The organism is Kribbella sp. NPDC050459 (assembly GCF_040655315.1).
In the GTDB taxonomy this organism is placed as follows: domain Bacteria; phylum Actinomycetota; class Actinomycetes; order Propionibacteriales; family Kribbellaceae; genus Kribbella.
In genome coordinates this window covers 1-55,503 of the sequence record NZ_JBFAJQ010000002.1, presented here as the reverse complement: position 1 = coordinate 55,503, position 55,503 = coordinate 1, and the positions used below count along the sequence as shown (strand labels likewise).

Below are 55,503 nucleotides of genomic sequence, written 5' to 3'. Positions count from 1 at the left end.
CGGGTACTACGAGTGGTACACCGCCGAGGAGAAGGTGAACGGCAAGCCGGTCAAGCAGCCGTACTTCATCCACCCGCCGGACGGCAGCATCCTCTCGATGGCCGGGCTGTACGAGATCTGGTGCGACAAGTCGGTCGAGGACCCGGAGTCCGACGACGCGTGGCTGTGGACCTGCACGGTGCTCACCACCTCGGCGACCGACGACCTCGGCCGGATCCACGACCGGATGCCGCTCCTGGTCGAGCGCGAGCGGTACGACGCGTGGCTCGACCCGCTGTCCTCGGACACCGACGGCCTGCTGAAGCTGCTCGTCCCGGCGGCCCCCGGCCGTCTGGAGGCGTACGCCGTCTCGAAGGCCGTCGGCTCGGTGAAGAACAACGGCCGCCACCTCCTCGACCCGCTGCCGCCCGACGGTGAGGACCCGCAGGACAGCCCGACCACGCTCTTCTGAGCCGTTCTTCCGGGTTTCGCGCCCCGTGGTTCCCCGGTCCGGGTGACAGGATGGGGCGGGTGACCGACGAACGGATTGTGGGGACGCCGCACGGTGAGGCCCGGATCGTGGCGCACCGCGCCCGGCGGCCGGTGGCGACGCTGGCTCTGGGTCACGGCGCCGGGGCCGGGATCGAGTCGGGGGACCTGGTCGCGCTGGCCGCCCGGCTGCCGAAGCAGGACATCAACGTGTTCCTGATCGAGCAGCCCTGGCGCCGCGCGGGCCGCAAGCTGGCACCGGCGCCGAAGCTCCTCGACGAGGCCTGGATCGCGATCATCGGCCAGCTCCGGGTCCGGACGCCGCTGGTGATCGGCGGCCGGAGCGCCGGCGCGCGGGTCGCCTGCCGGACCGCCGGCAGCCTCGGTGCCTCCGGCGTCCTCGCGCTGGCCTTTCCGCTGCACGCGCCGGGGAAACCGGAGAAGTCGCGGGTCGCCGAGCTCCAGTCCGCCGGGCTGCCGACGCTCGTCGTCCAGGGGGAGCGGGACCCGTTCGGCACCCCGGAGGAGTTCCCGCCGCTGACCGAGATGGCCGTGGTCCCGGACGCCGACCACTCGTTCAAGGTGCCGAAACGGGCCGAGCTGGACCAGCAGGAGGCGTACGACGTGCTGGTCGAAGCTGTGTTCGAATGGGTGATCCGCGAGGTCTCCGGCTGAGCCGGTCCGGACGGCGGGAATGCCCCCGCGGCCGGGCGTGTTGTGATGGACATGATGGCGACGAGAGAGGCTCCCGCGCGGAGTACTGGGAAGACCCCGGTATTCTCGATCCCGATGCCGACTCCCACCACGACCGAGACGCCCGAGCAGCGCACCGCGCGGTTCGAGCGTGAAGCGCTGCCCTTCCTGGACCAGATGTACGCCGCGGCGATGCGGATGACCCGTAATCCGTCGGACGCCGAAGACCTGGTGCAGGACACTTTCGCGAAGGCGTACAGCTCGTTCCACCAGTTCACGCCGGGCACCAACCTGAAGGCGTGGCTGTACCGGATCCTGACGAACACGTTCATCAACGGTTACCGGAAGCGGCAGCGCCAGCCGACCCAGTCGCCGACCGAGGAGATCGAGGACTGGCAGCTCACCGCCGCCGAGTCGCACACTCCCGGCGGCCTGAAGTCGGCCGAGGCGGTCGCGCTCGAGCACCTGCCCGACTCCGACATCAAGTCGGCGCTGCAGGCCATCCCGGAGGACTTCCGGCTGGCCGTGTACCTGGCCGATGTCGAGGGCTTTGCCTACAAGGAGATCGCCGAGATCATGGGCACACCGGTCGGCACCGTGATGTCGCGGCTGCACCGCGGCCGGCGCCAGCTGCGTGACCTGCTCGGCGACTACGCCCGGGACCGCGGTCTGATCCCGGCGGAAACCGGCACGGACGCGGCCGGCGCGAGCACCGACCGAGCTGCGGAGAAGGAGGAGTCGTGAGCTGCGGCGAGCCCCACGACGTCGACTGCGGAGAGATCCTGCAGCGGGTTTACGTCTTCATCGACAACGAACTCGAGGACGCCAGTTCCGACGAGATCCGCCAGCACCTCGAAGAGTGCGCCCCCTGCCTCGACGAGTACGACCTGGAACGCTGCGTCAAGAAACTGGTCCACCGCTCCTGCGGCTCCGACCACGCCCCCGACGCCCTCCGCCAGAAAATCCTCCTCCGCCTGACCCAAATCCAGGTCGAAACAACGATCACCACCACGGATTGATCCGTCAGATCGAGTAGGCGGCGAATTCGTATTTGTTGATTTCCCCGCGGTGGAGCTTGTCGAGCAGCTCGCGGGCGTAGCTCCGGTAGACCTCGGGCGCATTACGCAGCAACGTCAGGGCAGTGTTCAGCTGCTGGTCGGCGGCGGCGTGATCACCGCGCGCGGCATTGATTCGTGCCAGCTCGAGGTACAGCCGCCCTTCCCGTTCGGCATCCTGCGATGCGCGGGCAACGAGCAATCCGGCTTCGATTTGCCGGGCGCCTTCGGCGTAATCTCCGATCGCCGCGTAGGCAATCGCGAGCAGATGCCGACTTTCGCCTTGGAAGGTCGAGTCGCCGGTCCGCTGCACGATCGCGAGACTGTTCAGGGCCAACGGAACCGCGTCCTGGTAGCGCTCGACCTGCAGGTGCGTGAAGGCCGCGTTGAGGTAGCGCTTGAAGACAGCCCGAGTGTCGTTCGCCGCTTGGGCCAGTGAGATCGCGTCGGCAAAGGCTCGGTCCGCACGCTCGAAGTCGCCGAGGCGATCGTAGAGTCCGCCCACAGCGGTCAGCGAAACGCCCTCGAGCGTCTGGTCCTGGATGGTGCGGCTCAAGGCGAGCGCCGCCTCGCCGTACTCCAGCGCCTCCTCGATCCTTCCCTCGGCGCCGAGCAGGTAGGCGAGAGATGAGCAGCATCGTGCCTGGCCGGAGGGCGCGTCGAGTGCGCGGAACATCTCCAGCGCCGCGAGAATTGGGTCGATCGCACGATCGATCGCACCGTTCTCCGCGTCCGGAATGGCGCTGTCGTGCTGAAGCCAGGCGGCTGTCTCCGGTCGCCCATGTCCTTGTGCGAGTCTGACCGCGTCCGTGTGCAGTTCGCGCATCTCCTGCCATCGTCTGCGTGACTCGAGATAACCGAACAGGGCGAGCGCGAGCTCGGGCAGCAGCACCGAATCCGCCAAGGGCGAATGTCTGGCCTGGCGGACGCGATCCATCAAGTTCCGTTGCTCGGCGTCGATCCAGCGCAGGGCTTGCTCCCGGTCGCGGAGCGACGGAACGTGGCCGCTGGTCGGAACGGTCGCCAGCGCCAGCCGCGGGCTGGTCGGGTGGGTGAAGCGATGAGCAACCCAGCCGAGTTCCGTGTAGAAGTGGAGAATGCGGACCAGGGCAGCATCGCGCTCAGCGGCCGTGAGTGTCTCGTCGGCGACCTCTCGGCCGTAGGCGCGGATCAGATCATGGAATCGGTAGCTGGACGGACTGACGGACTCGAGCAGATTCAGGTCGACGAGACGCTCGACGATCGCGCTCGCTCGCCGCAGCGGAACCTCCAGCAGGGCAGCCGCCACAGGGGTCAGCAGGTCAGATCCGTCGGGAATCGTCAACAGCGGCAGGGCGGTGGCGGCCTGGCGGTCGAGGTCGCGGTCGCTCTCCTCGAGGAAGCGCACGGAACTGGCGATGCTGGCCCGGACGCCGGTCTCGTCCGAACCGAGACTGTCCAGCCGTCGCTCCTCGTCCTGCAACAGATCGACGAAGTGCTGGATCGGCCAGCCGGGACGGGTCGCGAGCCGCCCGCCGATCAGTCGAATCGCCAGCGGCAAGCGGCCCGAACAGATGGCCAGGAACTGGGTTGCCTCCGGCTCAGCGGCAACCCTGGCCTGACCGATGACTTCAGCCAGCAGGTCGACCGATTCGGAGTGTGACAACGCATCGAGGAGGATCTGGCGTGCCCCGGGCAGATGCACCATCGAACCCCGGCTGGTGACGATTGCCGCCGAGCCTGCGCTGCCGGGCAGCAGCGGCAGGATCTGGGCGACATCAGCAGCGTTGTCGAGCAGGAGGAGCACGCGCCGGCCGGCCAGCCGGGAGCGCAGCAGTGCAGCCGCTTCGTCCACGTTGTCAGGGACCGAGCGGGCGTCGGAACCGAGCGAGCGCAGTAGGTGACGCTGCGCGTCGGAAGCGGTCATCGGCGAACCAGGGCCGTAGCCGCGGAGATTCAGGTAGAGGTGGCCGTCCGGATAGCTGTCAGCCAGTTTGTGCGCGGCATGGACGGCCAGCGTCGTCTTGCCGATCCCGCCCATTCCGGTGACTGCGACGAGTCCGACTGTCGTGGCACCGGTTCCGACCGGATCGCGCAGTGCCGACAGGATGGCGTCGACCTGGGCGCTCCGGCCGGTGAAGTCGGGCGCGGCCGGCGGGAGTTGCCACGGTGTCTGCGGAAGCTCGGCCGATGGATCCGTCTTCGTTGCCGGTGGTCGTTCCTTGCTCTTGCCGCGGGCAACGGAGAGGAACTGGTCGGCTTCAGCGGGTGTGAGGGCGAGGGCCGTGGTCAGGGCGTGCACGGTGTCCGTGCGGGGGCGGGTGCGGGTGCCCCGTTCGAGGACGCTGATGGCTTGTTCGCTGAGGCCCGCCTTCTCGGCGAGGGCGGCCTGGGTGAGGCCGATCCGGGTACGGAAAGTACGGAGGAGCTCGCTCAGCGTCGGCGCCGCCGACTCGCTCATCTCCCCACCCTCCTTCGGATCCAGGCCCGATATCGGTCGGTACCGGAAACTTCCGGGGCCAACTCTAGAGGGATCCGCCGACGGCCGTCGGCCGTTGTCCACAGCCCTTGGCGGCGAGCGCTCGAATGTCGAACGATCGTTTGAAAGATAGCATTCAGTATGCGGCCGGGAACTCTCCGAATACAAACCTCTGATATAGGTGGTCTGCTGTAAAGCTGTGACCAAATCGCAAAGACCCCGGATTTCTCCGAGGTCCTCGCTGTCTGTAGCCGCCTGGGGTCAGGCGTTCGGGCGCTTGCCGTGGTTCGCGCCCTTCTTCTTGCGTGCGCGACGCTTCCGGCCGGTCTTTCCCATTTCTTAAGCCTCCTTGAAACAACTGCAAAGAGTCACAGTCTCTCATATCACGCCCGGATCCTCACTTCGTCCGGCGGGTCACGTTTGGGCTTACAGTGTTTCGGCGCAGGCCTGATGAGCAAAATTGAGAGAGTCAGCGAAGTGCTGTCTGCCCCCCTACGCTGCCCGGATCCCCCGGGAGCGTAAGACGCTAGCCGCTGATCGGAGGTGACGTATGATGACCGGCGACACCTGGGACTGGTGAGCTATGGCGTAGTGGAAGGCTTGAGGTGGCCTAGTGAGACCTTCACTGCTACGGGCGACGGTCGCCGCAGTCGCCGTTTGCGCCTTGGCGGTGCTGGTGACAGCCCTCACGAAGATCTCCTTCGGCTTCCCGACGCTTGCACTGTGCCTGCTGATGCTGATCGGCGGAGCACTTCGCTTCAGAATTCTTCCCAATCATCCTGCCACGCTTGACTCTGTCACGCTCGTGGCGGTCTACGTGATCGCCGGGCCGTGGTACGCGGTCGCTGTTTCGGTGTTCGCTTATGCAGCTCAGCTGCGACAGCCGTCGCCGCTGGTGAAGCGGATCTTCAATCCGTCGCATCGAGTGTTGTCCGCAGCCGGCGGCGGCCTCGCCTACGCGGCGGTGGGCGGTCCGGTCGGATCCGAGGTTCTGGAACACATCCCTGCGACCGTCCTGGCTGCCGTTGTCGGGACGATCGGCCATCAGGTGACCAACGCACTGCTGGTGAGCCTGATCCTCTGGCTCGAGGGCCAGGTCCCGGTCCTCCACTTCCTGCGATCGGTGATTCTCCCCACGTTCTTGCCGATGCTCGGCTACAGCGCCCTCGGTGTGCTTCTCGCCGTGACCTGGATCGGGGGCCTCAACATCGTGGCCTGTTTGCTCGTCCTCGGGCCGCTGATCGTCGTCCGCTGGGCGATGTCGCAGTACCAGGCGGAGCGTGCTGCGCAAGCTGCGGCCATGCGTGCCTTCATCCAGGTCATCGAGACGAAGGATCTCTACACCCGCGGCCACTCCGAGCGGGTCAGTACCGGCGTGGGCATGCTCGGCCGGCATTTGCGGCTCCCGGAAGACCGCCAGCAGGCGCTCGAGCATGCCGGTCTGCTGCACGACGTCGGGAAGGTGGGCGTCCCGACGAGCATCATCCGTAAGCCCGGCAAGCTCGACGACGCCGAGATGGACGCGATCCGGTTGCACCCGGCGCGCGGTGTCGAACTGATCGGGAACATCCCGTTCCTCGAAGAGGTCAAGTCAGCCGTCCTGCATCATCACGAGAAGTTCGACGGGACGGGCTATCCGGCCGGATTGAGCGGTACCAATATTCCGTACTTCGCACGGATCATCGGGATCGTCGACGCGTTCGACTGCCTGACGTCGACACGGTCGTACCGCCCGGCGCGCAGTATCGACGAGACACTGGCGATCCTTGTCCAGGACAAGACGACGCATTTCGATCCGGACCTGGTCGACGCATTCGTCGCGGTGATCCGGAATCAGGGCTGGAAGGCAGCGGCAGCCGATCAGCCGGCGCCGGACGGCACTGTCCAGGCCATCGACCACGACGACCTGAGCCTGGGCAGCAGCGGTGGTGCCACCGGCTCCGCGGCCGGACCGGCATGAGCATCGAGTCGGGAGAACTCGATGCCCAGCGTCGCATGGGCAGTGGGATGGTGCTGGTCTTCGCAGGGTGCGTGGTCGGTCTGGTCGCGCTGTTCCTCACGGCTCGGCGCGGGCTGAGCGAGTGGCCGTTCGCAATTGTCTTCGGTTTGCTGATCGCCATCGGTGAGATGGTGCAGTTCCGGGTCGACAGCATCCGCAACCGTGCACCGATCGCGACCAGTGCCGCGCTCGGCTATGTCATGTTGCGGGGCCCGGCGCTCGGCGTTCCCCCGGAAGTGGCTCAGATCGTCGCGGTCACCGGCGTCGCGACGCTGGCCGGCTTGTTCCCACGGGCCGTGGCCGGGCTGCCGTGGGATCTGGTGATCTCGAGTCGGCGAGTGCTCTCGGTCGCCTGTGCGGCGATCACCTTCACTCTGGTCATTCCGGACGACCTGGCGTGGAACGGCTCCTGGACCCATGCGATCGCGCTCACCGGAGCGATGCTGCTGAGCGTGCTGTCGGCCGGCGTGCTGGATGCTCTGGTCGGTGCGGGGCAGGACACGGAGAAGTTCAACCGGCCGTTCCCCGCGTCGCTGCGGGACGAGCTGATCGTGATGACCCGGATCGGGCTCGCGATGGGGATCAGCGGCATGTTGCTGGCCGCTGGTACGTCGTTGATCGGGCTGTGGGCCGTGCCGTTGGTCGTGGTGCCGTTGTCGTTGACGCAGTTTGCGTTTCGGCGGTTTGCTTCCGCGCAGCGGACCTACCGGACGACGGTGCGGTCGATGGCTCGGAGTACGGAGATCGCCGGGTTCAGCAGTCCGGGGCAGAATGCGCGGACGGCGGCGTTGGCGGTGGCGATCGGGAATGATCTCGGGTTGACGCCGGCGCGGATGGAGGCCTTGGAGTACGCGGCCCTGCTGTCGGGGGTGGGGCAGTTGGCGCTGGCGGATCCGAGTCCGGGTGGGGCTTCGTTGCTGCGGACGCGGGAGGAGCGGCAGCGGGCGGCGGAGATCGGGGCGTCGGTGATCGAGCGGTCCGGCGTGCTGGATCATGTCGCGGAGATCGTCCGGCACTCCAACGATCCGTACCGGCACGGGCGGGCGAACAACCCGGGGATCCCGGTCGAGAGCGGGATCGTGAACGTTGCCCTGGCCTACGAACAGCTCGTCGGCGAGGGCTCGGGACAGTCGCCCGACAAGGCGATGGAGTCGATCGGGCTGGGCATCGGCGCGGAGTACGACCCGGTGGTGGTCGACTCACTGCGCCGGATCGTCGGGCGCGGCTTCCGGTTCTGAAGGCACAGCCGGTTCTGAAGGCACAGCCGGTTCTGAGAGCTCCTGACTCGCCCGAGGCGACAGGCGCAGCAGGGCCGGGGTACCGGCACACGGCTCCAGGTCGTCCCAGACCGGCGCGGTCGTGGCGGGGACGCGCCCCGAGGCGCCCATCCCGGCGTACAGCAGCAGGCCGGCGCCGGCCGCGATCAGGACGTCGCCAGGGCTGACCGCCTGACCGAGACCGGGCAGCGCGACAGGTACGACGTCGCCGAGCCAGGGCAGCCGGGTCGCGGCGTCGGACACCTCGTGCCGCGGATCGGTCAGCACCGCGTCGCCGACTCCCGCGCGCGCCAACGCGGCCAGCGACACCGGCATCGCGCCGTTCAGCGCGACGACGACCGCGTTGCCGAAGAATCCCAGCGCCAGCAGGCCGACGCCCGGATGCCGCAGGTTCAGCCGCAGGAAGACCGCGATGCAGACCGCGGACCCGAGCAGTCCGACCGGGTACGCCGTCCCGCCGAACAGGGATCCGAGCAGCTGCCCGATCGCCGCCGCGGCCAGCCAGTGCACACCGGTCAACGTGTTCGCGGCCAGCCGGCCGAACCGTCCGCCGGTCGCGAGCGCCGCCCCGGCAGCGAGCACCATGACGAGGAGGACCAGCAGCACGGTGCGATTCTGCCGAATCAGCGGCCCGAAACCGGGCAAGCTGACCCCGCAGCGTGTCGATTTAACTGCAAAAGGTGAGGGCGGCCCGGAAACCCGGGCCGCCCTCGGTGGACTTCAGGACTTCGCGGTGGCCGCTCCGCCCTCGTCGATGATCTCCGGCAGGTCGTGCACCCCCGGGTCGCCGCGGTCCGCGGTGAAGTCGCTCGCGTGCGTGCTGTCCTTGCCGTCCGGCACCTTCAGAGCCCGGAAGACGAGCGTCAGCACGACCACGACGACCACGTTCAGCACGAACGCGATCAGCGCGATGTACGCCGGGGTGGTGGTGCCCGGGATGTTCGCCAGCGAACCGCCGAAGTGCTTCTTCGTCGCCGGGTTCACCACGTTGTACGCCGTGATCGTGCCGTACAGCATCGCGACCGCCCAGCCGGCCAGCAGCGCGTACCGGTGGAACCAGCGGGTGTACAGACCGACCACGATCGCGGGGAACGTCTGCAGGATCCAGATACCGCCGAGCAGTTGCAGGTTCAGCGCGACCGTCTTGTCCATCCCGAGCACGAACACCAGCGCGCCGACCTTCACCAGCAGCGACGCCAGCTTGGAGACCTTCGCCTCCTGCGCCGGGGTGGCCGACGGCTTGATGAAGTCGCGGTAGATGTTGCGGGTGAACAGGTTGGCGGCGGCGATCGACATGATTGCCGCCGGCACCAACGCGCCGACCGCGATCGCCGCGAACGCGATCCCGGCGAACCAGGCCGGGAACTCCTGGTCGAACAGCCGCGGGATCGCCAGCTGCGGGTTCGCCAGGCCGTCCAGGCCCTTGATGTTCACGTTCGCCTTGATCGCCATGAAGCCGAGCAGGGCGAGCAGACCCAGCAGCAGCGAGTACGCCGGGAGCAGCGTGGCGTTGCGCCGTACGACGTTGCGGGTCTTGGTCGACAGCACCGCCGTCACCGAGTGCGGGTACATGAACAGCGCCATCGCGGAGCCGAGCGCCAGCGTCCAGTAGGACACGTAGCCCGCCTCACCCGGGATGAACGCCCCGGTCGGCTTGCCGGTCGCCGGGTTCGGCTTGGCCAGCTTCTCCTGCGCCGCACCGAAGATCGAGTCCCAGCCGCCGAGCACGTGCGGCAGGTAGAAGATCGCGACCAGGATCACCAGGTAGATCAGGATGTCCTTGACGAACGCGATCATCGCCGGCGCCCGCAGACCAGAGGAGTAGGTGTACGCCGCCAGCACCGCGAAGGCGATCAGCAGCGGCAGGTCCTTGGCGAGCGTGTTGTTGCCGCCGAGGCCCATCGTCTCGAACACCGCCTGCATACCGACCAGCTGCAGCGCGATGTACGGCATCGTGGCCAGGATGCCGGTCACGGCCACGGCCAGCGACAGCGCCTTGCTGCCGTAGCGGCCGCCGACGAAGTCGGCCGGCGTGACGTACCCGTGCCGGTGCGAGACCGACCACAGCCGGGCCATGAAGACGAACACGATCGGGTAAGCGACGATCGTGTACGGCACCGCGAAGAAGCCGCTGATCGCGCCGGTCGCGTACATGGCGGCCGGCACCGCGATGAACGTGTACGCCGTGTAGAGGTCGCCACCCAGCAGGAACCAGGTGATGAACGTGCCGAAGCCGCGCCCGCCCAGCCCCCACTCGTCGAGGTTGTCGAGGTGGCCGGCGCTGCGCCACCGGGACGCCATGAAGCCCATCACCGTGACGGCGCCGAAGATCAGGATGACGATGATCAGCTGCACCCAGTTGACATCGGTGTTCACTGGTCGCCCTCCTTCGCGCCGGCGCCGTCCGCGGCATCAGGGTCACCAAGCCCCTGGGCCGCCCGCCGCTTGCGCTCCTCGGTGCGGATCAGCCGGTAGCTGATGCTGACCAGGATTGCGGACAGGAACACCCACATCAGTTGGTACCAGTAGAAGAAGGGAAAACCCCACAGGTGCGGGTCGACCTTGGCGTACGTCGGTACGAGCAGCGGTAGGACGACCGCTGCCGCCAGAAGTACGCCAGAGATCCAGTACGCGGGTCTGACCGCGGACAATCGGGACAATGCAACCTCCTCGGGACAGGACAGGCGCAACCGAGCACGCTACCGTTCGGCCGGACCGGCCACTAGACCATCAGGTTGGTGCATGGATAACGAAAAGGCATGGTTCGTACGGCGCGTCGTGCTGTCCGTACTGTTCCTCGTCGTCGTTGCCGTGCCGCTGTATCCGGAGCTGTTCGGGCTCGACGAGGTGACGCCGTTCGCCCAGCTCGCCGCGTTCCGTCCGCAAGGTCTGGTCGTCGTGCTGGTGCTGTCGCTGCTGATGCTGGTACGGCGGGGGTGGCGGATCGCCGCCGCGCTGGTCGCCGTCCTGGCGCTGGTCGGTGCCGGGCTGACCGCGCCGCGGCGACTGTCGGATGCGCGTCCGGCGCCGGCCGGGGCCCGGGTCCTGACGATCATGGTCGCCAACGTGCTCGGCGGCGGGGCCCGCGCTGCGGACGTGGCGCAGCTGATCCGGGACCACAAGCCGGACCTGGTGTCGTTGCCGGAGGCCCAGGTCGATGTCCGGGAGGAGATCCGGGCGCAGCTGCAGGACCAGCAGTACAAGGGGTTCACGGCCCAGCCGAGCAGCGCGGTCGAGAGCGCGACGAGCGTGCTGGTCGCGGCGTCGCTCGGCGCCGTCACGTTCGGGTCGGAGGGCGGCACTACTTTCGGCAACGTCGTCGTCACCGGCGGCGACCTCGGCCCGATCCGGCTGATCGCCTATCACGGGTACCCGCCGTTGCCGGACGCGGTGACGACCTGGAAGAACGATCTGCAGACCGTCCGCCGGTGGTGCGCGCAGGACCCGCCGACGGTCGTCGCGGGCGACTTCAACGCGACCCTCGACCACGCGGACTTCCGGCAGGCGCTGGGCGGCTACTGCCGCAGCGTCGGGCCGACCGTCGGCGGCGGGTTGCGCGGCACCTGGCCGGCCGACCAGCCGGCCCTGCTGCGGACGCAGATCGACCACGTCGTGGTGTCGCGACAGTTCCAGTCCGGCGAGTTCTCGACGTACCCGATCCAGGGGACCGACCACCGGGCCGTGGTCGCGACAGCCGCGGTAGGGGGCTAGGACGGATTCGTCGCCGGCCGGTAGATGTACGGCTGGGAGGCCTGCACCGCCTCGGTCAGCATCAGCAGCAGGTCGGCCCGGGCCTCGATCGGGCGGCCGAACAACTCGTCGTCGCCCGGGATCGGGAAGCCCTTCACCCCGATCGCGAGCTGGCTGAGCAGGACGTGCAGGACGCCGCGGGCGTTGAACACGTTCGGCGTCGGCCACTCGGGCAGCGTCTCGTGCATCAACGGCTGCTGGGCCGCGGTCGCCGCGATCGGCTTCAGCCAGCGCTCGAGCTCGTCGCTGGTCAGCATGTTCCGGTGCAGGACCGTCATCACCGCGTGCGCGACCCGGTCGTGCTCCTCGTGCACCCAGCGGTACGGCGTGTCCTTGACGATCCGGTCCGCGAGGACGTCGAGCAGCGCCCGCAGGACGCCGGTGTCGCAGTGCCGGGACCGGGCCAGCGCGCCGATCGCGTCGGCGCCGTGCGCGACGGCGTGCGCCCAGCCGCAGTCCTCGACGTATCCGCGCAGGTCGCGCTCGCGCAGCAGCCAGGTCGCCAGCCGGTCGCCCCAGCGCATCACCACCTCGTCGTGCACCAGGAACTCGGCGTTGTCGCGGTGGATCACCTCCGCCAGCGTCAGCGCGGTGAACGAGCGCCGGAAGACCGTGTCGGTGCCGTCCTCACCCAAGCCGTAGTTCAGTCCGGCGCAGAGGCCGTCACCGAAGCCCGGCAACAGGTCGTCGTACACCCCGCGCTCGAGCCAGGTGGCGAGCGTCGGGTAGGCGAGCGCGTCCCGGACCTGCGGGTTGGTGCTGGCCAGCCCGCGGACGAGCTCCTCGGTGAGTTCGGTCAGCGTACGGTCGTGCGGCACCGCGTAGTCCGCGGCCATCACGTCCTGCCAGTACGTCGACTCCACCCGAGCATCCTTTCATCTGTAGCTGATCAATCAACACCCGCACACGCCCACTTGTCGAGCGGACCACCCCGGGAGCTGGTACAAGCCCTCGGTAGCATCGGAACGTGCCGTCTTTGACCGATGTGGCGCGCAACCACACCACGCTCGACCAGGCCGACCTGGACCGCCTGCAGCTGCTCGTCTCGGACTGGCAGATGCTGGCCGACCTGTCGTTCGCCGACCTGGTGCTCTGGTTGCCCGACACCGAGGGGCTGGGGTTCTGGGCCGGGGCGCAGATGCGGCCGACGACCGGCCCCACGGCGTACCTCGACGACATCGTCGGCAGCTTCATCCCGCGCGGCCGCCGGCACCTGCTGGACCAGGCGTACGACGGCGGCCGGATCTGCCGCGAGGGCGATCCGGAATGGCGCGACGACGTACCGGTCCGGGTCGAGACGATCCCGGTCCGCCGCGGCTCCCGGGTGATCGCGGTGATCGCGCGGAACACCAACCTGCTCGGTGTCCGGACGCCGTCCCGGCTGGAGATCGCGTACCTGCAGAGCGCGACGGACCTGGCCCGGATGATCACCGACGGCATCTTCCCGTACGGCGGGGAACGGCTGCTGTCCACCACGCCACGCGTCGGTGACGGCTGCATCCGGGTCGATCGGCACGGGATGGTGACGTTCGCGAGCCCCAATGCGTTGTCCGCGTACCGCCGGATGGGACTCGTCACCGACCTGGTCGGCTCGCGGCTCAAGGACGTGACCGCCGAGCTGCTGCAGTCCGGGCACAAGGTCGACGACGTGCTCGCGTCGGTGGTCACCGGGCGCGCGGCCAAGGAGATCGAGATCGAGAACTCCGACGCCACGCTGTTCCTGCGCGCGATCCCGCTGCGGGCCGACGGCCAGCATGTCGGGGCGCTGATCCTGCTCCGCGACGTCACGGAGCTGCGCAGCCGGGAGCGGGAGCTGGTCACCAAGGAGGCGACCATCCGGGAGATTCATCATCGCGTCAAGAACAACTTGCAGACGGTCGCGGCGTTACTCCGGATGCAGGCCCGGAGGATCACCGTCCCGGAAGGGCAGGCCGCGCTCGCCGAGGCGGTCCGGCGGGTCGGGTCGATCGCGATCGTCCACGAGACGCTGTCGGAGTCGTTCGACGAGCACGTGGACTTCGACGACGTGGCCGACCGGGTCGGCGCGATGGTCGCGGACGTGTCGACGGTCGCGACCGCCGTGGAGACCCGGCGCAGCGGATCGTTCGGCGTCCTCGACTCGGAGATCGCGACGCCGCTGGCGATGGTGCTGACCGAACTGATGCAGAACTCGGTCGAGCACGCCTTCGGCGCCCGCGACGGGGCCGAGACGAGCGGGACGATCGAGCTCACCGCCGAGCGCTCGGTCGGCCGGCTGCACATCGACGTGATCGACGACGGCAAGGGCCTGCCGACGAACTTCGACTCCGAACTGTCCGGCAATCTGGGCCTGTCCATCGTCCGCACGCTGGTTCTCGGTGAACTCGACGGCACCCTGGAGTTCGGCAACCGCCACGACGGCCGTCCCGGCACCCAGGTCACCCTGGACATCCCGGTGAAGGACTGACGGCCGGGGAAACACAAAGGCCCCGCGGTACTTTCCGCGGGGCCTCGAAGGAGGACTTGCTCAGGCGGTGCGGATGCGTTGACGGGCGTTGCGGCGCTTCAGCGCGCGGCGCTCGTCCTCGCTCAGGCCGCCCCAGACACCGTGGTCCTGGCCGGCTTCCAGCGCCCACGCGAGGCACTGCTCACGCACGTCGCAGCGTCGGCACACCTGCTTGGCCTCTTCGATCTGCATGATCGCGGGCCCGGTGTTGCCGATGGGGAAGAACAGTTCCGGGTCCTCGTCGAGGCATACGGCCCGGTGGCGCCAATCCATGGCGGATCCCATCTCTCTCAGTAGTTGACGTAGGCTGACGGGTAGGTCTGTGCCCAATCAGCGGTGCTGTACTCGTCGGTTCGTGACGCACGGGGGTCGGTGCCGCGTCTTGTTGTGAACGCTTTCACGAACGAGACCATGTTCCCAATCTTGGGGGATCGAAACAAGGGTTATGGAGTTGTCGATCCGATCACAACGCTTCCTTAACACTTCGAACTGGCACACGGCGGTTCTCTCCATCCGGTAATCGGACGGAGCGGTCCTTCCGCAAGCACCCGTTCACTGCAAGTAACCGCTGCAACCTTCTTTTGGTTACGCACAACCTCAAATCCCTGTAGGGCCGAGGTTCACGGACCCACCCGGGCACCGGGCACTAAGCTGGCGAAGTGCCGACCGACTCCCCAGCTGCCGCAGTCCCGAGACCGCTCAAATTAGCCGCGGCAGTGGTCGCTGTGGAAGGGCTCGTGCTCATCGTTCTCGGAATTGCCGAAGCCTTGACGATTCACAGCGCCCGGCTGGTGCTCGGACTGACCACCGCCGGCTTCTTCCTGGTGTACGGCGTGGCGCTCGTTCTGGTCGCCGTGCGTGGCCTCTGGCGGGCGGCACGGTGGAGCCGCGGGCCGACGGTGTTCACGCAGCTGATCCAGCTCCTGGTCGCGTACAGCGTCTGGAACGGCGGCGCCCCGGCGATCGCGGTCGTGCTCGCCGTACTGGCCGTCGTGGTCCTGGTCTGCCTGTTCCAGAAGGCGTCGTTCGAGGCCCTGATCGGTGGTAGCTCCAACGACCACCCCGTCCTCTAGCTACTCCTTCAGCAGGCCGGTGCGCAGCTCGGTGAGGGTCCGGGCGAGCAGCCGGGAGACGTGCATCTGCGAGATCCCGATCTCCTCGGCGATCTGCGACTGTGTCATCCCGCGGAAGAACCGCAGCGTGAGGATCCGCTTCTCCCGGGTGTCCAGCTGCGCCAGCAGCGGCTTCAGCGACTCCCGGTACTCCACGCTCTCCAGCGCCTCGTCCTCGCCGCCCAGGCCGTCCAGGACCGTCGTCGCGTCGGTCTCGTTCTGATCGGGAGCGTCCAGGGACAGCGTGTTGTAAGCGTTCGCTGACTCCAGGCCCTCGATCACCAGATCCGGCGACAGCCCCAGGCGCTCCGACAGCTCCGCCACCGTCGGGGCCCGGCCGAGCTCCTGCGTCAGCTCGGCGGTCGCCGCGGTCAGCGACAGCCGCAGCTCCTGCAGCCGCCGCGGCACCCGGATCGCCCAGCCCTTGTCCCGGAAGTAGCGCTTGATCTCGCCCAGGATCGTCGGCGTCGCGTACGTCGAGAACTCGACGCCGCGGTCGGAGTCGAACCGGTCGATCGCCTTGATCAGGCCGATCGTGGCCACCTGGACGAGGTCGTCGTACGGCTCGCCGCGGTTGCGGAACCGGCGCGCCAGGTGCTCCACCAGCGGCATGTGCAGCGCGACCAGACCCTCGCGGGCTGCTGCGGACGCCGGATCGCGACGGCCGGACGCCATCTGCTGGAACAGTGCGGCAGTCCGGGTACGCAGATCAGGGGAGTCCTGGGACTCGCCCAGGTGCTCGTCTGTCACGCGGTCTCCGTCGCGGTCGCGGTGGCCGTCACGGTGATGGTCAGCCGGCCCTCGACGGTCTCGGCGGCGGCCGACTCCACCAGGGCGGTCAGCACGGTCCAGCCGAACGAGGTGGTGTCCGGGCGCCAGCCGTTCGGTACGACGGCGCTCGTCCGCACCGTCAGCTGCGGCGGCGCGATCTCGAACACGCACTCCAGCACCCCGTCGGCCGACTGCGGCAGCAGCAGCGAGCAGGCCTCGTCGACGGCGATCCGCAGGTCGTCGATCGCGTCCAGCGTGAAATCGTTGCGGGCCGCGAGGTTGCCGACCACCGACCGGGGCACCGCGATGTAGGCGCCGTCCGCCGGGATACTCAGGCGGACCTCGGCGGCTCGTCCCGTGCTGCTCACATCGTCTCCCTCGGATCGACCTCCCACGCCGTACATCATCCAACCTCAACGCGTTCGATGCACGGCGGGCGGGGCCGACCGGGACGAGAAAATTCTGCTACGGGTGGTCGTGCTCCGAGCGCAGCCGGGACAGGAAGGCCTGCGTGCGGGAGTGCTGCGGGTTCCCGATCACGTCCTTGGGCGAGCCGGCCTCGACCACGACGCCGCCGTCCATGAACACGACCGTGTCGGCGACGTCGCGGGCGAACGACATCTCGTGGGTCACCACGATCATCGTCATCCCGTCCAGGGCGAGCTCCCGCATCACCGCGAGCACCTCACCGACCAGCTCGGGGTCGAGCGCCGACGTCGGCTCGTCGAACAGCATCAGCTTCGGCTGCATCGCCAGCGCCCGGGCGATCGCGACCCGCTGCTGCTGGCCGCCCGACAGCTGGGACGGGTAGGCGTTGCACCGGTCCGCGAGACCGACCCGGTCGAGCAGTTTCATCGCCCGCTCACGGGCCGTCTTCTTCGATTCGCCCTTGACCTGCGTGGGCGCCTCGACGATGTTCTGCAGCGCGGTCTTGTGCGGGAACAGGTTGAACCGCTGGAAGACCATCCCGATCTCCCGCCGCTGGGCCGCGATCTCCTTGTTCTTCAGGCGGTACAGCTTCCCGTCGCGGTCGGTGTACCCCATCAGCTCGTCGTCGACCCAGATCCGGCCGCCGTCGATCGTCTCGAGCTGGTTGATGCAGCGCAGGAAGGTCGTCTTGCCGGAGCCGGACGGGCCGAGCAGACACACCACCTGCCCGCGATCGACATCCAGATCGATGCCTTTCAGGACCTCGTTGTGGTGGAAGGACTTGGTCACGTTGACCGCGTGCACCAGCGGCATCAGGCGCCTCCTGCCCCGGCCGGCCGCGCGGCTCGCGGTGCCTTGCCGGTCCCGAATCCGCGACCGAAGTGCCGCTCGAGGAAGTACTGCCCGACCATCAGCACGCTGGTCGCGGCCAGGTAGAACAGCGTCGCGGCGACCGCGATCGGGAACGTCTTGTAGAACGTGCTGCCGATCGACTGCAGCTGGTAGAACAGCTCGCCGATCACCGGGACCGCGAGCAGCAGCGAGGTGTCCTTCAGCATCGCGATGGTCTCGTTGCCGGTCGGCGGCACGATCACCCGCATCGCCTGCGGCAGCACCACCCGGCGCATCACCTTGCCGTTGCTCATCCCGAGCGCCTCCGCGGCCTCGGCCTGGCCCTTGTCGACGCTGAGGATGCCGGCCCGGGCGATCTCGGCCATGTAGGCCGCTTCGGACAACCCGAGACCGATGACACCGGCAACGATCCCGGTGAACACCTGGTTGGCGTCCAGGCTGAAGAACCGCCAGTCGCCGGACATCCCGAGCCAGTCGATGATCTTCCAGTCGAACGGGATCCCGAGCTGGATGCCCTGCGGGAACAAGATCCCCAGCGTGCCCATCGTGAACAGCAGGATGTACCGCGGGATGCTCCGGAAGAACCAGGTGAACACCCAGGCCACGCCGGACAGGATCGGGTTGTCGCTCAGCCGCATCACGGCCAGCACCACACCGCCGCCGACCCCGACGATCATCGACAGCGCGGTGACCAGCAGCGTGCCCTTGAGGAACCCGTTGATCACCGGCTGCTGTTTCATCGCCTCGAAGACGAAACTCCAGTCGAACGCCTTGTTGGTGACCAGCAGGTGCACCAGCATCGCGACCAGCACCGCGATCACCGCGATCGCGACCCAGCGGCCCGGATGCCGGACCGGTACCGCGTCGATCGCGCCCGGCCGCTCGGGAGCATCCTGCGGCCGGGCTTCAGTTTCAGTACTCATGACGGTCAGCTCACGGGTTGACGGCGAAGTCGGTGATCGCGCCCGAGTCGTTGTTCCACTTCTGCAGCGTGCTCTTGTACGTGCCCTCGCTGTCGAGCGACTTCAGCGCCTCGGTGATGGCCTGCGCGAACGCGGTCTCGCTCTTCGGGACCACGTACCCGTACGGCGCGGCGTCGTAGATGTCGCCGAGCTGCTCGAGCTGACCGTTGGTCTGCTTGATCGCGTACAGCACGACCGGGGAGTCGGCGAGCATCGCGTCCGCCTTGCCGGCCACCAGGTCCGCGGTCGCCTGGTCCTGCTTCTCGCGGACGACCAGCTTGATCTCGGGCTTGCCGGCCGCCTTGCACGCGGCCTGCCGCTTCGGCATGTCGTCCTCGAGCTGCGTCGTACCCTTCTGCACCGCGACGGTCTTGCCGCATGCGTCGTCGGCGTTGATGCCCTTCGGGTTGCCCTTCGCGGTCGCCCACAGGGTGCCGGCGTTGAAGTAGCTGACCATGTTGACCTGCTGCTTGCGCTTGTCGTTGATCGTGAACGACGAGACGCCGACGTCGTACTTGCCGCCCTGGACACCGGTGATGATGGTGTCGAACCCGGCGGGCTGCCACTCGACCGTGACGCCGAACTTCTGCGCGACGGCGTTGAACAGGTCGACGTCCATCCCGACCACGGTCTTGCCGCCCTGCAGGAACTCGTTCGGCGGGTAGCTGGCGTCGACGCCGACGACGATCTTGCCGGCCGACTTGATCTTGGCCGGCAACGAGCCGCTGAGGTCCGGTCCACCGCTCGACGGGGCGCTGGAGGGGGCGCTCGTCGTGGGAGAGGTGGACGAGCCACCTCCGAGAGAGTTCGAGCCGCACCCGGCGGCCGCGAGAACCAGGACGCCGGACAGCACCAGCGCCCTCCGCAGGACAGACATCTAGTCCTCCAAAACCGGGCACCGGTCGGCCCGGTGCCATGTGTCCGCATCTTGACACAGTGACCTGCGGACAGCGCACGGAGGAACCCCGAACAGAGACCTATTCGTAGCTTGGGCACCGTCGTTCCGCTGCGGTCCGTCGACCACCCGGACACACAGCGTCACGACGTACGGCGGTTGTACTGCAGCGGTACGGCGGCTACTGGGTCGGCTCGACGTGTGTCGGGTCGAGCACCCGGCGGAGGAACGTGCGGGTCCGCTCCTCCTTGGGGTCGCCGATCACGTCGGCGGGCGGGCCCTGTTCGACGATCACGCCGCCGTCCATGAACACCACCCGGTCCGCCACCTCGCGCGCGAACGCCATCTCGTGGGTGACGACGAGCATCGTCATCCCGTCGAGCGCGAGTTTGCGCATCACCGTGAGCACGTCGCCGACGAGCTCCGGGTCGAGCGCCGACGTCGGCTCGTCGAACAGCATCAGCGCCGGGTCCATCGACAGCGCGCGGGCGATCGCGACCCGCTGCTGCTGGCCGCCGGACAGCTGCGCCGGGTACGCGTCGATCTTCTCGCTCAGCCCGACCCGCTCCAGGTTCGCGCGGGCGACCTTGCCGGCCTCCTCCGCGGACCGCTTCAGAACGGTGCGCTGGGCAACGGTGCAGTTGGCCAGCGCGGACAGGTGCGGGAACAGGTTGAACTGCTGGAACACCATCCCGATCTGCTGCCGGGCCGCGTCCAGGTGACAGTCCGGATCGGTGATGTCCTCGCCGCGGACGATCACCTGCCCTTCCTGCGGGGTCTCCAGCAGGTTCACGCAGCGCAGCAGCGTGGACTTGCCGGACCCGGACGGGCCGATCACGCACACCACCTCGCCCTGCTCGACGGTGAAGTCGATCCCGCGCAGGACGTGGTTGCTGCCGAAGGACTTATGGAGGTTCTTGATCTCTACCGACCGGGGTGGTGGGGTGGGGAAGGAATTCTGGCTAGCCATTTAGCGCGTCCTCGCCGTCCGTGCCTCGAGCCGGCGGGCCAGGATGCCCAGCGGCAGGGTGATGAGCAGGTAGCAGAACCCGCAGACCACGATCGGCGTCAGGTTCGAGTACGTGTTGGCCAGGTCGCGGCCGAAGCCGGTCAGCTCGTACCCGTCCGCGGCGACGCCGATCATGAACACCAGCGAGGAGTCCTTGACCAGCAGGATCAGGTCGTTGGTCAGCGGCGGGAGCACGATCCGGAACGCCTGCGGCAGCACGATCTTGCGCATCGCCAGGCCGGCCGGCATGCCGAGTGACCGGGCTGCCTCGACCTGTCCCTTCGGGACCGCCTGGATGCCGGCCCGGATCACCTCGGCCATGTACGCCGAGGCCACGATGCCGAGCGCCAGCCACACCACGCCGTACGGGTCCCAGGGGATCGTCATCCCCGGGAACGCCAGCGGCAGCAGGCTGAACGCGATGAACACCACGATCGCCGGAAGGCCGCGGAAGAACTCGATGTACGCCGTCGCGATCCACCGGTACGGGCCGACCTGGCTGAGCTTCATCAGCGCCAGCAGCGTGCCGCCCGCGAGCCCGATCACGAACGCGCCGGCGGTGTACTCGAGCGTCTTCACCAGCGCCTGGAGGACGCCGTCCTGGAACGTCGACTTGATGAACTCGGGCTTGAAGAAGACGCTGACGATCTGGCCCCAGTTCGCGCTGAACGCGGCGACCAGGACCAGGACGACGAGCACGGCGTACTGGATCCAGCGGGAGCGCTGGGCCCGCTGCCGCGGGCTCAGCCCCTTCCGCTCAACGTCTTGCGTCGATGTGCTCACTTCGTCGGCTCAACCCCGAACCACTTCTTGTAGATCTCGTTGTACTTGCCGTCCGACTTGGCTTTGGTCAGCAGTTCGTTGAACTTGGTCACCAGCTTCGGGCCGCTGCCGTCCTTGAGCGCGCCGAACCCGTACTGCTCGCCGGTGTTGAACTCGGCGACGACCGCCATGTCCGGGTTCTCCTTGACGAAGTCGTACAGCACGCCGTTGTCGTTGATCGCGGCGTCGACCCGGCCGGACTTCACGTTGTTCTCCTGCAGCGCGAGGTCGTTGAACGGGATCACCGTGTACCCGTTGGCCGCCGCGTTGTCGTCGGCGTACTTCTTGCCGGTGGTGTCGGCCTGCGCGCCGAGCTTCTTGCCCCGCAGGTCCGCCAGCGACTTGATGCCGGAGTCCTTCTTGGTCATCAGCACCTGGGTGGCGTCCATGTACGGCTCGGTGATGCTGATCGCGGCCTGGCGCTCCTTGGTGATCGTCATCGCGCCCATGCCCATGTCGCACTTCTTCGCCTGGAACGCGGCGCCCGAGGTGACCTGGGCCCACTCGATGTTGACGACGTCCTGCTCCAGGCCGAGATCCTTGGCGACCAGGTCGAGCAGGTCGACGTCGAAGCCGACGACCTTGGTGCCGTCCTTGTACTGGAAGGGCTTGTACGGCAGGTGCGTGCAGATGGTCAGCTTGCCGGGCTTGACCAGCGTGATGCCGGCCGCCTTGGCCTTGTCCTCGGAACCTCCGCCGCCGTCCGAGCCGCCGCCACAGGCGGCCAGTGTGAGCGCGAGCACGGCGGCCGAGGCGACTGCCTGCGCCCGGCGCCTGCGGAGAGTGGGGACGATGTTCATCGCGAAATCTCCTCGACAGGGGTTGTGAATCCCCGCATCCTGGCACACGTCGGGAGGATGTGGGGCCTCTCACAGCAGACCAGTGAGGCATGTGGTTTACTCGTTGCCGACGGGTGACCCCCTGGCAACGGCGCCGTTCGACGCACCCTCATCGAACGCCCACCATCACACGTTCCGCTCGAGATTCCTTGAAGGGTCCCCGCATGGTCGCCCAACCTGTTGAGTCGTCCGTTCCCACTGATCCCCACGCCGGCGATGCCGTCTTCGAACTGCATCGCGGCGGCAAAATCGAGGTCACGTCCTCGGTGCACGTCCGCGACGCCGACGACCTGTCGAAGGCGTACACCCCCGGCGTCGCCCGGGTTTGCACCGCGATCGCCGAAGACCCGTCGCTGGTCCGGCGGTACACCTGGAAGTCCAACGTCGTCGCGGTCGTCACCGATGGCACCGCCGTCCTCGGCCTCGGCGACATCGGCCCGGCCGCGTCGCTGCCGGTGATGGAGGGCAAGGCCCTGCTGTTCAAGGAGTTCGGCGGCGTCGACTCGGTGCCGATCGCGCTGGACTGCACCGACGTGGACGAGTTCGTCGAGACGGTCGCCCGGATGGCGCCGACGTTCGGCGGGATCAACCTCGAGGACATCTCCGCGCCGCGCTGCTTCGAGATCGAGCGCCGGCTGAAGGAGCGGCTCGACATCCCGGTCTTCCACGACGACCAGCACGGTACGGCGGTCGTCGTCCTCGCGGCGCTGCGCAACGCCTTGCGGGTCACGGGGAAGTCGATCTCGGACATCCGGGTCGTGATCTCGGGTGCGGGTGCGGCCGGGGTCGCGTGTGCGCGGATCCTGCTGCAGGCGGGCGTCGGCGATCTCGCGGTCGTGGACAGCAAGGGTGTCCTGCACGAGGACCGCCCCGACCTGAACCCGGTGAAGCTGTCGCTCGCCCGGGACACCAACACCGGCGGCCTGTCCGGCCGGCTGGTCGACGCGCTCGTCGGCGCGGATCTCTTCCTCGGCGTCTCCGGCGGCACGGTCCCCGAGGAGGCCGTCGCTCAAATGGCCGACGACGCGATGATCTTCGCCCTGGCGAACCCGAACCCCGAGGTCCACCCCGACATCGCCCACCGCCACGCCGCCGTCGTCGCCACCGGCCGCTCCGACTTCCCCAACCAGATCAACAACGTCCTGGCCTTCCCCGGCATCTTCCGCGGCGCCTTCGACGCCAACGCGTCCCGCATCACCGAAGGCATGAAACTCGCCGCCGCCGACGCCCTGGCAGCCCTGATCTCTCCGGAAGACGTACGCCCCGACTACATCATCCCGTCCCCCTTCGACCCCCGAGTAGCCCCCGCCGTAGCCGAAGCAGTCGCATCCGCCGCCCACACCGACGGCGTAGCCCGCCCGGCCTGACCCAATTTCCCTGGTCCACCAGCGCCGTTGGGGGTTTGTCACCCTGGTTATGGGTGACAAACCCCCAAGCTCCCTGGCCGGCCAGGCAAATGCGGTGGCGGCGGCGTGGTGAGGTCGGACACTGACGGTGGGGAGACCAGCGCCTAAGGTGGTTCGCATGCTTGCTGCCTATGCTGCCAAGTTCGATGCTGAGACCCCGACTGCCGCGTTGGAGGTGGGGGAGCGGCCTGAGCCGACCGTGCCTGAGGGGTGGGTGACGATCGACGTCAAGGCGACCGCGCTCAACCATCACGACCTGTGGTCGCTGAAGGGGGTCGGGCTGGCTGAGCAGAGTCTGCCGATGATCCTCGGATGTGACGCGGCGGGGGTGGACCCGGACGGGAACGAGGTTGTCGTCCATGCGGTGGTCTCGGACCCGGCGTGGAAGGGCGACGAGACGCTCGACCCGAAGCGGTCGCTGCTGAGTGAGCGGTACCAGGGAACCCTCGCGCAGAAGGTCGCCGTACCTGCGCGCAACGTCGTACCGAAGCCGGCCGGGATGAGCTTCGAGCAGGCCGCGTGCCTGCCGACGGCGTGGCTGACGGCGTACCGGATGCTGTTCACGCAGTCGGGTCTGAAGCCGGGCGACACGGTGCTCGTGCAGGGCGCCGGCGGTGGTGTCGCGACCGCGCTGATCACGCTGGCGCGAGCCGCGGGGATCCGGGTTTGGGCGACCAGCCGGGACGAGGCCAAGCGGGCGAAGGCACTCGAGATCGGCGCGCACGACGCGTTCGAGTCCGGGGCGCGGCTGCCGGAGCGGGTCGACGCCGTGATGGAGACTGTCGGGCAGGCCACCTGGTCGCACTCGCTGAAGTCGCTGAAGCAGGGCGGCACGCTGGTGATCTCCGGCGCGACCAGCGGTCAGGCGCCGAAGTCGGCCGAGCTGAACCGGATCTTCTTCCTGCAGCTGCGGGTGCAGGGCTCGACGATGGGGACCCGGACCGAGCTGGCCGAGCTGGTGCAGTTCATGGCGAACGCCGGGATCGCTCCGCACATCGACTCGGTCCTGCCGCTCGCCGAGGCGCGCACCGGCTTCGAGAAGATGAACGCGGGCGACGTGTTCGGCAAGATCGTCTTTACTGTCTGAGTGCAACCCGAGATCAGGCCGGCCACGGTCGACGACGCCGAGGCCGGCGCGTGGTGCCATCTGTTGTGCTGGCGGGAGGCGTACGCCGGTCTCGTGCCGGCTGATCTGCTGCTCGAGCGCACCTCGGACATCGAACGCCGGATCGAGCGCTGGTCGACGCGGCTCGCGGACGGCGCCGATCGCTGGATCGCCCTCAACCCGGATCCCGCAGCGCCGATCCAGGACCGTGTGGCCGGGTTCATCGGTACCGGTCCGGGGCGCGACGACGACGCGCCGGTGCCGTTCGAGCTGGAGGCGATCTACACCCGGCGGGCGTTCTGGCGGACCGGCCTCGGCGGCCGGCTGCTCGACGTTGCCGTGGGCAAGCAGCCGGCGTTCCTCTGGGTCTTCGAGGGCAACCAGCAGGCCCGCACGTTCTACCAGCGCCACGGCTTCGAGCCGGACGGCACCGGCAAGCACGACCCGTACTTCGACCTCCACGAGATCCGCCTCGTCCGCCGCTGAGACCTTGAGCGCGGATCAACCGTTTCGAGGCCGGCCGGACGGTTGGCCGGTGCCCAAGGTGTGACACCGGCACGGATGTGACAGCTCAGCGGCGGTAAGTTTCACGGCTGAAACATTCGCGTCGCATCGCAGCAACGCGATGGGCGCACTCTGTTCCTACCGATCCGCCCGATCGATGAGGAGCAGGGGAGCCCATGAGGCCTACTTTGACGGTGATCGTTGACCCGGCCGACAACTGGATGATGAAGGCCGCGTGTGTCGGACAGGCGCCGTCGTACGACGAGAACGCCAGCCAGTGGGAGCAGCGCAAGGCGCAGGCGCTCTGCCTGACGTCGTGCCCGGTGATCGACGAATGCCGGGAATGGGCCCGCCGGACGAAGTTCACCGGCACCGCCGCCGGCGAGAAGTTCCTCTCCGGCCGCCGCCGTGGCCGCCCCGGCCCTCAGGAACGCCGCAGCCGCCCCACGATCATCACTGAACAGCAGGCGAGCTGACGCGCAGACCGAGCCACTGCTCGGCGCCCCACGCCTCGAACCGCTCCACCTCGGCGAACCCGAGCTTCGCGGCGAGGCGCAGGGAACTGACGTTCGCGCTCTGGGTGGTGAGCACGACCTGCTCGCCGGGAAGTACGCCGTCGAACCAGCCGAGCGCAGCCGCGCAGGCCTCGGCGGCGTACCCGAATCCCCAGGCCCGCGGCAGGAACAGATAGCCGAGATCGGCCTTGCCGGTGGCCGACGGCCGGCGATGCCCGGTTGCTCTCCTGAGCAGAACCTGACCGATCATCGCCCCGTCGAGCTCGGCCACGAAGCTCCCGGGCCACCGCTCGGGCGTCTCAGGCAGCTCGCGCTCGAGCTCGGCGCGCGGCCGAGGACCGCCGACGTACGCGTTGACCTCGGGTGAGGCGAGCAGCTCGATGAACGCCGTACGGTCGCGCCCTTCGGCCTCGCGAAGCACGAGCCGCTCGCTCTTGATCGGCTCAGGCGGCCAGGGCACGTGCTCCAGTGGTTCCACCGGTGCACGCTAACAAAGGGACCTCAGACCTTGACGAGCTCGTCGGCGCGCTCGGCCTCGACCAGCTCTTCGGTGCTGCGGAACGGGGCCATGATCGTCCGCACCAGGTGGTCCCGGTTGTGGACGGCCGCGCCGATCGCGAGCACCAGATAGACCGCGCTGATCACGTAGCGCCCGCTCTGACCGGGTACGGCGAACTGGACCGCGAACAGCCCGAGCAACGTCCACGCCGCCCAGCGGGGGAAGCGCAGGCTCAGCAGGATCGCGATGCCGAGCAGGGTCTGCGTGGCGGTCAGCAGGAACTCCTCGATCTGCCGCCCGTCGAGGTGCAGCGCGGCGCCGCCGCCACCGAGCCCGTACGCGATCGGCAGGCTCCCGATCAGCAGGGTCCACTGGTTCACCTTGGCCGAGATCAGCAATCCGAGCGCCGCGGCGCCCTTGCCGCGCCACGCGAACAGCAGCGCGACGATGAACTCCGGCGCTTCGGACGCCAGCGGCGCCAGCCACTGGACCAGCAGGAACTGGTCGATGCCGAGCGCCTGCCCGCCCGCGACCAGCGAGTCCGCGAACGGCTCGGCCGCGGCGAGAATCACCCCGGCCGACACCACGAACATGCTCGCCACCACGATCCGCCGCGTGGTCGTGGGCAGTGCGCCGATCGTCGCCGCCGGCCCGATCAGGTCCGGCTCGTCGTCGTGCTCCGACGTCGCCGCGCGGAACAGGTAGTAGGCGAAGAACGCGAGCAGCAGCAGCCCGAGCACCAGATGGATCTCACCGGTCACCGGGATCACGAACGCGACCACACCGGCGACCGCGAGGAAGCCCAGCTCACGCCGGTACCCGGTCTCGAGGACGAGGGCCTTGACCGAGCGCCCGCTGCGCCGCGAAGCGACGTACAGGCTGATCAGGACGACGCTGGACCAGCCGAGGCCGAGCAGCAACCGGTTCGAGCCGGTCATGTTGGCGGCGGCGTACTGCACGTAGTCCGGGTTCGTGCCCGCGGTGTGCGCGAAATACAGGTCCACCGCGTATTCCGGGAGGACCGCGATGACCGCGAGCAGAGCGATCGCCAGACCGCCCGAGATGTCCATCTCCGCCGCCTCCGCGGCCCAGGCCAGCACGAACGAGGCGGCGACCACGGCGAGGCCGAAGATCAGCATCGAGGCCAGTGCCGGGGGATGGGTGCCGGTGAGCCGCAGGACGACGGCGGGGATCGCCACCGCGAGCAGCAACAGCACAGGGCGGACGGCTCGGAACATGGTTCCAGCTTGCCGTAGTTTCGATACTTTCGCAATTGCGAAAGTATGAGACCGTCCTCACCACGGCACGCCGGACTGCCCGGAGACCGCTCCAGCGGTCACAATGACAGCGCGATGACGAACCCTGAACCGACGAAGGCGCAGCTCGAATCCGCCGCGGGCACCTTCGCCATGCTCTCCGCTCCGGTCCGGCTGCACCTGGTGTCGCTGGCCGCCCAAGGGGAGTACGACGTCGGCACCCTGGCGGACCGGGTCGGCGTCAGTATCGCCACGGCCAGCCAGCACCTCGGCAAGCTCCGCCTGGCGGGCATCATCACCGCCCGCCGCGAGGGCCGTCGGCACATCTACACCGTCGACGACCCGCACGTCCTGAACCTGGTCGACCAGATCTTCGAACACATCGCCCCCGACGGCACCCTGGCCCCCGACCCGCCACGTCGTACCAGACCGCCGCACACGGACTAGAGCACGTGCCGCAGATAGCGCTCCGGCGCCTGTAGGTACGCCTTCCAGTTCTGTACGAGCTCCAGGTCGGACCACGTCGTACGCCGGATGCCCCACTCGCCGACCTCGAGGATGGTGGCGCCCGGCAGGGCTGCGATCACGGGTGAATGCGTCGCGCACAACACTTGCGAGCCGGACTCGGCCAGGCGTTGCAGTACGCCGACCACGGCGAGGCTGCTGGAGAACGAGAGGGCGGACTCGGGCTCGTCGAGGCAGTAGAAGCCCTGCCGGGTGAAGCGGTCGTTGATGAGGGTCAGGAAGCTCTCGCCGTGGCTCAGCTCATGGAAGACCGGGTCCGGTGGGCCGGAGGTCTTCGGGTTCTGCTCCAGGTAGGTGTAGAAGCCGTGCATCGTCTCGGCGCGCAGGAAGAAGCCCGCCCGTTTGGCGCCGACGCCGCGGGTGACCTGGAGGTCGTCGGCGAGGGACGACTCCGTGGCGCGGGTGGTGAGGCGGGCGCCGGTGGAGCCGCCCTCGGGGGACAGGCCGAAGGCGACGGCGATGGCCTCGACCAGCGTGGACTTGCCGGCGCCGTTCTCGCCGACGAGGAAGCTGACGCCGGCGTCGAGGTCCAAGCCGTCGGTCAGTAGCTGGCGGACGGCGGGAATCGTGTGCGGCCAGCGGCCGGACAGACGAATGCCCTCCGCCGCCGCGACCCGGCGTACGGGGTGCGTGGCGAAGGGCATCCACTCAGGTTAGTCGTCCTCGTCGTCCAGGCGGGCGAGCCAGGTGGCGAAGCGCTCGATCGGCGTCTCGAACTCCGGGTTCAGGTCGACGAACTCACGCAGCCGCTCGGCGACGAAGGCGAGGGAGACCTCTTCCTCGCCCCGGCGCTTCTCGAGCTCCTCGATCCCGCGGTCGGTGAAGTACACGTCAGCTGAACGCCTGCTTCAGCAGCGTCGCCTGCTCGGTGCCGTGGACACCGTGCGAGCCGACCGCCGGGGCGGACATGGCCGGCCGGGACACCCGGTAGAACGGCTTGCCGCCCAGGTGCTCGGTCAGGTTCAGCGCCATGAACGGCCACGGACCCTGGTTCGCCGGCTCGTCCTGGACCCAGCGGATCTCGGTCGCGTTCGGGTACTTCGCCAGCTCGGCGACGACCTCGTCCGCGGGCAGCGGGTAGAGCTGCTCGACCCGGAGGATCGCGGTGCTGATCTTGTCCGGCTCGACCTTCTTCCGCTCGGCGAGCAGGTCGTACACGATCCGGCCCGAGGCCAGGATGACCCGCTCGACGGCGCCCGCGTTCGCCTCGGCCTCGGCGTCGCCGATGACCGGCCGGAAGGTGCCGTGGGTCAGCTCCTCCGGCTGCGACACCGCCTCCTTGCGCCGCAGCAGCTGCTTCGGCGTGAAGACGATCATCGGGACGTGCTCCTCGCCGAGCGTGTGCCGGCGGAGCAGGTGGAAGTACGACGCCGGGGTCGACGGCTGCGCGACGGTCATCGCGTCCTCGGCACACAGCTGCAGGAACCGCTCGATCCGGGCCGAGGTGTGGTCCGGGCCCTGGCCCTCGTAGCCGTGCGGCAGCAGCAGTACGACGCCGGACTTCTGGCCCCACTTCGCCTCACCGGACGAGATGTACTCGTCGATGACCGACTGGGCGCCGTTCACGAAGTCGCCGAACTGCGCCTCCCAGAGCACCAGCGCCTCCGGCCGCGCCACGGAGTACCCGTACTCGAAGCCGAGCGCGGCGTACTCGCTGAGCAGCGAGTCGTAGACGTAGAAGTTGCCCTGGTTCTCCTCGTCCAGGTGCTGCAGCGGGACGTGGTCCTGCCCGTTGACCCGGTCGATGACGGCGGCGAACCGCTGCACGAACGTGCCGCGGCGGCTGTCCTGACCGGCCAGCCGGACCGGGCGCCCGTCGAGCAGCAGCGAGCCGAAGGCGGTGATCTCCGCGCTGGCCCAGTCGAGCGGGCCCTCGGTGATCGCGTGCGCCCGGCGCTGCAGCTGCGGCTGCACCTTCGGGTGCACGGTGAAGCCTTCCGGCAGCGTCGTGTAGGCGTCGGCGATCTTCTTCAGCGTCTCGACGCTGATCGCGGTCGCGTCCGGACCCTCCGGCTTGTTCGGGTAGTCCGGAGCGGTCACGTACGGCGGCGGCGTGTCCGGCTCGTTCTTCGCGTCCCGGACCTCGGCGAACACCCGCTCCAGGCGCTGCTGGAAGTCCTGCATCGCCTGCTCGGCCTCTTCGATCGTGATGTCGCCACGACCGATCAGGGCCTCGGTGTAGAGCTTGCGGACCGAGCGCTTCTGCTCGATCAGGTCGTACATCAGCGGCTGGGTGAAGCTCGGGTCGTCACCCTCGTTGTGACCGCGGCGGCGGTAGCAGACCAGGTCGATGACGACGTCCTTGTTGAACGCCTGGCGGTACTCGAAGGCCAGGTCCGCGACCCGGATGCAGGCCTCGGGGTCGTCGCCGTTGACGTGGAAGATCGGCGCCTGCACCATCCGCGCGACGTCGGTGGAGTACATCGACGAGCGGGACGAGGCCGGCGAGGTGGTGAAGCCGACCTGGTTGTTCACGATCACGTGGATCGTGCCGCCGGTGCGGTAGCCGCGCAGCTGGGACAGGTTCAGCGTCTCAGCCACCACACCCTGGCCGGCGAAGGCCGCGTCACCGTGGACGAGCACCGGTAGCACCGGGAACGCGGCGCCGCGGTCCAGGATGTCCTGCTTGGCCCGGACGATGCCCTCGAGCACCGGGTCGACGGTCTCCAGGTGCGACGGGTTCGCCGCCACCGAGACCTTGATCTTGTCGCCGAACTCGGAGACGAACTCGCCCTCGGCGCCCAGGTGGTACTTGACGTCGCCGGAGCCCTGCACGGTCCGCGGGTCGATGTTGCCCTCGAACTCGCGGAAGATCTGGCCGTACGACTTGCCGACGATGTTCGCCAGCACGTTCAGCCGGCCGCGGTGCGCCATCCCGATCGCGACCTCGTCCAGCCCGGCGCCGGCCGCCTCCTCGCAGAGCTCGTCGAGCAGCGGGATCGTGGTCTCCGCGCCCTCGAGCGAGAACCGGCGCTGACCGACGTACTTGGTCTGCAGGAAGGTCTCGAACGCCTCGGCCTCGTTCAGCTTGGCCAGGATCCGCAGTTGCTCCTCGCGCGGCGGCTTGGTGTGCGGGCGCTCGACCCGCTCCTGGATCCACTTGCGCTGCTCGGGGTCCTGGATGTGCATGTACTCGATACCGGTGGTCCGGCAGTACGAGTCGCGCAGGATGCCGAGGATCTCGCGCAGCTTCATGAACCGCCGGTCGCCGCCGCCGAACGAGCCGGTGGCGAACTCGCGGTCCAGGTCCCACAGCGTCAGGCCGTGGGTGGCGACGTCCAGGTCCGGGTGGCTGCGCTGCTTGTACTCCAGCGGGTCGGTGTCGGCCATGATGTGGCCGCGCACCCGGAACGCGTGGATCAGCTCGAGGATCCGGGCCTGCTTGCTGATGTCCTCCTCGTGGCTGTGCGGGAGGTCGGCCGCCCAGCGGATCGGCTCGTAGGGGATCCGCAGCGACTGGAAGATCTCGTCGTAGAAGCCCTCGCCGCCGAGCAGCAGCTGGTGCAGCCGGCGCAGGAACTCACCCGACTGGGCGCCCTGGATGATCCGGTGGTCGTACGTCGAGGTCAGCGTCATCACCTTGCTGACCGCGAGCTTGGCCATCGTCTCGTCGGCCGCGCCCTGGTACTCCGGCGGGTACTCCATGGCGCCGACGCCGATGATGCAGCCCTGGCCGGTCATCAGCCGCGGCACCGAGTGCTGGGTGCCGATCGTGCCCGGGTTGGTCAGGCTGATCGTGGTGCCCTGGAAGTCCGGCAGCGCGAGCTTGTTGTCCCGGGCCCGGCGGACGATGTCCTCGTAGGCCATCCAGAAGTCCGCGAAGGTCATCTCCTCGGCGGCCTTGATCGACGGCACCAGCAGCTGCCGGGTGCCGTCCGGCTTCTGCATGTCGATGGCCAGGCCGAGGTTGATGTGCGCCGGGTGCACCAGGGTCGGCTTGCCGTCGGTCTCGTCGTACGACGCGTTCATGTCCGGCAGCGTCTTCAGGGCCTTGACCAGCGCCCAGCCGATCAGGTGCGTGAAGGACACCTTGCCGCCGCGGGCGCGCTTGAGGTGGTTGTTGATGACGATGCGGTTGTCGATCAGCAGCTTGACCGGCACCTGCCGCACGCTCGTCGCCGTGGGGACCGTGAGGCTGGTCTCCATGTTCTGAGCGGTCCGCGCCGGGCCTCCGCGCAGGATCAGCCGCTCGGCGTCCGAGCTGGTCGCGGGAGCGGGCTTGGGCTGGGCTTTGGGCGGCTGGTTCACCTTGCCTCCGGTCGGGGCGCCGGACCGGGCCGGTGCTTGCTTGGCTGCGGGCTGCTGCTGGGGTGCGGCCTGGGCAGCGGCCGGCGCCGGCGTGGAGGGCTGCTTCGCGGCGGTCGTCGCGGCGGGAGCGCTCGAGGCGGGCGCTGCGGCAGCGGTGCCGCGGCTCGGCGCCTCAGGGGTCTTGTTGTCGGACACCGCGTCCGGCCGGGGAGCGTCGGCCGGGGTGGTCGTCACCGGCGTCGCGTCACCTGGCTTGTACGTCTTGAAGAAGTCCAACCACGCCGGATCCACCGACTTCGGGTCCTGCAGGTACTTCTCGTACAACTCGTCGACCAGCCATTCGTTCGCACCGAAGGCTGCTAGGGGATTGGTGTCTGATGGCTCGGTGGCCACTTGGCAGTTCGCCTCTTCCGATTTCGGGTCCGGTACCACGGGTTGGTCATGCTGATGTTATGGGTGGTGCCCCAAGCAAAGGCTAATAGCACGCGGACCACTTCCACAGCCGGGGACCACCGGACCAGTGTGTCGAGTGGTCGGGCCCCGGCGAGCGGATCTGCCGACGCCTGAAACACTGCTCACAAAGGTGTTTCAGGCCACACGCCGTCCGCTCACGTCCGGTCGGAGCGGAGAGTGACGGCCGCGGTTGCGGGACGCCTTGCAGAGGTGGCTTTCCGGCGTTCGCCCGAGTTGGGCCGGGTACGGCGGGCTGAGCGTGGCTGGCCACTGTATGCAGTTGTCCACTCGCGACCTGTGACGATCAGGATCGCGCAGAAGTGTGGCCAACGTCACGTGCGGAATCAGTCCAGTTGGGGATGATTGGCCTTCATCGGTTCGCGAGCCGCCGGACCAGCTTCAGCCCCGACCAGGTCGTGTCGATCGCGCAGACCTTCACGTCGACGACGCCGAGCGGGAGTGCGAGCTCGCGGATCCCGTTCTCGTCCAGGTCGCTGGGAACGCCGGACGAGCGCTTCGGCCACGCAGCCCAGATCATCCCGGCGGTCGCGGTCCGCTCGAGCAGCACTGGGAGGCGCCGGGTGAGCCGGGCCCGGTTCGGGCAGAACATCAGCACGACGTCGTACGACGTCCGGGTGGGCCGGCGCGCGACCGACGTACCGGCCGGGAGCCCGTCGAGGACGAAACCGGCCGGCGCGTTGTCGAGCAGGACCAGGTGCCCCGGCTTGATCCCGAGCTTGGCAGCCAGCGGCTTGCCGGAGTAACCGGGCGTCGCGCTCATGCCGGGATGGTAGCCACCTGCTCGTCGAGCGTGCGCAGCTCCGGGACGCAGGCGGGAGGGGCTCGTCGGGCGGACAACACCTCCAGTCCTTTGGGCCCCCGCTGACGGCATACTGATTGAATGGCGTTGACGGATGAGGCGATCGTCAAGATCAAGGGGATGATCACCTCGGGGGAACTGGGACCCGGCGACCGGCTGCCGAAGGAGGCGGATCTCGCCGCCCGGCTGGGGCTGTCGCGGAACTCGCTGCGGGAAGCGGTGAAGGCACTGACGCTCGTCAACGTGCTGGACGTCCGGCACGGCGACGGCACGTACGTGACGAGTCTCGACTCGGCGCACCTGCTGGACGCGCTGAACTTCATGGTCGACCTGCACCGCGACGACTCGGTCCTGCAGTTCTTCGAGGTACGGCGGTTGCTCGAGCCCGGTGTCGCCGCGCTGGCCGCGACCCGGATCACCGCGGAGCAGGTCACCGAGCTGCGACTGCTGACCAGCGACCTGGCGCCGGACGCCTCGGTCGAGGAACTGGTGGCGAACGACCTGCAGTTCCATCGCGGGATCGCCGAGGCGACCGGCAACCAGGTGGTCTGCTCGCTGCTGGACGGCATCTCCGGCGCGACTCAGCGGGCCCGGATCTGGCGCGGCGTCACCCAGGCCGGCGCGGTCGAACGCACGCTGGCCGAACACGCCGCGATCCTGGACGCGATCGAGATCCGCGACGCCGAGGCCGCCCGCGCCTGGATGACCGCCCACATCGCCGGCGTCGAGACCTGGTTGCGCAAGGCGCCATGACCGGCGAGCCGCCGCCGCCGCGCAGCGCGTTGACGCTGCGCATCGTGCTGGCGGCCTTCGGCCTGTGCCTGTGGCTCGCGGCGACCGTCCTGGCCGCCGTCTTCGAGCTGCCGACCGGGTGGGTGGTCGCGTTCGGCGCGCTCGCGGTGGTGGCCGCCGTCGACCTGTTGATCGTTGCCCGGCGCAAGCTTCACGAAAACGGTTGATCGCGGCGGCCGGCCGCCCGTATCCTGGCAGCCGTCCCATTCCCGGCGTCAGGGGTCCGCGTTGTAACTCCGAGGTCTTTCTTCAGTCGATCGATCGCCACCTGTTCTGGTGCGCGGTCTCGTCCGAGACCTCGTTGGGAGTGCAACGCTCATGAGTTTTTCCCTGTCCTGTACCGACCTCTTCTTCGCCTGGCCCGACGGCGAGGTGCTGTTCGACGGCCTGACGTTCGTCGCCGGGCCGGTCCGTTCCGGCCTGGTCGGCCGCAACGGCGCCGGCAAGTCGACGCTGCTCCGGCTGATCGCCGGCCGGCTCACCCCGCAGCGCGGAGCGATCCGCGTCAGCGGCGAGCTCGGGTACCTGCCGCAGGACCTGACCCTCGACACCTCGCTGCGCGTCGACCAGGCCCTCGGCATCGACGCCGTCCGGCGCGCGATCACCGCGATCGAGTCGGGTGACGCCTCGGAGGCGAACTTTGCGGCCGTCGGCGACGAGTGGGACGTCGACGAGCGCGCGGAGGCGCTGCTCGGCAAGCTCGGCCTCGGTGCGATCGGCCTCGACCGCAGCGTCGGCGAGTTGTCCGGCGGAGAGACGATCCTGCTCGGGCTCGCGGCCGAGTTGCTGCGGCGTCCCGACGTCCTGCTGCTGGACGAGCCGACCAACAACCTCGACCTGCGGGCCCGGCGGCACCTGTACGACGCCGTCGACCAGTTCCGCGGAGCGTTGCTGATCGTCAGCCACGACCGGGAGTTGCTGGACCGCGTCGACCAGATCGGCGACCTGCGGAAGGGCGAGGTCACCTGGTACGGCGGGAACCTGACCGCGTACGAGGAGGCCGTCGCCGTCGAGCAGGAAGCCGCCGAGCGGATGCTGCGCGCGGCGGAGGCCGACGTACGGAAGCAGAAGAAGGATCTCGTCGATGCGCGGATGAAGATGGACCAGCGCCGGGCCCGGGGGCAACGCGCCTTCGAGCAGGGCGGCATCCCGAAGATCGTGGCGGGTGGGCTCAAGCGGGCCGCGCAGGTGTCGGCCGGCAAGCATCTCGGGATGCAGTCCGAGCGGCTCGAGTCGGCGCAGGAGGCACTGGCCGACGCGGAGGAGAAGGTCCATGACGACGACAGCATCCGGGTCGACCTGCCGAAGACCGCCGTGCCCGCGGGCCGTGTCGTGCTGCGGCTGGAAGACCACGTCCTACGTACCGGGGCGCACGTCGACCTGGAGATCCGCGGTCCGGAGCGGATCGCCCTGACCGGGCCGAACGGTGCCGGGAAGACGACGCTGCTGCAGTCGATCGTGGCGGGGGAGCTGCCGGCGGTTCCGTTCCGGTACCTGCCGCAGCGGCTCGATCTGCTCCGCGACGACCTGTCGATCGTGGACAACCTCGCGCTGCTGGCGCCGAGCACGGAGAACCAGGAGCGGCGGGCGCGGCTGGCGCGGTTCCTGTTCCGTGGCCGGGCGGCGGATCAGCTGGTCCGGACGTTGTCCGGTGGTGAGCGGTTCCGGGCGACGCTGGCGGCGTTGTTGCTGGCGGAGCCGCCGCCGCAGTTGCTGATGCTGGACGAGCCGACGAACAACCTGGACCTGTCCAGCGTGGGGCAGCTGCGGGACGCGCTGGCGTCGTACAACGGAGCGTTGGTCATCGCGAGCCACGATGTGCCGTTCCTGCGGGAGATCGGGATCACCCGGTGGGTCGAGCTGACGCCCGGGAGCCTGACCGACATCGATCCGCTGTAGGAGTCCCGTCCTCGCCCCGTCACCCGGCTTCGGTGGGTGGCGGGGCGAACTTTTTGTGCGCCGGCGGGAATAGGGCGTGCGGGTGCCCGGTTGCTGCCTAATACCCCATGGGGGTATGTTGGTCGGCATCTAGGACGGAGAGGGCACGATGAACGAGCACCACGACCACACCGGGCACGCCGAGCACCCCGCTCACACGGCTCACACGGCTCACACAGAGCACACAGAGCACGCCGGGCACGATGAGCACGCTGAGCACGATGAGCACGAGATGCACGGCGGGCAGGCGGCGCACGGCGGGCACGGGGGTCATGCAGGGCACGGCGATCATGCGGCGCAGTTCAAGGACCGGTTCTGGATCAGTCTCGCGCTGGCGGTGCCGGTGGTGTTCTTCAGCGAGATGTTCGCCGACCTGCTCGGCTACATGCCGCCGGACTTCCCCGGATCGGGGCTGATCGCGCCGGTGCTCGGCACGGTGATCTTCGTGTACGGCGGGCGCCCGTTCCTCACCGGCGGCTGGAGCGAGCTGAGGTCGCGGCAGCCCGGGATGATGCTGCTGATCTCGATGGCGATCACGGTCGCGTTCGTCGCCTCCTGGGTGACCACGCTGAAGCTCGGCGGCTTCGACCTGGACTTCTGGTGGGAGCTTGCGCTGCTGATCGTGATCATGCTGCTCGGGCACTGGCTGGAGATGCGTGCGCTCGGCGCGGCGTCCGGTGCGCTGGACGCGTTGGCCGCGCTGCTCCCGGACTCGGCCGAGAAGGTGACCGACGACGGGGTCGTCGAGGTGTCGCTGCACGAACTGCAGGCCGGCGACATCGTCCTGGTGCGCTCCGGTGGACGCGTGCCGGCGGACGGAACCGTGGTCGAGGGGCAGGCCGAGGTCGACGAGTCGATGATCACCGGGGAGTCGCGGCCGGTGTCGCGCGCCGTCGGTGACCCGGTCGTCGCCGGAACCGTTGCCACCGACAACGCTCTGCGGGTCGAGATCACCGCGGTCGGCGACGACACCGCGCTGGCCGGCATCCAGCGGCTGGTCGCCGAGGCGCAGGCCTCGTCGTCGCGCGCGCAGGCTCTCGCCGACCGTGCCGCGGCGTTCCTCTTCTACTTCGCGTCGATCGCCGGCGTGATCACGTTCCTGGTCTGGGCGTTGCTGGGCGAGCTCAACGAGGCCGTCACCCGAACCGTGACCGTGCTGGTGATCGCCTGCCCGCACGCCCTCGGGCTGGCCATCCCGCTGGTGATCGCGATCTCCACGGAGCGTGCCGCGAAGGCCGGCGTCCTGGTCAAGAACCGGCTGGCGCTGGAGCGGATGCGGACGATCGACGCGGTGCTGTTCGACAAGACCGGCACGTTGACGAAGGGCGAGCCGGCCGTCACCGGCGTGGCCACCGTCGAGGCGGTCCCGCAGGACGAGCTGCTGGCGCTGGCCGCCGCGGTGGAGGCTGACAGCGAGCACCCGCTGGCCAAGGCGATCGTCCGGGCGCACGCGGCCCAGGCCGCCGGCGCGCGAGCCGGTGGGGGAGTCGCAGGAGTTTCCGGAGGCAACGGAAAGCTTGTTGCCACGGACTTCCGGTCGCTGACCGGGCGCGGTGTCCAGGCCGTCGTGGACGGATCCGAGGTCGCCGTCGGCGGACCGGCGTACCTGCGGGAGAACGGCCTGGCCGAGCCGGACGGGCTGGAGTCCGAGGTCGCGGGCTGGAAGGACCGCGGGGCCGCGGTGCTGCACGTGGTCCGCGACGGCGAGGTGCTCGGCGCGATCGCGCTCGAGGACGAGGTCCGGGAGGAGTCCCGGCAGGCGGTCGCCGCGCTGCACCGGCACGGTGTGAAGGTCGCGATGATCACCGGTGACGCGCACCAGGTCGCCGAGGCGGTCGCGAAGGAACTCGGCATCGACGAGGTGTTCGCCGAGGTCCTGCCGCAGGACAAGGACGCCAAGGTCGCCGAGCTGCAGGCGCGTGGGCTGAAGGTCGCGATGGTCGGTGACGGGGTGAACGACGCCCCGGCCCTGGCGCGCGCCGAGGTCGGGATCGCGATCGGCGCCGGTACCGATGTCGCGATCGAGTCCGCCGGTGTCGTGCTCGCCGCCGACGACCCGCGGGCGGTGCTGTCGGTGATCGAGCTGTCGCGGGCCAGCTACCGCAAGATGTGGCAGAACCTCGTCTGGGCCACCGGCTACAACGTGATCACCGTGCCGCTCGCCGCGGGCGTGCTCGCCTTCGCGGGAGTCGTCGTGTCGCCGGCCGTCGGTGCGCTGCTGATGTCGATCTCCACCATCGTCGTCGCCCTCAACGCGCAGTTGCTCCGCCGCCTCGACCTCTCACCCACGAAGCTGGCCGCGTAGCCCGTCCATCGTGATGCGCACCAGGCGCCGTACCGCCGCTTTCGACGGTACGGCGCCTGCTGCTTGCAGTGCATGAACGCAGTACGTCGCCAGCTCCTTCGGCGGTACGTCGTCGCGCACGGCACCGAGCCGCTCGGCGATGAAGGTGACGAGATGCTCGCGCGCGTGCTTGACGTGCGCCGATCGGTGGAGCGAGGCGGCGGGCTCGGACGGCGGGTGCTCGTGGCAGATGAACGCATACGCCTCCAGCACGTCCTCGATGCGGTGGGTCCGCTCCCAGGTCTCGTCCAGTTGCCGGAGATGGTCCGTGACCTGGCGCTGGTGCCAGGCGGTCAGGATCGCGTCGACGTCCGCGAAGTACTTGTAGAGCGTCGCGCGCCCGATCGCGGACCGCTGGGCGACCTCGGCCATCGTCACCCCGGTCAGCCCGCGCTCGGCGACGACGGCGGCGGTCGCGTCGAGCACCGCCGTCCGCACCGCCTCCCGATGGCTGGCGATGCTGTCGTCCCACAACTTCGGCATGCCGTGATTCTATCCGGACGACCTGCCTATGATCGAGACACACTGTCTCGAAAAAGGAGCTGCCGATGCCGGCCCTCGAAGCACACCTCGACACCGAGCGCGCCGAGCGGTACCTGACCCAGCTGACCAGTCACCTGTCGCACGGCCCGGGCGGGCTGACGGTGCTGTCCGCGGCGGCGACCGAGCTCGTCATCGACCTCGGCACCGCAACCTGGACGATCCGCTCCACGCCCGGCCAACTCGTCCTGCACCTGCAGGCCGACGACCCCGCCGACCTCGAGCAGCAGAGCGCCCGCGTGGCACACCGCATCGAGCAGATCGCCCACCGGGACGGCCTGCAGGTCAACTGGCAGCCGACCTGATCAAGGGGCCGGGCCACGCTCGGCGACCCGGCCCCCTGTCTCAGTCCAACCAATCAGCCAGGCCGGTGCGTCAGGCGGCGGGGAGCCGTCCCAGGAGCCGCTGCATGGTGGCGATTTCCGTGGTCTGGGCGGTTTGGATCTTCTTGGCGAGGGCGATCGGCGCGCCGTCCTGGCCGGTGGTCTGTTCGGTCTTGGCCATCGTGATCGCGCCTTGGTGGTGCTTGATCATCATGTCGACCCACAGACGGTCGAACATGCTGCCGGTCGCTCGGTCGAGGTCGTCCATCTCCTGAGGGCTCATCATGCCGGTCATGGTGTGACCTGCATGCTCGCCCGGCGTCGGCACCGGCTTGCCCCAGCCCTTCAGCCACCCGGACAGTTGCTCGATCTCCGGTGACTGGGCGGCCTTGATCGCGGTCGCGAGGGTCTTGACCTCCGCGGTCGTGGCCTTCCGCAACGCCAGGTCGGCCATCGTCACGGCCTGCTGGTGGTGCGGGATCATCTGTGTCGCGAACGCGACATCCGCGTCGTTGAACGCGGTCGCCGGGGCGCTGCTCGGGCTGGTCGCCGGGGTCGGCTCGCCGCAGCCGGCCAGGCCGAAGACTGCGGTGAGGAGGGCGGCCGAGGCCGCGGTCGTGCGGTAGACGTGCGTCATCACATTCCTTGGTTCGTCGAGACAAAGTGGGTACGGCGGAAGTAGGCGCACGTCGGCCTATATGCGCAGTACACCCAACGACGACGGCGTCAGCCGGAGCGAGAACCGTTCACCCACCACGCGCCGCGCCACCGCGAAGGGCGTGCGGACCACCCGCCAGGCCAGCAGGCTCCGCAGACCCAGCAGTAGCGCGAGCACCAGCACCAGCCCGGTGAGCACAGCCATGCAGGCCCCGCCCATGCCATGCGCCTCGTCAGCCGGAGCGACGTGGACCGCAGCCAGGTCAGCGTCCAGCACCGGCGATGCGGTGTGCGTCATGGCCGGCCCGGGCATCGCCGTCATCGGGTCGTGGTGAGAGGTCAAGCCGTGCATGGCGAAAACGCCGGCGACTACTGTGAGTACGCCGAGCAACCGCAGCATGCGACCGGCCATCGCGACAAGGGTAGCGAGGTGGGCCGGTTGCACAGTCAGCGCCCGCGGGGTGTGCATTCTCCACGGTGAGTACCAGAGATGTCCGTCGTACGTTCGGTGAAATCCCAGGGCTGGAGGTTTCGATGGCCGGTACATCTGTAGGTGCGGACGACTACGCGCTCGCCCGGGTCCCCGAGCACGCGCGGTACTCCTGGTGGTCGGTCGCGACCCAGCGGTTCGGGCAGATCTCGGCGCTCAGCCAGTTCCTGCTCGGCGCGACGCTCGGGTTCGGCATGAGTTTCTGGGACGCGTTCTGGGCGCTCACGCTCGGCGCGGTGATCCTCGAGCTGGTGGCGATCCTGATCGGCGTGATCGGCACCCGCGAGGGCCTGCAGACGTCGGTGATCGCGCGCTGGACCGGCTTCGGCCAGGCCGGCTCGTCGCTGATCGGGCTGGCGATCGGGATCAGCCTGATCGGCTGGTTCGGGATCCAGTCCGCGGTGTCCGCGGCCGGGCTGAGCCAGCTGATCGGCGTCCTCCCGACGTGGGGCTGGTCGCTCGTGTTCGGTCTCGCGGTGACGCTCGTCGTCCTGCGGGGCTTCCACTCGATGGCCTGGGTCGCTTACGTGACCGTCCCGGCCTTCTTGCTGCTGGTCGGCTGGTCGATCATCAGTGAACTGTCCGACCACAGCCTCGGCTCGCTGGTCAACGCCGCACCGGCCGGTCCGCACCTGAGTCTGCTGGAGGGTACGACGCTGGTCGCCGGCGGATTCATCGTCGGAGCGGTGATCACGCCGGACATGACCCGCTACAACCGGACGGTCGGCGACGTGGTCAAACAGACCGTGCTCGGCATCACCCTCGGCGAGTACGTGATCGGTCTGGTCGGCGTCCTGCTGGCGCACGCGATCGGCTCGGCGAACGTGGTCACCATCGTCACCTCGTCGGTCGGCTGGGTCGGCACGCTGGTGATCATCCTCGGCACGATCAAGATCAACGACTGGAACCTCTACAGCTCCGGCCTCGGCGTCGTGAACTTCATCGGCACCGTCTTCGGCCGGCGTGTCAACCGGGCCGCCGTCACGCTCGTCGTCGGTGTGCTCGGCAGCGTGCTCGCGGCCGGCGGGATCCTGGACAAGTTCACCGACTTCCTCATCCTGCTCGGGGTCGCGTTCCCGCCGATCGCCGGGATCATGGTCGCGGAGTACTTCGTGGTGAAGCGCTGGCGCCCCGACCTGGACGCCTCTCGGGCGAGCGGCGCGCTGCCCGCGACCGCGCCGACCTGGGTGCCGGCCACGATCGTGATCTGGATCGGCGCCGCGCTGATCGGCAAGTACGTCGCGTGGGGCCTGCCGAGCATCAACTCGCTCGTGGTCGGCTTCCTGGCGTACGTCGTCGCCGGCAAGCTCGGCCTGATCCGCGGCATCGGCACCAGCCGCACGATGGACAGCGAGCCCGCCACCGCCACCGCCGTACCCGCGACAAGCTGAGAGGAATCGCAGATGCGCATCGGTATCGATGTCGGTGGTACCAACACCGACGCCGTGCTGCTGGACGGCACCACCGTGCTGGCGGCCAACAAGTCCGCGACGAGTGCGGACGTGACCGCCGGCATCATCGACACGCTGGACCGGCTGCAGGCGGAGCGATCCTTCGACCCCGCACAGGTGCAGGCCGTGATGATCGGCACCACCCACTTCATCAACGCGCTGGTCGAGGCCAGGCGGCTGGCGCCGACCGCGGCGCTGCGGCTCGGGCTGCCCGCCACCGCGTCGCTGCCGCCGCTGGTCGACTGGCCCGAGCGGCTGGTCGAGGCGATCAGCGGCCGCAGCTACCTGGCGCACGGCGGTCACGAGTTCGACGGCCGGCACATCGCCGAGCTGGACGAGGACGAGCTGCGCCGGCACGCGGGCGACATGCTGAGTCACGGCGTCCGGTCGGTGGCGATCTCGTCGGTGTTCTCGCCGGTCAGCAACGAGTTCGAGCTGCGCGCGGCGGAGATCCTGCGGTCCGAGCTCGGCGACGACGTGGCGATCTCGCTGTCGCACGAGATCGGCCGGATCGGCCTGCTGGAGCGGGAGAACGCGACCATCATCAACGCGGCGCTGCGCGAGCTGGCCGCTTCGATCGTCGACGGACTGGCCAGCGCCGTCGCGGGTCACGGCATCTCGGCGCCGCTGTACCTGAGCCAGAACGACGGCACGCTGATGGACGTCGACTTCGCCCGCCGGTACCCGGTGGCCACGTTCGCGTCCGGGCCGACCAACTCGATGCGCGGCGCCGCGCTGCTGTCCGGTCTCGACACGTGCGCGGTCGTCGACGTCGGCGGTACGACGAGTGACGTGGGTGTCCTGACGCATGGCTTCCCGCGGGAGGCGACGACCGAGGTCGACGTGGCCGGCGTCCGGACCAACTTCCGGATGCCCGACGTGCTCAGCATCGGGATCGGCGGCGGCAGCTTGGTGGCCGACGGCGGCGACCAGGTGACGGTCGGACCGCGGTCGGTGGGGTACCGGCTGACCGAGGAGGCGCTGGTCTTCGGCGGCCGGACGGTGACCGCGACGGACATCGCGGTCGCGGCCGGGCGCGCCGAAGTCGGGGACTCGAGCGCGGTCGCCGATCTCGACCCGACGCTGGTGAAGGCCGCGCTCGCCCGGGTCGCGGCGGACATCGCGGACGCGGTCGAGCGGATGCGGACGTCGCCGGACCCGTTGCCGGTGGTGGCGGTCGGCGGCGGCTCGATCCTGCTCCCGGACGACCTGCCGGGGAGCCTCGCCGTGCACCGGCCGGACAACTTCGCGGTCGCGAACGCGATCGGCGCCGCGATCGCGCAGGTCGGCGGCGAGGTCGACCGGGTGTACGCGATCGACCCGGGCCGCCGGGACGCCGTGGTGGACGAGGCGCGGCAGGAGGCGGTCGACCGCGCGATCGCGGCCGGCGCCGACCCGGCCGCCGTACGGATCGTCGATTTCGACGAGGTCCCGATCCCGTACCTGCCCGGCAACGCCACCCGCATCCGCTGCAAGGCGGTCGGCGACCTCCGTCTGGGGGAGACCCGATGAGGGCGGATCTGCAGGCCATCACCATCGTGCGGTGCCCGAGCACTCCCGCGGGACGCGCGGCCGGACCCGTGATTGTGATGGGCCTGGGGTCCGGAATGGAGTGGTGGCGATGAAGCTGCGGGCCGAGGATCTGGGCGCGTTGGCCCGGGGCGCTGCCGTGCTCGGTACCGGCGGGGGCGGGGATCCGCACATCGGGCGGTTGCTGGCACAGCAGGCGTTGCGGGAGCACGGGCCTGTGGAGATCGTTGCCGTCGGCGACCTTCCCGACGACGCCTGCGTACTGCCGGTGGCGATGATGGGCGCGCCGACGGTGATGGTGGAGAAACTGCCGTCGGCGGACCAGATCTCGGTCGCCGTGCAGACCCTGGCGAAGTACGTCGGGAAGACGCCGACCCACCTGGCCTGTATCGAGGCCGGCGGGGTCAACTCGACCGTCCCGGTGATCGCGGCCGCGCAGCTCGGGCTGCCGCTGGTCGACGGCGACGGGATGGGCCGCGCGTTCCCCGAGTTGCAAATGGTGCTGCCGACGCTGGCCGGGATCGAGGCGACGCCGATGTCGATCGTGGACGAGAAGGGCAACCGCGGCGTCTTCGACACGATCAGCAACGAGTGGGCCGAACGGCTGGCCCGCTCGGCGACCGTCGACATGGGCTGCTCCGCGATCGTGTCGCTGTACGCGATGACCGGCGCGGACGTCCGCGGATCGTTCGTCGCCGGCACGCTGAGCAAGTGCGTGACGATCGGGCGTGCGATCGAGCAGGCACAGCGGGCGCACACCGATCCGGTCGCGGCGGTGGTGGACGAGCTGGGCGGCCGGCTCCTGCACGTGGGCAAGGTCGTCGACGTGCAACGCCGTACGACGACCGGCTTCGCGCGCGGTGACGCGGCTGTCGACGGACTGGACGCCTCGCACGGCCGGCTGCTGGTGCTGCGCTTCCAGAACGAGCACCTGGTCGCGGAGCTCGACGGTACGGCGGTGGCGACGACGCCGGACCTGATCATCGTGCTGGACTCCGAGTCCGGCGAGCCGATCACCACCGAGGCGCTGCGCTACGGCCACCGGGTCAGCGTGCTCGCGGCCCCGGCCGACGAACGCTGGCACTCCCCGGAGGGCATCGAGCTGGTCGGTCCGCGGTACTTCGGCTACGACCTTGACCCGATCCGCGCGCTGGAGGCCGTATGAGCTGGCAGCTGGGTGTCGAGCACCTGCGGGATCTCGCCCGCGGGGCCGCGATCCTCGGGACCGGCGGTGGCGGCGACCCGCTGATCGGGCGGCTGCTCGTCGAGCAGGCGATCCGCGAGCACGGCCCGATCACCGTTCTCGACCCGGACGAGCTGGCCGACGACGCGTTCGTGATCCCGACCGCGCAGATGGGCGCGCCGACCGTCATCGTCGAGAAGATCCCGCGCGGCAGCGAACCGGTCGGTGCGCTGCGCGCGCTGGAGAAGCACCTGGGCAAGCGCGCCGACGCGACGATGCCGATCGAGTGCGGCGGTATCAACTCGATGATCCCGTTGCTGGTCGCCGCCCGCACCGGGTTGCCGGTGGTCGACGCGGACGGGATGGGGCGCGCGTTCCCCGAGCTGCAGATGGAGACGTTCTCGGTGTACGGCGTCCCGGGGTCGCCGATGGCGATCGCCGGGGAGCACGACGAGACCGTGGTGATCGACACCGGCCATGACAACCAGCAGATGGAGTGGCTGGCGCGCGGCATCACCATCCGGCTCGGCGGCGTCGCGCACATCGCGGAGTACTCGATGACGGGCGCCGAGGTGAAGCGGACCGCCGTACCGCGGACGCTTTCGCTCGGGCTGTCGATCGGCCGGGCGGTCCGGGAGGCGCGGGCGGCGCACGAAGACCCGATCGAGGCGGTGAGAGCAGCACTTGCCCCGACGCTCTACAACCACCTGCGGGTGCTGTTCCGCGGGAAGGTCGTCGACGTGGAGCGCCGTACCGTCGAGGGCTTCGCGCGTGGACGGGCCCGCTTCACGTCGTACGACGGGGCATCGCGGCTCGAGCTGCGCTTCCAGAACGAGAACCTGGTCGCCGAAGTCGACGGCGAGGTGGTGTGCACGGTGCCGGACCTGATCTGCGTGCTGGAGGCGGACACCGCGGAGCCGATCACCACCGAGGGTCTGCGCTACGGCCAGCGCGTCACCGTGGTCGGCATCTCCACTCCGGAGCTGATGCGCACCCCCGAGGCCCTGGCCGTGTTCGGGCCGTCCTGCTTCGGGCTGGACGTCACGTTCAGCCCTGTCGAGCGCCGCGCGGAGGCGCTCGCCCTCTGACCCTCGGCCCGCCGTGCTGACCCCTCCGCGGCGGGCCGGGGTTCCACCGGACGTCCAGCATTCACCAACCTCGCGGTCCGTCGGCCCGGCACGCTCAGCCCGTGATCCGCACGGCCGATTTCGCGCGTTTGCTGAGTGCTGCAGGTCCGCCGGTGGCAGGATCGGCGCATGAGCACGGTCGTGCGGGAGCGGGATCTGACGGCGCTCGTTGTCGGGGTGACGCTGCTCGGCTCCGGTGGTGGGGGTGACACGCGCGCGTTCGGCCGGATGCTGCGCCGGCGGCTCGGTGCGGGGGAGTTGGTGCTGCGGGACGCCGCGGATCTGCCTGATGCCTCGGTGAGTCCGATCGGCGTGGTGGGAGCGACCAGTGTGCTGATGGAGAAGCTGCCGGGCGGTGGTGAGTTCGACGCTGCGGTGCGGGCTGTCAGCCGGTGGACGGGTACCGAGGTCACCGGGCTGATGCCGCTCGAAGCGGGTGGGCTGAATGGGCTGACGCCGTTGATCGCCGCCCTGGACCTTGGCCTCCCGGTCGTCGACGCGGACCTGATGGGGCGGGCACTGCCGCGGCTCGATCAGTTCTCGTGGGCAGTCGCGGGCCGCTCGCTGACTCCGTGTGCACTCAGTGAGCCGAGCGGTCAGGTGATCGTCGTGGACAACGTCGACGCCGCCGGTCTCGAACGCGCCGTGCGCAGCTTCGTCGCCCACACCGGAGGGTGGGCCGTGCTCGCGCTGGCACCGACAGCGGTGGGGGCCGCGACCGCGGACGCCGTACAGGGGAGTCTGACCCGGGCCTTGGCACTCGGACGAGCCCATGCCGCCCTCGACTCCGATGCCACGCCCGCTGCGGTTGCCGCGGGTCTCGGTGGACGGCTGGTCGGTGCCGGGCGGGTCGAGGAGGTCGCCCGTCATCTCATCGCCGACGGCGGTGCCGCCTTCGGTCGCGGCAGCATATGCATGGTCGATGCCGGCAGCCGCGCGGTCATCCGGATCGAGACCGAGAACGAGTACCTGCTCGCGCTGGTCGACGGCACACCGGTCGTCACCACACCGGACCTGCTCTGCGTGCTCGATCGCCGGACGCTCCAGCCGATCGCGGTGGACGCCATCCGCACCGGCGACGAGGTTGTGGTGGTGGCGTTGCCAGGGCCTGCCTGGTGGCGGCGGCCCGACCGGCTCGCCCACGTCGGCCCGCAGGCGTTCGGGCTGTCGTGTCCGCCGCAGCTGCTGGAAGCGTCATGACAGACCTGGCGCCGACGCTGGCCGCGATGCTCAGCTCGCCGGGCTGGAACGACGTGGTCGTCCTCGCCGCCACGGCGATCCGGGAGCCTCGTCTGACGGGTTCCCAGGTGGTGCTGGAGGTCTCCGCGCATCCGGAGCAGCTGGACGGACGGTTGCTCGTCGTACTGCTGGCAGATGATCACGCGGACTGGCGGATCGACGCACTGATCAGCAGGGCGTCGGCCGCCGGCGCGGGTGCGTTGCTGCTTGCGGGTGCGGAGCCTTTGGGGCGCGGTGCGCAGCTCCTGGCGGAGCGGCTGCAGCTGCCCGTGCTTGGCTGCCCGGACCCGCTGGCAGCGCACGAGTACCTGCGCCGCGTGACAGCAGAGCCGGAGGTGCTCCGGTCGGACTTGGTACTGCGAGCTGTCTCGGCGCTCCGGCGCGCCGGCGGCGACCTCAACGCGGTACTGCGGACCACGGCCGACGTACTGGACCGGCCGGTCACGTTGGCGGGAGCTGACGGCGGCACGCTGGCCGGTGAGCCGTTGGAGCCGGACGAACGTACGGCGCTGGCGACGGCCCTGCCACGCGTGCCTGTGGCATGGGCCGCGCCGTACCGCGTCGACCTCCCCAGCGGCGCCGTACTGCTTGCGGTTGCTGTGCTCGGCGTCGGGCCGGTGTGCTGGCTGGTGGCGCGGCTGCCGGGTGCGGTGCCGGCCGAGGTCGCCGCCGTGCCTGACGTGCTCAGCGTCGTCGCACCGGCGGTCGGTGAGCGTATGGCGCTCAGAAGGCTGGAGCTGGAGCGGGACGCCCGTCAGCGGACGTCGTTGCTCGGTGAGCTGCTCCACGGCGAGCCATCGGAGGCGACGCGGCGGCGTGCGGTGGATCTCGGCTGGCAGCTCGACGGCTGGCACACCGGGATCCGGATCGGGGCCGAGGGACAAGTTGACGTCGCCGGTCGGCGAGCCGATGTGGTGGAGGCGTTCGACGCCGAAGGGCTACGGGCTGTTGTGGTGGAGCAGGGCGACGGCTGGTCCGCGTGGATCACCGCTGTCCGGGAGCCGACGGCAACCGAGGTGCAGCAGCAGGCCGCCGCGATCCGGCGGGTCCAGCGGCGACTGCTGCAGACCGTGGACGCGTACGTCGGCGTCGGGCGGGTGCAGCCGGGGCCGAGCGGAATCGCCACGACCCTTGCCGAAGCGGGCGATGCGGCCGGTTTGGCGCGCGGCCGGGCCGAGACCGGCCGTTTCCTGCACGTGGACCGGTTGGGCTTGGCGCAACTGCTGCTGGCCTGGACCCGCACCGACACGTTCCAGCCCGCCGCGCGGGCCCTGCTGGCTCCGATCAAGGACCAGCCCGGAGACCTCGTCAGCACACTGGCTGTCTACCTGGACACAGAATCCTCCGTGGCCGAAACAGCCGCGGTGCTTGGCATCCACCGCAACACCGCCGCCGCCCGGATCGCCAAGATCCAGCACCTCCTGGGCGTCGACCTCACCAACCCGGATGAACGGCTGGCCCTACACCTGGCCTCCCGCACAACCCCTACGGAGTAGGTGCGTCCTCGCGGAGAAGGCCGGCCGACTTCAGGTCCGACCAGAGTCCGGCGGGGACCTCCGTGCGGGCCAGGGTGGCGTTGGTTTGGACCTCTTCGGCGTTGCGGCAGCCGACGGCGATGCCGGCGACGGCTGGGTGTGCCAACGGGAACGCGAGAGCCGCTGCAGGCAGGGTGGTGCCGTGCGACTCGCAGATGTCAGCGAGCTTGTTCGCCTTGTCGATCAGCGACTGCGCCGCGGGCTCGTAGTTGAACGTGGTCCCGGCCGTGGGCCGTGGCTGCGACATCAACCCGGAGTTGAAGACCCCCACGGCAACCACCTGTACGTTGTTCTCCACGCAGGCCGGCAGGACGTCGTCGAGGCCGTCCGGGTCGATCAACGTGTAGCGCCCGGCCAGCATGATCACGTCGATGTCGATCTCGCGCACGAACCGGGTCAGCATCGCCGACTGGTTCATCCCGGAGCCGATCGCGCCGATCACGCCCTGCTCGCGCAGCTCGATCAGCGTCGGGAACGCGGTCGCGACCGCCTCCTCGAAGTGGTCGTCCGGGTCGTGCACGAACACCACGTCCAGCCGATCGGTCCCGATCCGCCGCAGCGAGTCCTCGATGCTGCGCAGGACGCCGTCGCGCGAGAAGTCCCAGCGCCGGCGCCGTGTCGTGCTGACGTCGAAGCCCTCGTCGTCGGTGGCGGCGTCGGAGGCCTCGTAGATGATCCGGCCGACCTTGCTCGACAACACGTACTCGTCCCGCGGCCGGGATCGCAGGCCGAGGCCGAGCCGTTCCTCCGCGAGCCCGAGACCGTAGTGCGGGGCGGTGTCGAAATACCGCCAGCCCTCGTCCCACGCCGCGTCCACGGCGGCGACGGCGTCCGCCTCGTGCACCTCGCCGAGCAGGTTGCCCAGCGGCGCACCGCCGAGCCCGACGCGCTGACCGTCCGGAAAGAGCTTCATCAGCGCGCCGCCGGAAGCCGCAGGTTCTGCATCCCGCCGTCGACCGCGAGCGCCGTACCGGTCGTCGAGCCCGAGAGCGGGCTGGCCAGGTAGACGATCGCTTGCGCGACCTCGGCGGCCGACACCAGCCGGCCCATCGGCTGCCGCGCCTCGAGCGCCGCACGCTCCGCGGCCGGATCGGCCGCGACGTCGAGCAGCCGCCCGACCCACGGGGTGTCCGCCGTACCGGGGTTCACGCAGTTGACCCGGATGCCTTCGCGGACGTGGTCCGCGGCCATCGCCATCGTCAGCGCGAGGACGGCGCCCTTGCTCGCCGAGTACAGCGCGCGGTTCGGCAGGCCGGCGGTCGCGGCGATCGAGCAGGTGTTGACGATCGCGGCCGCGTCCGACTTGCGCAGGTACGGCAGCGCGGCCCGGGTCACGCGCGCGATGCCGACCACGTTCACGTCCAGCACGCGGTGCCATTCGTCGTCGTCGTTCGCGGTCACGTTGCCCTGCGCGCCGATGCCGGCGTTGTTCACCACGATGTCGATCCCGCCGAGCTGCAGCGCGGCGGCCGCGACCGCGTCCCGCACCGAGCCGTCGTCGGTGACGTCGGTGGCGATCCCGGTCAGCGGCTCGGCGACCTCCGGCTTCAGGTCGAACACGACCACCTGGGCGCCGCGGGCGGCGAGCAGCTCGGCGGCCGCGAGCCCGATCCCCGAGGCGCCACCGGTGACAACCGCGCGGAGGCCGGCGAAATCAGTCACTTCTTCTCCTTGGTCAGGTCGGTCCAGATCTTGCCACCCGGGAACCGGAAGTCGGTCAGCGTCTCGGCATCCATCTCGGCGCCGAACCCGGGCCGCACCGGCGCCACGTACTGCCCGTCCCGGATCACCACCGGGTCCAGGAAGTGCTCGTGCAGGTGGTCCACGAACTCGATCACCCGGTCGTCCATCGATCCGCTCACCGCGACGTAGTCGAACATCGACAGGTGCTGGACCAACTCACACAGTCCTACCCCGCCCGCGTGCGGGCACACCGGGACGCCGAACTTGGCCGCCAGCAGCAGGTTCGCGACGTTCTCATTGACGCCGGCCACGCGGGCCGAGTCGAGCTGCAGCACGGACAGCGCCTGAGCCTGAAGCATCTGCTTGAACACCACCCGGTTCTGCACGTGCTCACCGGTGGCCACCTGGATCGGCGCGATCGCCTTCGCGATGGCCGCGTGCCCGAGGATGTCGTCCGGGCTGGTCGGCTCCTCGACCCACCAGACGTCGTACGGCGCCAGCGCCTCGACCCAGCGGATCGCCTCCGCGACATCCCAGCGCTGGTTCGCGTCGACCGCGATCCGAATGTCCGGGCCGACCGCCTCGCGGGCTAGTCGCATCCGGCGGATGTCGTCGTCCAGGTTCGCGCCGACCTTGAGCTTGATCTGCGTGAACCCCTCGGCGACGGCCTCGTGGCAGAGCCGGACCAGCTTCGCGTCGTCGTACCCGAGCCAGCCGGGCGTCGTCGTGTACGCCGGGTACCCGCGCTCGCGCAGGACCGCTTCCCGCTCGGAGCGGCCGGCCTCGGCCTTGCGCAGGATGTCCAGCGCCTCCTCCGGCGTCAGCGCGTCGGTGAGGTACCGGAAGTCGACCAGGTCGACGATCTGCTCCGGCGTGAGGTCCGACAGCAGCTTCCACAGCGGGACGCCGGCACGCTTGGCGGCCAGGTCCCACACCGCGTTGACGACCGCGCCGATCGCCATGTGCATGACGCCCTTTTCGGGGCCGAGCCAGCGCAGCTGCGAGTCGTGCACGAGCGACTTCCAGAAGCCGCCGAGGTTGGTGAGCGTGGCATCCAGGTCGAGCCCGAGGACGTGGTCACGGAGCGCCTCGATCGCGGTCGTCTGAATGTCGTTGCCGCGGCCGATCGTGAACGCGAACCCGTGTCCCTCCAGCCCGTCCCCGGCGTCGGTCCGCAGGATCACGTACGCCGCGGAGTAGTCCGGGTCGGTGTTCATCGCGTCGGAGCCGTCCAGGTCCAGCGACGTGGGGAAGCGGACGTCGTACGTCTCGAACTCGGTGAATCGTGGCATCGAGGACCCGATCTGCTGCGGTGGGCGGTCTGTCGGGACGGATCCTATAGGATATGTGGCTCGCGCGATAGGTGGCCCCGGACCTGGGTCACCCACCAAGTCGCCGTTGAACGCGTCGCGCCCGCTCGAGCGGCGCAGGGCGCGGGGGTTGGTGAGTGACCCAGGTCCGCCAGTTACAGTCGGTGGCGTGGCGGACGTGCGTGATGGAGTGCTGCGGCTGGGCAAACGGTCGTTCGGGGTGGACGAGTTCGCGCTGATGGCGATCGTCAACCGGACCCCGGACTCGTTCTTCGACCGCGGCGCGACCTACGCGACCGACGCGGCGTACGCGGCGATCGACAAGGCGGTCGCCGAGGGCGCCGACCTGGTCGACATCGGCGGTGTGAAGGCCGGGTACGGCGAGCCGGTCAGCGAGGACGAGGAACTGCGCCGGACCGTGGACTTCGTGGCCGGTATCCGGGCCCGCCACCCGTCGCTCGTGATCAGCGTGGACACCTACCGCAGCCGAGTCGCCCGGCAGGTCGCCGCAGCCGGAGCGGACCTGATCAACGACACCTGGGCGGGCGCCGATCCCGAGCTGGTGCACGCCGCGGCCGAGGCCGGTGCCGGTCTGGTCTGCAGTCACGTCGGCGGTCTCTCGCCGCGCACCGACCCGCACCGGATGGCGTACGACGACGTGGTCGCGGACGTGATCCGTACGACGACCTCACTCGCGGAGCGGGCGCTCGCCGCGGGCGTCCGGCGGGACGGCATCCTGATCGACCCGACGCACGACTTCGGCAAGAACACGCTGCAGTCCCTGGAGCTGACCCGCCGCCTGGACGAACTCACGGCGACCGGCTGGCCGGTGCTGGTCGCGGTGTCGAACAAGGACTTCATCGGCGAGACCCTCGAACTGCCGCCGGGGCAGCGCGGCAACGGGACTCTCGCCGCGCTCACCGTCTCCGCCTGGCTCGGCGCCCGCGTGTTCCGCGTGCACGACGTCCCGGCCGCCCGGCAGGCCCTCGACTTCATCGCCGTACTGCGTGGCACGGCACAGCCCGCCGGAACCCGAAGGAGCCTGGCCTGATGCGGCTGCTGGACGAGCTCAGCGACGAGGAACTGATCGCGGTCTACGAGGTCGCGGACCGGAGCGTGCCGCACCTGCGCGCGAACTTCGTCAGCAGCCTGGACGGCGCGGTCGAGATCGACGGGCGGTCGAAGGCGCTGTCGAGCGACTCCGACAGCCGGGTGTTCAGCATGATCCGGCGACTGGCCGACGTCGTCCTGGTCGGCGCCGGGACGATCCGCGACGAGGGCTACAACCCGCTCAAGCTGTCCGCGAAGGCCCGCGAGTGGCGGACCGCGGCCGGGCTCGCCGAGAACCCGACGCTCGCGATCGTGTCCTCGCGGCTCGAGCTGAGTCCGGTCAACCCGGTGTTCAGCTCCGCCGTCCGGCCGATCGTGGTGACGCACGCGGCCGCGCCGCCGGACCGGCGGGAGGCGCTGGAGGAGGTCGCCGAGGTGCTCGTCCTGGGAGAGGCCGAGGTCGACCTGCCGGCGGTCGTCGAGGAGTTCTCCGGGCGTGGGCTGCAGCAGATCCTGTCCGAGGGCGGACCGCATCTGCTGGGTGCGCTGACCCATGCCGACCTGGTCGACGAGCTGTGTCTGGCGCTGGCGCCGCTGCTGGCCGGGCCGGGATCGGGCCGCATCACGGCCGGCCCGCCGTCGACGCTGACCCGCCGGATGAAGCTGAGCTCGAGGCTGGTTGCCTCCGACGACTACCTGTTCTTCCGCTACCTCCGGGAGGCCTGACCCGTGCCCGTCGTTGCCGCCGCGGTCTGCCCGCACCCACCGCTGCTGATCCCCGAGGTGGCCTCCGGCGCCGCCTCCGACCTCGACCCGCTCCGAGCCGCCTGCCTGACCGCGATCGAAGCGCTCGCAACAGCGACCACCGTCCTGGTCGTCGGCTCGATCCCCGCCGGCGCCCCTGTCTTTCCGCGGGTCTACGGCGCCGACGCAGGTGGCTCGTTCGGGGCCTACGGGGCGCCCGGGGTGCGGTTCGGCGCCGGCCCGGAGGTTCTGCCGTTGTCGCTGGCGGTCGGTGGCTGGTTACTCGAGCAGTCGAAGGCGGCTTCGCTGCCGCGTACGTACTGGGCCGTGCCGACGGACGCCGTACCGGACGAGTGCGTCCGGCTCGGCCGGGAGATTGCCGACGGCAACGATCGGGTCGGTCTGCTGGTCATGGGCGACGGTTCGGCGCGCCGCAGTGAGCACTCGCCGGTGCACCTGCACCCGCGCGCCGAGATCTTCGACACCACGGTCGCGAAAGCCCTGCAGCACAAGGATCTCGACGTCCTCGAGGCTCTCGACCCGGACCTGGCCGGCGAGTTGCAGGCCGCCGGCCGCGCGCCGTGGCAGGTGCTCGCCGGAGCCCTCGCGGGGACGCCGTTGGCGGGCGATCTCCGCTACGAGGCAGCGCCGTACGGCGTCGGGTACTTCGTCGCGAGCTTCACCTGAGATGACCGATTCACCTGAGCCGTCCGGGGAGCGTGCCGGGTATCGGCGCTCGGCGAAGTCGCCCCGAGGTGAGGCCCGGCGGCGTGAACTGCTGGACAAGGTGGCCGACGAGCTCGGGACCAACGGGCTCGTCGACTTCTCGCTGCGCCGGGCGGCGCGCGCGGCCGGTACGACGCACAAGGTCCTGCTGTACCACTTCGACGGGCCCGAGGACCTGCTCACGCAGGCAGTCCTGCAGTTGCGCGAGCGCCGCATCGACCGTGCCGTGGTCGCGGCGGGTGAGGGCGAGGGCCGGTCGCTGGCGGACCGGGTGCGCTCGATGTGGCCGACGCTCATCGGCACCGAATCGTGGGTGCTCGACCAGGCGATCGGCCTCGCGATGTACGACGCCGGGCGGTACGCCGACCTCGCCCGGTCGGCCTCGCGTCAGTACCTGCCGGCGTTGCTGTCGCTGTGCCCGGAGGACTGGGACGAGCAACGCAGGACCGAGGTGGCCGAGCTGATCCTCGCGACGCTGCGCGGTTTCCTGATCGAGTGGCGGACGAGTGGCGACGCGGCCGGGATCGAGGCCGGCTTCGCGGCGCTCGTGCGCGCCCTCGACCGCGAGGAGCAGGCGTAGCCAGCGAGAAGCAGGCGTAGACAGTTTTGCGAACCGCGTGGTTCACTTCTGTTATGCGCGAGAAGGTGAGCTTCACGAGTGGCGGGGTCACGTGCGCGGCCTGGCACTACCCCGGTGCCAACGGCGGGTGTGTGGTGATGACCGGTGGTTTCGGCGTCACGAAGGAGCCGGGCACGGACCGGTTCGCGGAGCGGTTCGCCGCGGCCGGGTTCGGCGTGCTGGCGTTCGACCACCGGAACTTCGGCGAGAGTGCGGGTGAGCCGCGGCAGGTCGCCCGGGTGTCCGATCAGCTGGCCGACTGGCGGGCCGCGATCGCCTGTGCCAAGACGCTTCCGGGTGTCGAGCGGGTGGCGATCTGGGCGTTCTCGCTCCCCGGCGGATACATCGTGCAGCTCGCCTCGGAAGATCTCGGGATCGCCGCCGCGATCGCCCAGTCCGCCAACGTCGACGGCCCGACCGTGACGCGCAACGCCTCGCGCTATCAGACTCCCGGCAGCGCGCTCCGGCTGATCGGCCGCAGCCTGCTCGACCTGGCCGGCGGTCTCTTCGGCCGGCCACCTCGCCTGGTGGATCTCGCCGGGCCGCCCGGCACGGTGGCGCTTCTCAACACCCCCGACGCCCAACTGAGCAACGCGACCCTCAACCCGGACAACCGCTATCCCGAGTGGCAGCAGTCGATCGCTGCTCGATCCGTGTTCCCGGCAGCGCTTTACCGTCCGCTGAAGTACGCGCCTGATGCCCGCTGCCCGATGCTGTACGTCGTGTGCGCCGACGACCAGTCAGCCCTGGCAGCCCCGACGCTGAAAGCCGCCGCGAGCACCCCGAACGCCGACGTCCTCCAGGTGCCCGGCAACCACTACGCGCCCTTCCTCGACGCCCACGAACAGGTCGTCGAGGCAGAACTCGCCTTCCTCCAGAAACACCTGACCCCGAGACCAGCCCAGACCAGTCCAGCCGCTTAGGTGTGATGTCCAGGGAGGTTGTCCCGCGTTTCGGCGGTGAGTCGGGCTGACAGGTGAAGGCCTCCGGTTGTGAAGTGGAGCTGTCTAGTTCA

56 protein-coding genes (1 of these 56 only partly in view) are annotated in these 55,503 nt (G+C 69.4%); 30 read left to right on the top strand and 26 right to left on the bottom strand.

What is annotated here, in order from left to right; translation table 11 throughout:
- From AB0I12_RS06150 to rsrA, 4 genes are all read left to right on the top strand, one after another.
- Positions 1–451, top strand: partial view of an SOS response-associated peptidase gene (locus AB0I12_RS06150; protein ID WP_359925285.1) — the 3' portion only. 335 nt of this gene lie to the left of the window's left edge; only the last 451 of its 786 coding nucleotides appear in the window; its start codon lies beyond the left edge, outside the window; its stop codon occupies positions 449–451.
- 50 nt (positions 452–501) lie between these two features.
- Positions 502–1,143, top strand: a complete 642-nt coding sequence (locus AB0I12_RS06145) for an alpha/beta family hydrolase (protein WP_359925282.1) — start codon at positions 502–504, stop codon at positions 1,141–1,143.
- 114 nt (positions 1,144–1,257) lie between these two features.
- Positions 1,258–1,905 carry a sigma-70 family RNA polymerase sigma factor gene (locus AB0I12_RS06140; RefSeq protein ID WP_355476192.1) on the top strand — a complete coding sequence of 216 codons (648 nt, stop codon included), beginning with the start codon at positions 1,258–1,260 and terminating at the stop codon, positions 1,903–1,905.
- A complete protein-coding gene (rsrA, locus tag AB0I12_RS06135; protein WP_355476190.1) occupies positions 1,902–2,180 on the top strand; it encodes a mycothiol system anti-sigma-R factor in 279 nt (92 codons plus the stop codon). The genes AB0I12_RS06140 and rsrA overlap by 4 nt, the downstream gene beginning before the upstream one ends.
- Positions 2,181–2,184: 4 nt before the next feature.
- On the opposite strand, the gene AB0I12_RS06130 is transcribed toward rsrA, so the two are convergent.
- Positions 2,185–4,656 carry an NB-ARC domain-containing protein gene (locus tag AB0I12_RS06130; RefSeq protein ID WP_359925278.1) on the bottom strand — a complete coding sequence of 824 codons (2,472 nt, stop codon included), beginning with the start codon at positions 4,654–4,656 and terminating at the stop codon, positions 2,185–2,187.
- 823 nt (positions 4,657–5,479) lie between these two features.
- On the opposite strand from AB0I12_RS06130, the gene AB0I12_RS06125 reads away from it, so the two are divergent.
- Both AB0I12_RS06125 and AB0I12_RS06120 read left to right on the top strand, forming a co-directional pair.
- Complete coding sequence (locus AB0I12_RS06125) at positions 5,480–6,634, top strand: HD-GYP domain-containing protein (protein WP_359925275.1); 1,155 nt, start codon at positions 5,480–5,482, stop codon at positions 6,632–6,634.
- The gene (locus tag AB0I12_RS06120) at positions 6,631–7,911 is read left to right on the top strand and encodes an HD domain-containing phosphohydrolase (RefSeq protein WP_359925274.1); all 1,281 of its coding nucleotides are present in this window, start codon (positions 6,631–6,633) and stop codon (positions 7,909–7,911) included. The genes AB0I12_RS06125 and AB0I12_RS06120 overlap by 4 nt, the downstream gene beginning before the upstream one ends.
- Here the strand turns inward: AB0I12_RS06120 and AB0I12_RS06115 are convergent.
- The 3 genes from AB0I12_RS06115 to AB0I12_RS06105 form a co-directional block, all read right to left on the bottom strand.
- Positions 7,873–8,556 carry a DUF5317 domain-containing protein gene (locus AB0I12_RS06115; protein WP_359925271.1) on the bottom strand — a complete coding sequence of 228 codons (684 nt, stop codon included), beginning with the start codon at positions 8,554–8,556 and terminating at the stop codon, positions 7,873–7,875. The genes AB0I12_RS06120 and AB0I12_RS06115 overlap by 39 nt on opposite strands.
- A 114-nt stretch (positions 8,557–8,670) precedes the next feature.
- Positions 8,671–10,326: a monocarboxylate uptake permease MctP gene (gene mctP / locus AB0I12_RS06110; RefSeq protein WP_359925268.1), complete on the bottom strand. Its 1,656-nt coding sequence runs from the start codon at positions 10,324–10,326 to the stop codon at positions 8,671–8,673.
- The gene (locus AB0I12_RS06105) at positions 10,323–10,610 is read right to left on the bottom strand and encodes a DUF3311 domain-containing protein (protein ID WP_359925266.1); all 288 of its coding nucleotides are present in this window, start codon (positions 10,608–10,610) and stop codon (positions 10,323–10,325) included. The genes mctP and AB0I12_RS06105 overlap by 4 nt, the downstream gene beginning before the upstream one ends.
- An 82-nt stretch (positions 10,611–10,692) precedes the next feature.
- Here AB0I12_RS06105 and AB0I12_RS06100 point away from each other — a divergent pair, with 82 nt between their 5' ends.
- Complete coding sequence (locus tag AB0I12_RS06100) at positions 10,693–11,661, top strand: endonuclease/exonuclease/phosphatase family protein (protein WP_359925263.1); 969 nt, start codon at positions 10,693–10,695, stop codon at positions 11,659–11,661.
- On the opposite strand, the gene AB0I12_RS06095 is transcribed toward AB0I12_RS06100, so the two are convergent.
- A complete protein-coding gene (locus tag AB0I12_RS06095) occupies positions 11,658–12,563 on the bottom strand; it encodes a DUF2785 domain-containing protein (protein ID WP_359925260.1) in 906 nt (301 codons plus the stop codon). The two genes, AB0I12_RS06100 and AB0I12_RS06095, sit on opposite strands and share 4 nt — an antisense overlap.
- Before the next feature lie 104 nt (positions 12,564–12,667).
- Here AB0I12_RS06095 and AB0I12_RS06090 point away from each other — a divergent pair, with 104 nt between their 5' ends.
- Positions 12,668–14,146 (top strand): histidine kinase N-terminal domain-containing protein, encoded by a 1,479-nt coding sequence (locus tag AB0I12_RS06090; RefSeq protein ID WP_359925257.1) that lies wholly within the window; start codon positions 12,668–12,670, stop codon positions 14,144–14,146.
- 60 nt (positions 14,147–14,206) lie between these two features.
- Here AB0I12_RS06090 and AB0I12_RS06085 read toward each other — a convergent pair whose 3' ends face one another.
- Positions 14,207–14,458, bottom strand: coding sequence for a WhiB family transcriptional regulator (locus AB0I12_RS06085; RefSeq protein WP_130383822.1), 252 nt, complete (start codon positions 14,456–14,458; stop codon positions 14,207–14,209).
- A gap of 464 nt (positions 14,459–14,922) precedes the next feature.
- Between AB0I12_RS06085 and AB0I12_RS06080 the strand changes: the two genes are divergently transcribed.
- Positions 14,923–15,258, top strand: coding sequence for a hypothetical protein (locus AB0I12_RS06080; RefSeq protein WP_359925253.1), 336 nt, complete (start codon positions 14,923–14,925; stop codon positions 15,256–15,258).
- On the opposite strand, the gene AB0I12_RS06075 is transcribed toward AB0I12_RS06080, so the two are convergent.
- The 8 genes from AB0I12_RS06075 to AB0I12_RS06040 form a co-directional block, all read right to left on the bottom strand.
- Positions 15,259–16,047 carry an RNA polymerase sigma factor SigF gene (locus AB0I12_RS06075; RefSeq protein WP_359925251.1) on the bottom strand — a complete coding sequence of 263 codons (789 nt, stop codon included), beginning with the start codon at positions 16,045–16,047 and terminating at the stop codon, positions 15,259–15,261.
- On the bottom strand, positions 16,044–16,436 hold the full coding sequence (locus AB0I12_RS06070; protein ID WP_355698833.1) for an anti-sigma regulatory factor: 393 nt from the start codon (positions 16,434–16,436) through the stop codon (positions 16,044–16,046). Before AB0I12_RS06070 ends, AB0I12_RS06075 begins: the two co-directional genes overlap by 4 nt.
- A gap of 97 nt (positions 16,437–16,533) precedes the next feature.
- A complete protein-coding gene (locus tag AB0I12_RS06065) occupies positions 16,534–17,310 on the bottom strand; it encodes an amino acid ABC transporter ATP-binding protein (RefSeq protein WP_359925248.1) in 777 nt (258 codons plus the stop codon).
- Entirely contained in the window at positions 17,310–18,272 is a 963-nt protein-coding gene (locus tag AB0I12_RS06060) for an amino acid ABC transporter permease (RefSeq protein ID WP_359925246.1), read from the bottom strand. The genes AB0I12_RS06065 and AB0I12_RS06060 overlap by 1 nt, the downstream gene beginning before the upstream one ends.
- Positions 18,273–18,282: 10 nt before the next feature.
- Positions 18,283–19,188: an ABC transporter substrate-binding protein gene (locus AB0I12_RS06055; RefSeq protein ID WP_359925243.1), complete on the bottom strand. Its 906-nt coding sequence runs from the start codon at positions 19,186–19,188 to the stop codon at positions 18,283–18,285.
- Between the two features lie 199 nt (positions 19,189–19,387).
- Complete coding sequence (locus AB0I12_RS06050) at positions 19,388–20,176, bottom strand: amino acid ABC transporter ATP-binding protein (protein ID WP_359925242.1); 789 nt, start codon at positions 20,174–20,176, stop codon at positions 19,388–19,390.
- Positions 20,177–20,998, bottom strand: coding sequence for an amino acid ABC transporter permease (locus AB0I12_RS06045; protein WP_359925240.1), 822 nt, complete (start codon positions 20,996–20,998; stop codon positions 20,177–20,179).
- Positions 20,995–21,837: an ABC transporter substrate-binding protein gene (locus tag AB0I12_RS06040; RefSeq protein WP_359925238.1), complete on the bottom strand. Its 843-nt coding sequence runs from the start codon at positions 21,835–21,837 to the stop codon at positions 20,995–20,997. The genes AB0I12_RS06045 and AB0I12_RS06040 overlap by 4 nt, the downstream gene beginning before the upstream one ends.
- A 203-nt stretch (positions 21,838–22,040) precedes the next feature.
- Between AB0I12_RS06040 and AB0I12_RS06035 the strand changes: the two genes are divergently transcribed.
- The 4 genes from AB0I12_RS06035 to AB0I12_RS06020 all read left to right on the top strand — a co-directional run bounded on the left by AB0I12_RS06035 (position 22,041) and on the right by AB0I12_RS06020 (position 25,367).
- Entirely contained in the window at positions 22,041–23,243 is a 1,203-nt protein-coding gene (locus tag AB0I12_RS06035; RefSeq protein ID WP_359925235.1) for an NADP-dependent malic enzyme, read from the top strand.
- A 157-nt stretch (positions 23,244–23,400) separates the two neighbouring features.
- Positions 23,401–24,369: a zinc-binding dehydrogenase gene (locus tag AB0I12_RS06030; protein ID WP_359925234.1), complete on the top strand. Its 969-nt coding sequence runs from the start codon at positions 23,401–23,403 to the stop codon at positions 24,367–24,369.
- Positions 24,370–24,873, top strand: coding sequence for a GNAT family N-acetyltransferase (locus tag AB0I12_RS06025; RefSeq protein WP_359925231.1), 504 nt, complete (start codon positions 24,370–24,372; stop codon positions 24,871–24,873).
- A gap of 194 nt (positions 24,874–25,067) precedes the next feature.
- Positions 25,068–25,367 (top strand): WhiB family transcriptional regulator, encoded by a 300-nt coding sequence (locus AB0I12_RS06020; RefSeq protein WP_359925228.1) that lies wholly within the window; start codon positions 25,068–25,070, stop codon positions 25,365–25,367.
- Here AB0I12_RS06020 and AB0I12_RS06015 read toward each other — a convergent pair.
- Positions 25,345–25,884 carry a GNAT family N-acetyltransferase gene (locus AB0I12_RS06015; protein WP_359925226.1) on the bottom strand — a complete coding sequence of 180 codons (540 nt, stop codon included), beginning with the start codon at positions 25,882–25,884 and terminating at the stop codon, positions 25,345–25,347. The genes AB0I12_RS06020 and AB0I12_RS06015 overlap by 23 nt on opposite strands.
- Before the next feature lie 23 nt (positions 25,885–25,907).
- Positions 25,908–27,143 carry a sodium:proton exchanger gene (locus AB0I12_RS06010; RefSeq protein WP_359925223.1) on the bottom strand — a complete coding sequence of 412 codons (1,236 nt, stop codon included), beginning with the start codon at positions 27,141–27,143 and terminating at the stop codon, positions 25,908–25,910.
- A gap of 114 nt (positions 27,144–27,257) precedes the next feature.
- On the opposite strand from AB0I12_RS06010, the gene AB0I12_RS06005 reads away from it, so the two are divergent.
- Complete coding sequence (locus AB0I12_RS06005; RefSeq protein WP_359925220.1) at positions 27,258–27,608, top strand: metalloregulator ArsR/SmtB family transcription factor; 351 nt, start codon at positions 27,258–27,260, stop codon at positions 27,606–27,608.
- Here the strand turns inward: AB0I12_RS06005 and AB0I12_RS06000 are convergent.
- The 4 genes from AB0I12_RS06000 to AB0I12_RS05985 form a co-directional block, all read right to left on the bottom strand.
- Complete coding sequence (locus AB0I12_RS06000; RefSeq protein ID WP_359925217.1) at positions 27,605–28,330, bottom strand: AAA family ATPase; 726 nt, start codon at positions 28,328–28,330, stop codon at positions 27,605–27,607. The two genes, AB0I12_RS06005 and AB0I12_RS06000, sit on opposite strands and share 4 nt — an antisense overlap.
- Positions 28,331–28,339: 9 nt before the next feature.
- Positions 28,340–28,516, bottom strand: a complete 177-nt coding sequence (locus tag AB0I12_RS05995) for a DUF6104 family protein (protein WP_355476126.1) — start codon at positions 28,514–28,516, stop codon at positions 28,340–28,342.
- 1 nt (position 28,517) lies between these two features.
- Positions 28,518–32,327 (bottom strand): multifunctional oxoglutarate decarboxylase/oxoglutarate dehydrogenase thiamine pyrophosphate-binding subunit/dihydrolipoyllysine-residue succinyltransferase subunit, encoded by a 3,810-nt coding sequence (locus AB0I12_RS05990; protein WP_359925215.1) that lies wholly within the window; start codon positions 32,325–32,327, stop codon positions 28,518–28,520.
- Positions 32,328–32,757: 430 nt separating this feature from the next.
- Positions 32,758–33,168, bottom strand: coding sequence for a DUF3052 domain-containing protein (locus AB0I12_RS05985; protein WP_359925213.1), 411 nt, complete (start codon positions 33,166–33,168; stop codon positions 32,758–32,760).
- A gap of 120 nt (positions 33,169–33,288) precedes the next feature.
- Here AB0I12_RS05985 and AB0I12_RS05980 point away from each other — a divergent pair, with 120 nt between their 5' ends.
- From AB0I12_RS05980 to AB0I12_RS05965, 4 genes are all read left to right on the top strand, one after another.
- The gene (locus AB0I12_RS05980) at positions 33,289–33,960 is read left to right on the top strand and encodes a FadR/GntR family transcriptional regulator (protein WP_355698868.1); all 672 of its coding nucleotides are present in this window, start codon (positions 33,289–33,291) and stop codon (positions 33,958–33,960) included.
- Positions 33,957–34,166 (top strand): DUF6343 family protein, encoded by a 210-nt coding sequence (locus AB0I12_RS05975; RefSeq protein WP_359925210.1) that lies wholly within the window; start codon positions 33,957–33,959, stop codon positions 34,164–34,166. The genes AB0I12_RS05980 and AB0I12_RS05975 overlap by 4 nt, the downstream gene beginning before the upstream one ends.
- Positions 34,167–34,317: 151 nt before the next feature.
- The gene (locus AB0I12_RS05970) at positions 34,318–35,898 is read left to right on the top strand and encodes an ATP-binding cassette domain-containing protein (RefSeq protein ID WP_359925207.1); all 1,581 of its coding nucleotides are present in this window, start codon (positions 34,318–34,320) and stop codon (positions 35,896–35,898) included.
- A 271-nt stretch (positions 35,899–36,169) separates the two neighbouring features.
- Positions 36,170–38,242, top strand: coding sequence for a heavy metal translocating P-type ATPase (locus tag AB0I12_RS05965; RefSeq protein ID WP_359927732.1), 2,073 nt, complete (start codon positions 36,170–36,172; stop codon positions 38,240–38,242).
- Here AB0I12_RS05965 and AB0I12_RS05960 read toward each other — a convergent pair.
- Positions 38,219–38,764 carry a helix-turn-helix domain-containing protein gene (locus AB0I12_RS05960; RefSeq protein ID WP_359925204.1) on the bottom strand — a complete coding sequence of 182 codons (546 nt, stop codon included), beginning with the start codon at positions 38,762–38,764 and terminating at the stop codon, positions 38,219–38,221. The two genes, AB0I12_RS05965 and AB0I12_RS05960, sit on opposite strands and share 24 nt — an antisense overlap.
- Before the next feature lie 65 nt (positions 38,765–38,829).
- Between AB0I12_RS05960 and AB0I12_RS05955 the strand changes: the two genes are divergently transcribed.
- A complete protein-coding gene (locus AB0I12_RS05955; RefSeq protein WP_359925201.1) occupies positions 38,830–39,126 on the top strand; it encodes a DUF2218 domain-containing protein in 297 nt (98 codons plus the stop codon).
- Between the two features lie 70 nt (positions 39,127–39,196).
- Here AB0I12_RS05955 and AB0I12_RS05950 read toward each other — a convergent pair whose 3' ends face one another.
- Positions 39,197–39,781, bottom strand: coding sequence for a DUF305 domain-containing protein (locus AB0I12_RS05950; protein WP_359925200.1), 585 nt, complete (start codon positions 39,779–39,781; stop codon positions 39,197–39,199).
- A gap of 57 nt (positions 39,782–39,838) precedes the next feature.
- On the bottom strand, positions 39,839–40,213 hold the full coding sequence (locus AB0I12_RS05945; protein ID WP_359925197.1) for a hypothetical protein: 375 nt from the start codon (positions 40,211–40,213) through the stop codon (positions 39,839–39,841).
- A gap of 122 nt (positions 40,214–40,335) precedes the next feature.
- Between AB0I12_RS05945 and AB0I12_RS05940 the strand changes: the two genes are divergently transcribed.
- The 6 genes from AB0I12_RS05940 to AB0I12_RS05915 all read left to right on the top strand — a co-directional run bounded on the left by AB0I12_RS05940 (position 40,336) and on the right by AB0I12_RS05915 (position 48,317).
- On the top strand, positions 40,336–41,682 hold the full coding sequence (locus AB0I12_RS05940) for a cytosine permease (RefSeq protein ID WP_359925194.1): 1,347 nt from the start codon (positions 40,336–40,338) through the stop codon (positions 41,680–41,682).
- 12 nt (positions 41,683–41,694) lie between these two features.
- Positions 41,695–43,254: a hydantoinase/oxoprolinase family protein gene (locus AB0I12_RS05935; RefSeq protein WP_359925192.1), complete on the top strand. Its 1,560-nt coding sequence runs from the start codon at positions 41,695–41,697 to the stop codon at positions 43,252–43,254.
- Positions 43,255–43,363: 109 nt separating this feature from the next.
- A complete protein-coding gene (locus AB0I12_RS05930; protein ID WP_359925190.1) occupies positions 43,364–44,437 on the top strand; it encodes a DUF917 domain-containing protein in 1,074 nt (357 codons plus the stop codon).
- The gene (locus tag AB0I12_RS05925) at positions 44,434–45,543 is read left to right on the top strand and encodes a DUF917 domain-containing protein (protein WP_359925187.1); all 1,110 of its coding nucleotides are present in this window, start codon (positions 44,434–44,436) and stop codon (positions 45,541–45,543) included. Before AB0I12_RS05930 ends, AB0I12_RS05925 begins: the two co-directional genes overlap by 4 nt.
- Positions 45,544–45,711: 168 nt before the next feature.
- Entirely contained in the window at positions 45,712–46,782 is a 1,071-nt protein-coding gene (locus AB0I12_RS05920; RefSeq protein ID WP_359925184.1) for a DUF917 domain-containing protein, read from the top strand.
- Positions 46,779–48,317: a helix-turn-helix domain-containing protein gene (locus tag AB0I12_RS05915; RefSeq protein ID WP_359925182.1), complete on the top strand. Its 1,539-nt coding sequence runs from the start codon at positions 46,779–46,781 to the stop codon at positions 48,315–48,317. The genes AB0I12_RS05920 and AB0I12_RS05915 overlap by 4 nt, the downstream gene beginning before the upstream one ends.
- On the opposite strand, the gene AB0I12_RS05910 is transcribed toward AB0I12_RS05915, so the two are convergent.
- The 3 genes from AB0I12_RS05910 to AB0I12_RS05900 are packed head-to-tail and all read right to left on the bottom strand — an operon-like array spanning position 48,307 to position 51,331.
- Positions 48,307–49,269, bottom strand: a complete 963-nt coding sequence (locus tag AB0I12_RS05910; RefSeq protein WP_359925179.1) for an aldo/keto reductase — start codon at positions 49,267–49,269, stop codon at positions 48,307–48,309. The two genes, AB0I12_RS05915 and AB0I12_RS05910, sit on opposite strands and share 11 nt — an antisense overlap.
- The gene (locus AB0I12_RS05905) at positions 49,269–50,018 is read right to left on the bottom strand and encodes an SDR family oxidoreductase (protein WP_359925177.1); all 750 of its coding nucleotides are present in this window, start codon (positions 50,016–50,018) and stop codon (positions 49,269–49,271) included. Before AB0I12_RS05905 ends, AB0I12_RS05910 begins: the two co-directional genes overlap by 1 nt.
- Positions 50,015–51,331 carry an L-fuconate dehydratase gene (locus AB0I12_RS05900; protein ID WP_359925174.1) on the bottom strand — a complete coding sequence of 439 codons (1,317 nt, stop codon included), beginning with the start codon at positions 51,329–51,331 and terminating at the stop codon, positions 50,015–50,017. Before AB0I12_RS05900 ends, AB0I12_RS05905 begins: the two co-directional genes overlap by 4 nt.
- A gap of 187 nt (positions 51,332–51,518) precedes the next feature.
- On the opposite strand from AB0I12_RS05900, the gene folP reads away from it, so the two are divergent.
- From folP to AB0I12_RS05875, 5 genes are read left to right on the top strand one after another with little or no spacing between them, the layout of a single operon-like run.
- Positions 51,519–52,400, top strand: coding sequence for a dihydropteroate synthase (gene folP / locus AB0I12_RS05895; RefSeq protein ID WP_359925171.1), 882 nt, complete (start codon positions 51,519–51,521; stop codon positions 52,398–52,400).
- Complete coding sequence (locus AB0I12_RS05890; protein ID WP_359925170.1) at positions 52,400–53,125, top strand: pyrimidine reductase family protein; 726 nt, start codon at positions 52,400–52,402, stop codon at positions 53,123–53,125. The genes folP and AB0I12_RS05890 overlap by 1 nt, the downstream gene beginning before the upstream one ends.
- Before the next feature lie 3 nt (positions 53,126–53,128).
- A complete protein-coding gene (locus tag AB0I12_RS05885; protein ID WP_359925168.1) occupies positions 53,129–53,830 on the top strand; it encodes a class III extradiol dioxygenase subunit B-like domain-containing protein in 702 nt (233 codons plus the stop codon).
- Between the two features lies 1 nt (position 53,831).
- Positions 53,832–54,449 carry a TetR/AcrR family transcriptional regulator gene (locus AB0I12_RS05880; RefSeq protein ID WP_359925166.1) on the top strand — a complete coding sequence of 206 codons (618 nt, stop codon included), beginning with the start codon at positions 53,832–53,834 and terminating at the stop codon, positions 54,447–54,449.
- Positions 54,450–54,502: 53 nt separating this feature from the next.
- Positions 54,503–55,411 carry an alpha/beta fold hydrolase gene (locus AB0I12_RS05875; RefSeq protein ID WP_359925163.1) on the top strand — a complete coding sequence of 303 codons (909 nt, stop codon included), beginning with the start codon at positions 54,503–54,505 and terminating at the stop codon, positions 55,409–55,411.
- The last annotated feature ends 92 nt before the right edge of the window (positions 55,412–55,503 follow it).

What these genes read in the sequence shown, in the direction of transcription:
- AB0I12_RS06120 (WP_359925274.1), top strand. Translation starts at nt 6,631, where the DNA reads ATGAGCATCGAGTCGGGAGAACTCGATGCCCAGCGTCGCATGGGCAGT.
- AB0I12_RS06060 (WP_359925246.1), bottom strand. Translation starts at nt 18,272, where the DNA reads ATGAGTACTGAAACTGAAGCCCGGCCGCAGGATGCTCCCGAGCGGCCG.
- AB0I12_RS05890 (WP_359925170.1), top strand. Translation starts at nt 52,400, where the DNA reads ATGCGGCTGCTGGACGAGCTCAGCGACGAGGAACTGATCGCGGTCTAC.
- AB0I12_RS06020 (WP_359925228.1), top strand. Translation starts at nt 25,068, where the DNA reads ATGAGGCCTACTTTGACGGTGATCGTTGACCCGGCCGACAACTGGATG.
- AB0I12_RS06130 (WP_359925278.1), bottom strand. Translation starts at nt 4,656, where the DNA reads ATGAGCGAGTCGGCGGCGCCGACGCTGAGCGAGCTCCTCCGTACTTTC.
- AB0I12_RS05965 (WP_359927732.1), top strand. Translation starts at nt 36,170, where the DNA reads ATGCACGGCGGGCAGGCGGCGCACGGCGGGCACGGGGGTCATGCAGGG.
- AB0I12_RS06055 (WP_359925243.1), bottom strand. Translation starts at nt 19,188, where the DNA reads ATGTCTGTCCTGCGGAGGGCGCTGGTGCTGTCCGGCGTCCTGGTTCTC.
- AB0I12_RS06035 (WP_359925235.1), top strand. Translation starts at nt 22,041, where the DNA reads ATGGTCGCCCAACCTGTTGAGTCGTCCGTTCCCACTGATCCCCACGCC.
- AB0I12_RS06065 (WP_359925248.1), bottom strand. Translation starts at nt 17,310, where the DNA reads ATGCCGCTGGTGCACGCGGTCAACGTGACCAAGTCCTTCCACCACAAC.
- AB0I12_RS06010 (WP_359925223.1), bottom strand. Translation starts at nt 27,143, where the DNA reads ATGTTCCGAGCCGTCCGCCCTGTGCTGTTGCTGCTCGCGGTGGCGATC.
- AB0I12_RS05915 (WP_359925182.1), top strand. Translation starts at nt 46,779, where the DNA reads ATGACAGACCTGGCGCCGACGCTGGCCGCGATGCTCAGCTCGCCGGGC.
- AB0I12_RS05920 (WP_359925184.1), top strand. Translation starts at nt 45,712, where the DNA reads ATGAGCACGGTCGTGCGGGAGCGGGATCTGACGGCGCTCGTTGTCGGG.
- AB0I12_RS05910 (WP_359925179.1), bottom strand. Translation starts at nt 49,269, where the DNA reads ATGAAGCTCTTTCCGGACGGTCAGCGCGTCGGGCTCGGCGGTGCGCCG.
- AB0I12_RS05925 (WP_359925187.1), top strand. Translation starts at nt 44,434, where the DNA reads ATGAGCTGGCAGCTGGGTGTCGAGCACCTGCGGGATCTCGCCCGCGGG.
- AB0I12_RS05900 (WP_359925174.1), bottom strand. Translation starts at nt 51,331, where the DNA reads ATGCCACGATTCACCGAGTTCGAGACGTACGACGTCCGCTTCCCCACG.
- AB0I12_RS05880 (WP_359925166.1), top strand. Translation starts at nt 53,832, where the DNA reads ATGACCGATTCACCTGAGCCGTCCGGGGAGCGTGCCGGGTATCGGCGC.
- AB0I12_RS06145 (WP_359925282.1), top strand. Translation starts at nt 502, where the DNA reads ATGGGGCGGGTGACCGACGAACGGATTGTGGGGACGCCGCACGGTGAG.
- AB0I12_RS05955 (WP_359925201.1), top strand. Translation starts at nt 38,830, where the DNA reads ATGCCGGCCCTCGAAGCACACCTCGACACCGAGCGCGCCGAGCGGTAC.
- AB0I12_RS05950 (WP_359925200.1), bottom strand. Translation starts at nt 39,781, where the DNA reads ATGACGCACGTCTACCGCACGACCGCGGCCTCGGCCGCCCTCCTCACC.
- AB0I12_RS06040 (WP_359925238.1), bottom strand. Translation starts at nt 21,837, where the DNA reads ATGAACATCGTCCCCACTCTCCGCAGGCGCCGGGCGCAGGCAGTCGCC.
- AB0I12_RS05930 (WP_359925190.1), top strand. Translation starts at nt 43,364, where the DNA reads ATGAAGCTGCGGGCCGAGGATCTGGGCGCGTTGGCCCGGGGCGCTGCC.
- AB0I12_RS05975 (WP_359925210.1), top strand. Translation starts at nt 33,957, where the DNA reads ATGACCGGCGAGCCGCCGCCGCCGCGCAGCGCGTTGACGCTGCGCATC.
- AB0I12_RS05985 (WP_359925213.1), bottom strand. Translation starts at nt 33,168, where the DNA reads ATGAGCGCGACGCCCGGTTACTCCGGCAAGCCGCTGGCTGCCAAGCTC.
- AB0I12_RS06005 (WP_359925220.1), top strand. Translation starts at nt 27,258, where the DNA reads ATGACGAACCCTGAACCGACGAAGGCGCAGCTCGAATCCGCCGCGGGC.
- AB0I12_RS06030 (WP_359925234.1), top strand. Translation starts at nt 23,401, where the DNA reads ATGCTTGCTGCCTATGCTGCCAAGTTCGATGCTGAGACCCCGACTGCC.
- AB0I12_RS06000 (WP_359925217.1), bottom strand. Translation starts at nt 28,330, where the DNA reads ATGCCCTTCGCCACGCACCCCGTACGCCGGGTCGCGGCGGCGGAGGGC.
- AB0I12_RS05875 (WP_359925163.1), top strand. Translation starts at nt 54,503, where the DNA reads ATGCGCGAGAAGGTGAGCTTCACGAGTGGCGGGGTCACGTGCGCGGCC.
- AB0I12_RS06050 (WP_359925242.1), bottom strand. Translation starts at nt 20,176, where the DNA reads ATGGCTAGCCAGAATTCCTTCCCCACCCCACCACCCCGGTCGGTAGAG.
- AB0I12_RS06140 (WP_355476192.1), top strand. Translation starts at nt 1,258, where the DNA reads ATGCCGACTCCCACCACGACCGAGACGCCCGAGCAGCGCACCGCGCGG.
- AB0I12_RS06100 (WP_359925263.1), top strand. Translation starts at nt 10,693, where the DNA reads ATGGATAACGAAAAGGCATGGTTCGTACGGCGCGTCGTGCTGTCCGTA.
- AB0I12_RS05970 (WP_359925207.1), top strand. Translation starts at nt 34,318, where the DNA reads ATGAGTTTTTCCCTGTCCTGTACCGACCTCTTCTTCGCCTGGCCCGAC.
- AB0I12_RS06085 (WP_130383822.1), bottom strand. Translation starts at nt 14,458, where the DNA reads ATGGATTGGCGCCACCGGGCCGTATGCCTCGACGAGGACCCGGAACTG.
- AB0I12_RS05935 (WP_359925192.1), top strand. Translation starts at nt 41,695, where the DNA reads ATGCGCATCGGTATCGATGTCGGTGGTACCAACACCGACGCCGTGCTG.
- AB0I12_RS05945 (WP_359925197.1), bottom strand. Translation starts at nt 40,213, where the DNA reads ATGGCCGGTCGCATGCTGCGGTTGCTCGGCGTACTCACAGTAGTCGCC.
- AB0I12_RS05960 (WP_359925204.1), bottom strand. Translation starts at nt 38,764, where the DNA reads ATGCCGAAGTTGTGGGACGACAGCATCGCCAGCCATCGGGAGGCGGTG.
- AB0I12_RS05980 (WP_355698868.1), top strand. Translation starts at nt 33,289, where the DNA reads ATGGCGTTGACGGATGAGGCGATCGTCAAGATCAAGGGGATGATCACC.
- AB0I12_RS05940 (WP_359925194.1), top strand. Translation starts at nt 40,336, where the DNA reads ATGGCCGGTACATCTGTAGGTGCGGACGACTACGCGCTCGCCCGGGTC.